At 71.4% G+C, this 57,671-nt stretch carries 46 protein-coding genes, 1 tRNA gene and 4 pseudogenes (1 of these 51 running past the window's edge); 15 read left to right on the top strand and 36 right to left on the bottom strand.

The genetic code is table 11. The annotated features are described in order from the left end of the window. The 15 genes and pseudogenes from KYY02_RS11585 to KYY02_RS11515 form a co-directional block, all read right to left on the bottom strand. On the bottom strand, positions 1–1,026 hold the 5' portion of the coding sequence (locus KYY02_RS11585) for a cytochrome P450 (RefSeq protein ID WP_371237814.1). Its footprint begins 195 nt before the window's first position; the window shows 1,026 of its 1,221 coding nt (coding positions 1–1,026); it begins with the start codon at positions 1,024–1,026; its stop codon lies off the left edge, out of view. 39 nt (positions 1,027–1,065) lie between these two features. Next, positions 1,066–1,731 carry a response regulator gene (locus tag KYY02_RS11580; RefSeq protein WP_371237813.1) on the bottom strand — a complete coding sequence of 222 codons (666 nt, stop codon included), beginning with the start codon at positions 1,729–1,731 and terminating at the stop codon, positions 1,066–1,068. Then, positions 1,728–3,086, bottom strand: a complete 1,359-nt coding sequence (locus KYY02_RS11575; RefSeq protein WP_371237812.1) for a sensor histidine kinase — start codon at positions 3,084–3,086, stop codon at positions 1,728–1,730. Before KYY02_RS11575 ends, KYY02_RS11580 begins: the two co-directional genes overlap by 4 nt. A 405-nt stretch (positions 3,087–3,491) precedes the next feature. Continuing rightward, a complete protein-coding gene (locus KYY02_RS11570) occupies positions 3,492–4,361 on the bottom strand; it encodes an alpha/beta hydrolase (protein ID WP_371237811.1) in 870 nt (289 codons plus the stop codon). A 165-nt stretch (positions 4,362–4,526) separates the two neighbouring features. Next, positions 4,527–5,729 (bottom strand): kynureninase, encoded by a 1,203-nt coding sequence (kynU, locus tag KYY02_RS11565; RefSeq protein WP_371237810.1) that lies wholly within the window; start codon positions 5,727–5,729, stop codon positions 4,527–4,529. Continuing rightward, positions 5,722–6,552: a tryptophan 2,3-dioxygenase family protein gene (locus tag KYY02_RS11560; protein WP_371237809.1), complete on the bottom strand. Its 831-nt coding sequence runs from the start codon at positions 6,550–6,552 to the stop codon at positions 5,722–5,724. The genes kynU and KYY02_RS11560 overlap by 8 nt, the downstream gene beginning before the upstream one ends. Before the next feature lie 149 nt (positions 6,553–6,701). Then, a complete protein-coding gene (locus tag KYY02_RS11555; RefSeq protein ID WP_371237808.1) occupies positions 6,702–7,115 on the bottom strand; it encodes a DUF3151 domain-containing protein in 414 nt (137 codons plus the stop codon). A 117-nt stretch (positions 7,116–7,232) separates the two neighbouring features. Next, a pseudogene (locus tag KYY02_RS11550) lies at positions 7,233–7,535 on the bottom strand (hypothetical protein); the annotation flags it as partial. A gap of 12 nt (positions 7,536–7,547) precedes the next feature. Then, complete coding sequence (gene fbaA, locus KYY02_RS11545; RefSeq protein ID WP_371237807.1) at positions 7,548–8,579, bottom strand: class II fructose-bisphosphate aldolase; 1,032 nt, start codon at positions 8,577–8,579, stop codon at positions 7,548–7,550. Between the two features lie 206 nt (positions 8,580–8,785). Then, positions 8,786–9,334: an orotate phosphoribosyltransferase gene (gene pyrE / locus KYY02_RS11540; RefSeq protein WP_371237806.1), complete on the bottom strand. Its 549-nt coding sequence runs from the start codon at positions 9,332–9,334 to the stop codon at positions 8,786–8,788. A 10-nt stretch (positions 9,335–9,344) separates the two neighbouring features. Beyond that, positions 9,345–10,133 (bottom strand): aldose epimerase family protein, encoded by a 789-nt coding sequence (locus tag KYY02_RS11535; RefSeq protein ID WP_371237805.1) that lies wholly within the window; start codon positions 10,131–10,133, stop codon positions 9,345–9,347. A 155-nt stretch (positions 10,134–10,288) separates the two neighbouring features. Continuing rightward, entirely contained in the window at positions 10,289–11,134 is an 846-nt protein-coding gene (locus tag KYY02_RS11530; protein ID WP_371237804.1) for an SRPBCC domain-containing protein, read from the bottom strand. 86 nt (positions 11,135–11,220) lie between these two features. Next, on the bottom strand, positions 11,221–12,894 hold the full coding sequence (locus KYY02_RS11525) for a polyamine aminopropyltransferase (protein WP_371237801.1): 1,674 nt from the start codon (positions 12,892–12,894) through the stop codon (positions 11,221–11,223). 115 nt (positions 12,895–13,009) lie between these two features. Then, positions 13,010–13,528, bottom strand: coding sequence for a DUF2617 family protein (locus tag KYY02_RS11520; protein WP_371237798.1), 519 nt, complete (start codon positions 13,526–13,528; stop codon positions 13,010–13,012). 368 nt (positions 13,529–13,896) lie between these two features. After that, entirely contained in the window at positions 13,897–14,157 is a 261-nt protein-coding gene (locus KYY02_RS11515) for a hypothetical protein (RefSeq protein ID WP_371237795.1), read from the bottom strand. Positions 14,158–14,296: 139 nt separating this feature from the next. Between KYY02_RS11515 and KYY02_RS11510 the strand changes: the two genes are divergently transcribed. Then, a complete protein-coding gene (locus KYY02_RS11510) occupies positions 14,297–15,490 on the top strand; it encodes a pyridoxal phosphate-dependent aminotransferase (RefSeq protein ID WP_371237791.1) in 1,194 nt (397 codons plus the stop codon). 203 nt (positions 15,491–15,693) lie between these two features. On the opposite strand, the gene KYY02_RS11505 is transcribed toward KYY02_RS11510, so the two are convergent. The 3 genes from KYY02_RS11505 to clpB form a co-directional block, all read right to left on the bottom strand. Further along, positions 15,694–16,308: a DUF1707 SHOCT-like domain-containing protein gene (locus tag KYY02_RS11505; RefSeq protein ID WP_371237788.1), complete on the bottom strand. Its 615-nt coding sequence runs from the start codon at positions 16,306–16,308 to the stop codon at positions 15,694–15,696. Between the two features lie 169 nt (positions 16,309–16,477). After that, a complete protein-coding gene (locus tag KYY02_RS11500) occupies positions 16,478–17,005 on the bottom strand; it encodes a YbjN domain-containing protein (protein WP_371237784.1) in 528 nt (175 codons plus the stop codon). Between the two features lie 183 nt (positions 17,006–17,188). Further along, positions 17,189–19,780 (bottom strand): ATP-dependent chaperone ClpB, encoded by a 2,592-nt coding sequence (gene clpB, locus KYY02_RS11495; RefSeq protein ID WP_371237781.1) that lies wholly within the window; start codon positions 19,778–19,780, stop codon positions 17,189–17,191. A 129-nt stretch (positions 19,781–19,909) separates the two neighbouring features. Here clpB and KYY02_RS11490 point away from each other — a divergent pair, with 129 nt between their 5' ends. Further along, positions 19,910–20,326, top strand: a complete 417-nt coding sequence (locus tag KYY02_RS11490; RefSeq protein ID WP_371237779.1) for a pyridoxamine 5'-phosphate oxidase family protein — start codon at positions 19,910–19,912, stop codon at positions 20,324–20,326. Positions 20,327–20,494: 168 nt separating this feature from the next. On the opposite strand, the gene KYY02_RS11485 is transcribed toward KYY02_RS11490, so the two are convergent. Both KYY02_RS11485 and KYY02_RS11480 read right to left on the bottom strand, forming a co-directional pair. Then, on the bottom strand, positions 20,495–20,830 hold the full coding sequence (locus KYY02_RS11485; protein WP_371237777.1) for a hypothetical protein: 336 nt from the start codon (positions 20,828–20,830) through the stop codon (positions 20,495–20,497). Position 20,831: 1 nt separating this feature from the next. Further along, on the bottom strand, positions 20,832–21,035 hold the full coding sequence (locus tag KYY02_RS11480; protein ID WP_371237774.1) for a hypothetical protein: 204 nt from the start codon (positions 21,033–21,035) through the stop codon (positions 20,832–20,834). Positions 21,036–21,140: 105 nt separating this feature from the next. Here KYY02_RS11480 and KYY02_RS11475 point away from each other — a divergent pair, with 105 nt between their 5' ends. Beyond that, positions 21,141–22,160, top strand: coding sequence for a helix-turn-helix transcriptional regulator (locus tag KYY02_RS11475; RefSeq protein ID WP_371237773.1), 1,020 nt, complete (start codon positions 21,141–21,143; stop codon positions 22,158–22,160). 24 nt (positions 22,161–22,184) lie between these two features. Here the strand turns inward: KYY02_RS11475 and KYY02_RS11470 are convergent, their stop codons facing one another. From KYY02_RS11470 to KYY02_RS11440, 7 genes are all read right to left on the bottom strand, one after another. Further along, positions 22,185–23,216 carry a helix-turn-helix transcriptional regulator gene (locus tag KYY02_RS11470; RefSeq protein WP_371237771.1) on the bottom strand — a complete coding sequence of 344 codons (1,032 nt, stop codon included), beginning with the start codon at positions 23,214–23,216 and terminating at the stop codon, positions 22,185–22,187. Positions 23,217–23,344: 128 nt separating this feature from the next. Beyond that, entirely contained in the window at positions 23,345–24,448 is a 1,104-nt protein-coding gene (locus tag KYY02_RS11465) for a sugar ABC transporter substrate-binding protein (RefSeq protein ID WP_371237769.1), read from the bottom strand. A 274-nt stretch (positions 24,449–24,722) separates the two neighbouring features. Beyond that, the gene (locus KYY02_RS11460; RefSeq protein WP_371237767.1) at positions 24,723–25,172 is read right to left on the bottom strand and encodes a heat shock protein transcriptional repressor HspR; all 450 of its coding nucleotides are present in this window, start codon (positions 25,170–25,172) and stop codon (positions 24,723–24,725) included. 5 nt (positions 25,173–25,177) lie between these two features. After that, positions 25,178–26,353 (bottom strand): molecular chaperone DnaJ, encoded by a 1,176-nt coding sequence (gene dnaJ, locus KYY02_RS11455; protein WP_371237766.1) that lies wholly within the window; start codon positions 26,351–26,353, stop codon positions 25,178–25,180. A 36-nt stretch (positions 26,354–26,389) separates the two neighbouring features. After that, positions 26,390–27,058 carry a nucleotide exchange factor GrpE gene (grpE, locus tag KYY02_RS11450; RefSeq protein WP_371237764.1) on the bottom strand — a complete coding sequence of 223 codons (669 nt, stop codon included), beginning with the start codon at positions 27,056–27,058 and terminating at the stop codon, positions 26,390–26,392. Beyond that, entirely contained in the window at positions 27,055–28,899 is a 1,845-nt protein-coding gene (gene dnaK, locus KYY02_RS11445) for a molecular chaperone DnaK (RefSeq protein ID WP_371237761.1), read from the bottom strand. Before dnaK ends, grpE begins: the two co-directional genes overlap by 4 nt. A gap of 93 nt (positions 28,900–28,992) precedes the next feature. Continuing rightward, on the bottom strand, positions 28,993–30,030 hold the full coding sequence (locus KYY02_RS11440) for an MraY family glycosyltransferase (RefSeq protein ID WP_371237760.1): 1,038 nt from the start codon (positions 30,028–30,030) through the stop codon (positions 28,993–28,995). Between the two features lie 270 nt (positions 30,031–30,300). Here KYY02_RS11440 and KYY02_RS11435 point away from each other — a divergent pair, with 270 nt between their 5' ends. Both KYY02_RS11435 and KYY02_RS11430 read left to right on the top strand, forming a co-directional pair. After that, positions 30,301–32,583, top strand: coding sequence for a (Fe-S)-binding protein (locus KYY02_RS11435; RefSeq protein WP_371237758.1), 2,283 nt, complete (start codon positions 30,301–30,303; stop codon positions 32,581–32,583). Positions 32,584–32,987: 404 nt separating this feature from the next. Next, a complete protein-coding gene (locus KYY02_RS11430) occupies positions 32,988–33,998 on the top strand; it encodes a Yip1 family protein (RefSeq protein WP_371237756.1) in 1,011 nt (336 codons plus the stop codon). Between the two features lie 73 nt (positions 33,999–34,071). Here the strand turns inward: KYY02_RS11430 and KYY02_RS11425 are convergent, their stop codons facing one another. Then, entirely contained in the window at positions 34,072–34,569 is a 498-nt protein-coding gene (locus KYY02_RS11425; protein WP_371237754.1) for a phosphoribosyltransferase, read from the bottom strand. After that, entirely contained in the window at positions 34,566–35,141 is a 576-nt protein-coding gene (gene dcd / locus KYY02_RS11420) for a dCTP deaminase (protein ID WP_371237752.1), read from the bottom strand. The genes KYY02_RS11425 and dcd overlap by 4 nt, the downstream gene beginning before the upstream one ends. A gap of 506 nt (positions 35,142–35,647) precedes the next feature. Between dcd and KYY02_RS11415 the strand changes: the two genes are divergently transcribed. Beyond that, positions 35,648–35,721, top strand: a tRNA-Gly gene (locus KYY02_RS11415). 89 nt (positions 35,722–35,810) lie between these two features. On the opposite strand, the pseudogene KYY02_RS34060 reads toward KYY02_RS11415, so the two are convergent. Then, a pseudogene (locus KYY02_RS34060) lies at positions 35,811–35,975 on the bottom strand (tyrosine-type recombinase/integrase); the annotation flags it as partial. Positions 35,976–36,045: 70 nt separating this feature from the next. On the opposite strand from KYY02_RS34060, the gene KYY02_RS11410 reads away from it, so the two are divergent. Then, the gene (locus KYY02_RS11410) at positions 36,046–36,366 is read left to right on the top strand and encodes a hypothetical protein (protein ID WP_371237750.1); all 321 of its coding nucleotides are present in this window, start codon (positions 36,046–36,048) and stop codon (positions 36,364–36,366) included. Then, positions 36,363–36,605, top strand: coding sequence for a hypothetical protein (locus tag KYY02_RS11405; RefSeq protein WP_371237748.1), 243 nt, complete (start codon positions 36,363–36,365; stop codon positions 36,603–36,605). The genes KYY02_RS11410 and KYY02_RS11405 overlap by 4 nt, the downstream gene beginning before the upstream one ends. Before the next feature lie 154 nt (positions 36,606–36,759). Here KYY02_RS11405 and KYY02_RS11400 read toward each other — a convergent pair whose 3' ends face one another. Continuing rightward, a complete protein-coding gene (locus KYY02_RS11400) occupies positions 36,760–36,909 on the bottom strand; it encodes a hypothetical protein (protein WP_371237747.1) in 150 nt (49 codons plus the stop codon). Positions 36,910–37,231: 322 nt separating this feature from the next. Here KYY02_RS11400 and KYY02_RS11395 point away from each other — a divergent pair, with 322 nt between their 5' ends. The 3 genes from KYY02_RS11395 (at position 37,232) to KYY02_RS11385 (ending at position 38,663) form a co-directional block, all read left to right on the top strand. Further along, positions 37,232–37,447, top strand: a complete 216-nt coding sequence (locus KYY02_RS11395) for a type II toxin-antitoxin system VapB family antitoxin (protein ID WP_215447885.1) — start codon at positions 37,232–37,234, stop codon at positions 37,445–37,447. Continuing rightward, positions 37,444–37,866 (top strand): PIN domain nuclease, encoded by a 423-nt coding sequence (locus KYY02_RS11390; RefSeq protein ID WP_371237745.1) that lies wholly within the window; start codon positions 37,444–37,446, stop codon positions 37,864–37,866. Before KYY02_RS11395 ends, KYY02_RS11390 begins: the two co-directional genes overlap by 4 nt. A 392-nt stretch (positions 37,867–38,258) precedes the next feature. Continuing rightward, positions 38,259–38,663 carry a hypothetical protein gene (locus tag KYY02_RS11385; protein ID WP_371237744.1) on the top strand — a complete coding sequence of 135 codons (405 nt, stop codon included), beginning with the start codon at positions 38,259–38,261 and terminating at the stop codon, positions 38,661–38,663. A gap of 197 nt (positions 38,664–38,860) precedes the next feature. Here KYY02_RS11385 and KYY02_RS11380 read toward each other — a convergent pair. Further along, a pseudogene (locus KYY02_RS11380) lies at positions 38,861–39,127 on the bottom strand (transposase); the annotation flags it as partial. Positions 39,128–39,966: 839 nt separating this feature from the next. Between KYY02_RS11380 and KYY02_RS11375 the strand changes: the two are divergent. The 4 genes from KYY02_RS11375 to KYY02_RS11360 are packed head-to-tail and all read left to right on the top strand — an operon-like array spanning position 39,967 to position 52,039. After that, the gene (locus tag KYY02_RS11375) at positions 39,967–43,122 is read left to right on the top strand and encodes a non-ribosomal peptide synthetase (RefSeq protein ID WP_371237742.1); all 3,156 of its coding nucleotides are present in this window, start codon (positions 39,967–39,969) and stop codon (positions 43,120–43,122) included. Positions 43,123–43,132: 10 nt separating this feature from the next. Next, positions 43,133–50,476, top strand: coding sequence for a non-ribosomal peptide synthetase (locus KYY02_RS11370; RefSeq protein WP_371237740.1), 7,344 nt, complete (start codon positions 43,133–43,135; stop codon positions 50,474–50,476). Between the two features lie 4 nt (positions 50,477–50,480). Beyond that, entirely contained in the window at positions 50,481–51,683 is a 1,203-nt protein-coding gene (locus KYY02_RS11365; RefSeq protein WP_371237739.1) for an MFS transporter, read from the top strand. A 17-nt stretch (positions 51,684–51,700) separates the two neighbouring features. After that, positions 51,701–52,039 (top strand): nuclear transport factor 2 family protein, encoded by a 339-nt coding sequence (locus KYY02_RS11360; protein WP_371237738.1) that lies wholly within the window; start codon positions 51,701–51,703, stop codon positions 52,037–52,039. A 92-nt stretch (positions 52,040–52,131) separates the two neighbouring features. Here the strand turns inward: KYY02_RS11360 and KYY02_RS11355 are convergent. The 4 genes and pseudogenes from KYY02_RS11355 to KYY02_RS11340 all read right to left on the bottom strand — a co-directional run. After that, positions 52,132–52,506: pseudogene (locus KYY02_RS11355) on the bottom strand (proprotein convertase P-domain-containing protein); the annotation flags it as partial. A gap of 412 nt (positions 52,507–52,918) precedes the next feature. Then, complete coding sequence (locus tag KYY02_RS11350) at positions 52,919–54,259, bottom strand: DUF3500 domain-containing protein (protein ID WP_371237736.1); 1,341 nt, start codon at positions 54,257–54,259, stop codon at positions 52,919–52,921. 381 nt (positions 54,260–54,640) lie between these two features. Continuing rightward, entirely contained in the window at positions 54,641–56,149 is a 1,509-nt protein-coding gene (locus KYY02_RS11345; protein WP_371237734.1) for a sensor histidine kinase, read from the bottom strand. Between the two features lie 23 nt (positions 56,150–56,172). After that, positions 56,173–56,898 carry a response regulator transcription factor gene (locus tag KYY02_RS11340; protein WP_371237733.1) on the bottom strand — a complete coding sequence of 242 codons (726 nt, stop codon included), beginning with the start codon at positions 56,896–56,898 and terminating at the stop codon, positions 56,173–56,175. Positions 56,899–57,671: the final 773 nt, after the last annotated feature.

The raw sequence follows: 57,671 nt of genomic DNA, 5'->3' as shown, positions 1-57,671 counted from the left end.
GGTGAGGTCCAGGCGCTCCGGGTCGGCGAAGACGGCCGGGTCGTGGTTGGCGGAGCCGAAGAGCATCGCGATCTCCGCGCCCCTCGGGATCACCTGGCCGTCGATCTCGATCTCGTCGAGGACCCAGCGTTCGAAGAGCTGGAGCGGGGTGTCGTAGCGCATCAGCTCCTCGACGGCGGAGGGGACCAGGGAGTGGTCCGCACGCAGGGCGGCGAGCTGGCCGGGGTTGCGGAACAGGGCCCACCAGCCGTTGACCGTGGAGTTCACGGTGGCCTCGTGGCCGGCGTTCAGCAGCAGCACGCAGGTGGAGATCATCTCCTGCTCGGTGAGCCGGTCGTCGTCCTCGTCGTGGGCGGCGATCAGACCCGAGATCAGGTCGTCGCCGGGGCTCTCGCGACGCTCGGCGATCAGGCCGCGCAGATAGTCCGAGAACTCGACCGACGCCCGGACCGCCTTCGCCGCCGTCTCCTCCGGCGGGTTCAGCTCGTACATCCCGCAGATCTCCGCCGACCAGGGACGCAGCGGCGCCCGGTCGGACTCCGGGATGCCCAGCATCTCGGCGATCACCGCGACCGGCAGCGGCTCGGCGACGTCCTTGAGCAGGTCGCCGCCGCCCGCCTCGACCAGCGCGGACACCAGGTCCTCCGCGAGACGCGTGACGTACGGCCCCAGGCGCTCCACCGTGCGCGGGGTGAACGCCTTCGACACCAGGCGGCGGATGCGGGTGTGGTCCGGCGGTTCGAGGTCGAGCATGCCGTGGTCGTTGAGGGTGTGGAACGGCTCGTGCTCCGGCGGCGGGGCGGTGCGGCCGAACTCCTCGTGGGTGAAGCGGTGCCGGTACGTCCGTCCCAGGCGCCGGTCGCGCAGCAGGGCCGAGACGTCCGCGTGGTGCGCGACCAGCCACTGGTCCGTCGGCTCGAAGTACCGCACCCGGCCCTGTTCCCGCAGCTCGGCGTAGGCGGGGTACGGGTCGGCGACGAACGCGGGGTCCCACGGGTCGAACGCGAGGCGGGGAAGGGCTGTCATGGACGGACGGTAGTCCGGCTCCCCGCGCCCTGACCAGGGTCAGCCGGGGGTGACCAGTCGCGCCTCGTACGCGAACACCGCCGCCTGGGTGCGGTCGCGCAGGCCCAGTTTCACCAGGATGCGGCTGACGTGCGTCTTGATCGTGGACTCGGCGACCACCAGCCGCCCGGCGATCTCCATGTTCGACAGGCCCTGCGCGATCAGCACCAGCACCTCCGTCTCCCGCTCGGTGAGGTCGCCGTACGCCGCCTGCGCGGACGGCATCAGGCGCGGGGTCCCGGACATCTTGGAGAACTCCGTGATCAGGCGTTTGGTCACCGTGGGGGCGAGCAGGGCCTCGCCGGACGCGACGACCCGTACGCCGTCGGCGAGCTGGCGGGCCGAGGCGTCCTTGAGGAGGAAGCCGGAGGCGCCCGCGCGCAGCGCCTGGTAGACGTACTCGTCGAGGTCGAAGGTGGTCAGCACCAGCACCTTCGCCGCGCCGTCGGCGGCGACGATCTCCCGGGTCGCCTCGATGCCGTTCAGCTCGGGCATGCGGATGTCCATGAGGACGACATCGGGGGCGAGTTCACGGACCCGCTCCACCGCCTCCCGGCCGTTGACGGCCTCACCGACGACCTCGATGTCGGGCATCGCGTTCAGCAGGACGGAGAAGCCCTCGCGCACCATCATCTGGTCGTCCGCGATCAGGACCCGGATGGTCATGCGTCACCCTCGTGCACCGTGACGACCGGCAGGAACACGGCCACCTCGTAACCTCCGTCGTCCATCGGGCCGGCCGTCATCTCGCCGCCCAGCATGGTGACCCGCTCGCGCATGCCGGTGATGCCGTGGCCGGCGCCGGGCGAGGGCTTGACCAGGCTCGGCGCGGGCGCCGGGCCGTTGACGACGCGTACGCCGAGGCCGCCGAGGACGTACCCGATCTCGACGCGGGCGCTCGCGCCGGGCGCGTGCCGCAGACTGTTGCTCAGCGCCTCCTGCACGATCCGGTACGCCGACAGCTCCACCCCCTGCGGCAGCTCCCGCACCGCGCCGGTCACCACCTTCTCCACCTCGAGGCCGGCGTCGCGCACGTTGACGAGCAGGGCGTCCAGGTCGGCGAGGGTGGGCTGCGGGGCGTCCGGGGCCTCGTAGTCCTCGGCGCGGACCACGCCGAGGATGCGGCGCAGCTCGGTGAGGGCGGCCACCGCGTTCTCCCGGATGGTGGCGAAGGCGCGCTCCAGCTCCGGTGGCGGGTCCTCCACCCGGTAGGGCGCGGCCTCGGCCTGGATGGCGACCACCGACATGTGGTGGGCCACCACGTCGTGCAGCTCGCGGGCGATGGTGGTGCGCTCCTCCAGCAGCGTGCGCCGGGAGCGTTCGTGCGCGGTGACGGTCTGCTGGGCGGTCACCTCCTGCTCGGCGGTGCGGCGGACGTGCCACAGACAGACCACGAGCAGGGCGAACGCGGACGTCACCATCATGGGCGCGCTGTTGGTGGAGTAGTACGACCCGCCGAGGACGCCGTCCGAGAGGAAGGCGTACGCGGCGGTCATCACCCACATCCAGGCGGCGGTGCGGGGCCGGGTGCGCAGCGCCACGACGACCAGCACCGCCAGGTGGCAGACGAACGCGCCGAGCATCCACGGCCAGTCGCTCTGACCGCTCTTGATCAGCGCGACCACCGGGGTCACCGCGAGGGACAACCAGAACGCACCGACCGGCCGGACCAGCGTGGTGAGCACCGGGAGCGCACACAGCAGGCCGATCAGCAGGGCCATCACGTCCCCGCCGGGCATACCGCTCGACACCGCGCCGGCCATCAGGGCGATCAGCGCCATCGCCCCCACCACCGCGTGCGGGAGGTGCCGCGCGGCCGACCGCAGCCGGGCGGGCAGCCGGCGGACGAACGGGCCGTCCGTGCGCCGGGGCGGCAGCGGGCGGTAGGCGAAGGGGTCGTGAAACAGGTCCTGGCGCAGTCCCCGCAGGGAGTTTTGGGCCACCTGGTACTCCGGGCTGCGGGCCCCGGCCCCGGCCCCGCGCGGGGCGGCCGGGGGCTGCTGGTGCGTCGTCTCGGTCACGCTCACACGGTAGGCCGACCGGGTGGTCGCGGTCGTCCCCGCTGAGAGGGGTTCCCGGGCGTCCGTCTCAGGTACTACGCGGGTCACGGAAGCGTGCGGGGAGGGGGCCGGGAGGTGGGCCTCGGCCTGGTGGCCCGGCCGGTCCAGGGGCCGGCCGTCGGCCTGCCGCCCGGTATGACCGCGCGTTCCCGCATGCCGAGCAGCCCGTGCCCGGCCCCGACACGGCGCGCCCCTCGCGTTCGCCCACCATGGTGGTCGCGCCTCGCCCCTCCGCCCGGCCGACGGGCCTACCGGAAGGGGAAGTCACGAGGCGTCGCAGGCAACCCGCGTCCCGCCGGGGGACTCACCCGCAAGGTGGCTCCCAGGCATCACGGTCACGACCGAACAGACCCTCGAGGGGATTGTTCACCAGGCGAGTTGAGCGATCTCCTCCGCCACCACCGCACACGCGTCCGCCCCCGGATCGATCAGCGGGAAGTGCCCGACGTCCTCCAGCAACGTCACCCCCACCACCTCCCCCGCCTCCGCCGCCGCCCGCGCGTACGCCTCGGCGACCGCCTGCGGAACCACGGTGTCGGTACGCCCCTGCACCAGAGTGGTGGCGATCCCGGTGGGCAGCAGCAGCCCGGGGTCGGCATGCGGCCGGCGCCCGGCGAAGTGTTCGTCGCCGCCCAGCAGTTGCCGCACCGCGCCCTCGCACACATCCAGCTTGTCGGCGACCTCGAAGTCCGCGATCGGCGCGAGGGCGACCACACCGCGCAGCGGCGCGGGCCCGTCCGTGCGCCAGGCGGAGCCCGCCGGCAGGACGTGCCGCGCGGCGGCCCACAGCGCCAGGTGCCCGCCCGCCGAGTGCCCGGTGAGCACGATCCGGCGCGGGTCGGCCCGCGGCACACGCTCCCGCACCAGCCCCGGCAGCACGTCCATCGCGGCGGCGACGTCGTCGAAGGTGTCGGGCCACCGCCCCGCGACCGGATCGCCACCACCCGGCTCCCCCGCCCCGCGCCGGTACTCGACACTGGCCACGGCGAAGCCCCGCCCGGCCAGGAAGGCCGCGAACGGGCTGATGTGCCGCCGGTCGTACGGCGTGCGCCAGGCGCCGCCGTGCAGCACGGCCACCACCGGCGCGGGCCCGCCCGCCCCGCGCGGCGCGTAGAAGTCGATCAGCTGGTCCGGGTGGTCGCCATAGGCCGCCGTGGCGTCCGGAGCCGCGGGCGGGCGGGAGAGGGCCGACTTCTCCTCGGCGGCGGCCCGGGCGGCCGCGGCGTCGTCCGTCATCGCTCCAACCTCTCAGTGACAGAACACGGGTGACGGACCGGCGGGAACGCGGCCGTTCGGCCGGGACGGTATCAGCACGTCCACCTGCCCCGACATGGGGATGTCACGCTCGGTCAGCGGGACCGGGGGCGGCGGCCCGTACGACGTCGCCGCCCCCCGGCCCGCCTACGCCAGCACCTCCGCCAGCACCCGCGCCGCCCGCTCCACGTCCGCGAAGCCGACGTACAGCGGGGTGAAGCCGAAGCGGAGCACGTCCGGCCGGCGGAAGTCGCCGACCACCCCCCGCTCGATCAGCCGCTCCATCACGTCCCCGGCGTCCGGGCAGCGCAGGGCGACCTGGCTGCCCCGCTCCCCGTGCGCACGCGGTGTCACGCACTCCACCCGGCCCCCGGGGACGTACTCCTCGACGCACTCCAGGAAGAAGTCCGTCAGCGCGAGGGACTTGGCGCGCACCGCGTCGACCGTCACCCCGTCCCAGACCTCCAGGGCCGCCTCCAGGGCGAGCATGGAGAGGATGTCCGGGGTGCCGACCCGTCCGCGCACCGCGCCCGCCGCCGGTTCGTACGCGGGGCTCATCCCGAAGGGCTCGGCGTGCGAGTTCCACCCCGGCAGCGGCGACTCGAAGCGGTCCTGCAGATCCGCGCGCACATACAGGAACGCCGGCGCACCGGGACCGCCGTTCAGGTACTTGTAGGTGCAGCCGACCGCCAGGTCCACGCCGTGCTCGTCCAGGCCCACCGGCAGCGCGCCCGCGCTGTGGCACAGGTCCCAGACCACGTGCGCCCCCGCCGCGTGCACGGCGGCCGTCAGCGACGGCAGGTCGTGCAGCCGGCCGGTGCGGTAGTCGACGTGGTTGAGCAGCACGGCGGCCGTACGGTCCCCGAGCGCGGCAGGGACCTCGGACGGGGGCACCGGACGCAGCGTGCAGCCGGTCATCCGGGCCGCCGACCCGGCGATGTAGCCGTCCGTGGGGAAGGTGGTGGCGTCGACCACGACCTCGTCCCGCTCCGGACCCCCGCCGTCCGTCAGCCGCGCCAGCCGCACCGCTCCCACCAGCGCCTTGAAGACGTTGACACTGGTCGAGTCGCCGACCACGACCTGTCCGGCCGCCGCGCCGACCAGCGGCGCGATCCGGTCGCCGATCCGTTCCGGCGCCGTCCACCAGCCGCCCTCGGTCCAGGACCGGATGCGCAGCTCGCCCCACTGCCGGCGCACCACGTCCTCGATCCGGCCGGGGACGGTGGCGGGCAGCGCGCCCAGCGAGTTGCCGTCGAGGTAGACGACGTCGTCGAGGACGAACTCGCCCCGCTTCGCGGCCAGTGCGTCGGCCCCGTCGAGCTTCTCCGCCTTCGACCTCAACTCAGACATACGACCTCGCCGTCCACAGCTCGGGGAACACGCTCTTCTGCGCCCGCTTCTCCAGCCAGGCCACCCCGGCGGAGCCGCCCGTGCCGGTCTTGGCGCCCATCGCGCGGCGGGTGGCGACCAGGTGGTCGTTGCGCCAGCGCCACACCAGCTCGGCGACATCGGTCAGCGCCTCTCCGAGCCGGGCCACCTCGTCCCGCTCGTCACCCGCGTAGACGGCCGTCCAGACCGCCTCCACCTCCGCCGACGGCTCGTACTTCCGCGTCACGTCGCGCCGCAGCACCTCGTCCGGGACCGCGTGCCCGCGCCGGGCGAGCAGCCGCAGCACCTCGTCGTACAGGCTCGGCTCGTGCAGCGCCTTCTCCAGCTCGGCGTGCACGCGCGGCGCGCCCCGGTGCGGGACCAGCATGGACGCGGACTTGTCGCCGAGCAGGAACTCCAGGCGCCGGTACATCGCCGACTGGAAGCCGGAGCCCTCACCGAGGGCGCCGCGGTAGGAGTTGAACTGCGCCGGGGTGAGCCCGCTCAGCGGCTTCCAGGAGGCGTTCAGCGCCTCCAGCTCCCGTACGGACCGCTTCAGCGCGTCGACCGCGGTCGGGACGTCGTCCTCGCGCAGCGCCTTCGCCGCGGTCTCCCACTCGTGGACGAGGACGGTGAACCACAGCTCCATGACCTGGGTGGTGACCAGGAAGACCATCTCTCCGGGATCGTCGGAGAGGAGGTGCTGCAGGTGGGTGAGGACGTCGGCCTTGACGTAGTCCTCGTAGGGGGTCGTCCCCTTGAAGTCGAGATGCGGGGTCTCGGGCTCGTGAGCCTCGTGGGACATCGCTGTCTCCTGTACGTGTACTCCGGGTAGCGGTCCGCCCCTGCCGTTACCGGCACGGGGGCCCCGGTCCCCACGGTGCATCCTGCGCAATCGTCCCCCACGACCGCAAGGCCCGCCCGTTCGCGGGCGGGCCCCGGAGACGTCACGGGTCAGCCCAGGACCTGGGCCGCCGTCGACGAGGAGTCCTTCAGGAACTGCGAGCAGCGCTCGTACTCCTCCTGCTCGCCGATCGCCTGCGCGGCGCGGGCGAGGGCGTGCAGGGCACGCAGGAAGCCGCGGTTCGGCTCGTGCTCCCACGGCACCGGTCCGTGGCCCTTCCAGCCGTTGCGGCGCAGCGCGTCCAGGCCGCGGTGGTAGCCCGTACGGGCGTACGCGTACGACTCCACGACACTGCCCCGCTCGAAGGCCTCGTCGGCCAGCCGGGCCCAGGCCAGCGAGGAGGTGGGGTACTTCGCGGCGACGTCGGTGGGTGTGCTGCCCGACGCGAGCAGTTCGCGCGGGCCCGGGTCGTCGGGGAGGTGAGTGGGGGGCGGGCCCCCCAGGAGGTTCTCGTGAATCGACATGGGTCCAGTCTCGTACATCAGCGGCCCCGCCCCGCGCCCCTCCCCCGGTTCCGTCCCCGCCTCCAGCGGGGGGGCACCGCCACGCTCCCGTGCCTGCGGCGCTCAGGGTGCCGTCGGCCCGGCGGTGAGCGGGACGCGCGGGCCGGACCGGTCGCTCGGCACCCCGCCGAGCAGGATCAGCCCGGCCGGCGTGACCATGCAGGCGTTGACGGTCCACTGCGGTGCGGTGAGGCCGGTGTCCAGCTCGCGGCCGAGGCGCGGGAGGGCGACGTCGACCACGGTGGAGCCGAGCAGGACCGTACCGGCCCCGAGGACCGTGGTGAGCAGGATCCACTTGCCCTGCGGGGAGAACGGCCGGACGTCGGGCGTGCGGCGGGCCCACGGAAGAGCCCGGCACCGCGGCGGGTGCCGGGCTCGCACCTCGGACGCGGGTTACTTGATACGGGTGCCGGTGGAGCGCAGGTTCTGGCAGGCCTCCACGACGCGGGCCGACATGGACGCCTCGGCCAGCTTGCCCCAGGTGCGCGGGTCGTAGGTCTTCTTGTCGCCGACCTCGCCGTCGACCTTCAGGACGCCGTCGTAGTTGCGGAACATGTGGTCGGCGACCGGACGCGTGAACGCGTACTGGGTGTCGGTGTCGATGTTCATCTTCACGACGCCGTTCTCCAGCGCGGTGAGGATCTCCTCCGGGGTGGAGCCGGAGCCGCCGTGGAAGACGAAGTCGAACGGCTGGGAGCCGGCCGGCTTGCCGTACTTGGCGGCGACACCCTCGTTGAGCTCCTTCAGCAGCTCGGGACGGAGGACGACGTTGCCCGGCTTGTACACGCCGTGCACGTTGCCGAAGGACGCGGCCAGCAGGTAGCGGCCCTTGTCGCCGAGGCCGAGGGCCTCCGCGGTGCGGACCGCGTCGTCGACCGTGGTGTAGAGGGAGTCGTTGATCTCGTGCGTGACACCGTCCTCCTCACCGCCGGTCGGGGTGATCTCGACCTCCAGGATGATCTTCGCGGCGCGGGTGCGCTCGAGGAGCTCCTGGGCGATGGAGAGGTTGTCGGCGAGGGTCTCCGCGGAGCCGTCCCACATGTGGGACTGGAACAGCGGGCTGCGGCCTGCCTTGACGCGCTCCTCGGACACCGCGAGCAGCGGACGGACGTACCCGTCGAGCTTGTCCTTCGGGCAGTGGTCCGTGTGCAGGGCGATGTTGACGTCGTACTTCTCGGCGACGATGTGCGCGAACTCGGCGAGCGCGACCGCGCCGGTCACCATCTCCTTCTTGTGCTGACCGCCCAGGAACTCGGCGCCGCCCGTCGAGATCTGGACGATGCCGTCGCTCTCCGCCTCGGCGAAGCCGCGCAGTGCCGCGTGCAGGGTCTGGGACGAGGTGACGTTGATGGCCGGGTAGGCGAACTTCTCCGCCTTCGCCCGGTCCAGCATCTCGTTGTAGACCTCGGGAGTTGCGATGGGCATCTGTCCGCTCCTTAAGCGTGCGGGTTGGCGTGCTGCGTACGGTCGGCCCTGACCTGGAACCTTGGATGCGACGTCATTGTCGGGGCCATCTTCCCAGACTTGCCCGTCCGGTCGACGGCGCAGGTCAAGTCGTTATGCGGGAGATGCGAGGGATGCAAGGAGGCCGGAAGGCCGGGGCGCCCGCAAGGCCGGGGCGCCCGGTGGACTCAGTCGAGGCCGAGCTCGTCCTTGGAGTAGGCGAACAGGTACGGCACCCCGGCGCCCTCCTGGATCTTCTCGGCGGCACCGGTCGCCCGGTCGACGATCGTCGCGACGGCCACGACCTGGGCGCCGGCCTCGCGCACGGCCTCGACGGCGGTCAGCGGGGAGCCGCCGGTGGTGGAGGTGTCCTCGACGACGAGCACGCGGCGGCCCTTGATCTCCGGGCCCTCGACGCGGCGCTGGAGCCCGTGCGCCTTGGCGGCCTTGCGCACGACGAAGGCGTCCAGCTTCCGGCCCCGTGCGGCGGCGGCGTGCAGCATGCTCGCCGCCACCGGGTCGGCGCCCATGGTCAGCCCGCCCACCGCGTCGAACTCCAGCTCCGCGGTCAGGTCCAGCAGTACCTGTCCGACCAGCGGGGCGGCCTCGCCGTCGAGGGTGATGCGGCGCAGGTCGACGTAGTAGTCGGCCTCCAGACCGGAGGAGAGGGTCACCTTGCCGTGCACCACGGCCTTGTCCTTGATCTGCTGCAGCAGCGCGCCGCGTACTTCGCTCATGGCAGCCAGCTTAGAGGCGCGTCCAGGTCCAGGTCGTCGACGCCTCCAGCGGCTCCAGCGGGGTGACCAGGCGCGGGTGGGTGTTCAGCCCGTTCGGCGGCCCGGTCTGCGGCTCGACGCACACGGCCTCGCGCTGCTCGTCGTAGACCACCACCCACTCCTCGCGGCTGGTCACCTTCAGCTCCAGTTGCCCCGGCCAGGTGAGGGTGACGTCGACGCCGCCGGGCATCCCGAAGCAGTCGTCCCACGGCCCGGGCTTCGGCTCGACGCGCCGCCCGGTCGGCAGGTGGTCCTCCCCGCGCTCCTCCTGCCAGGCGGGCGCGAAGTCGATCGTCACGTCCTCCCCGCCGAGGTTCCGGTTGAACCAGGGGTGCCAGCCGATCTGCGCCGGGAAGGACGACTCGTACGTCTCCACGCTCATCGTCAGCGTCAGGCAGTCCCCGGTCAGCGCGATCTGCTGGGTGACGCGCCCGGAGTACGGCCAGGGCTCGACGAGGTCGTACGTGAGCACGGCCTCGTCGGCGCCCTCGCGGGCGGTGCGCCAGGCGGCGTCGCGGGCGGTGCCGTGGATGGCGTTCGGCGGGGCGTTGAGCGGCATCTGCCGCACGGCCGCGCCGTCCCGGAACCGCCCGTCACGGATCCGTCCGCACCAGGGAACCATCGGGAAGCACCCGAACCGCTCCCCCTGCCGCAGCAGTTCGACGCCCCCGACCCGCAGTCCTCCGACCCGCCCGCCGTTCCCCGGCAGCACGGTCGCCTCCGCGTCACCCGCGGTCAGCGTGATGTCTCCGTTACTCACGCGACGACCCTACTGGGACGATCAAGAGGACGTCGCCGCAGCGACTCCCCGCCGCGACCGCGGGCAGTCGCGCCGCTGTGGCGGCACGGGTGGGTGCGACGGCATCCCGCGGACGCCGCGGGCCGTGCCACACCCCCGCGCCCGACGGCAACAGCTCAGCGGCGCTTACGGAACGCCCTGATCGCGACGACCACCGAGGCCACCGCCAGGGCCGCCGCCGGCGCGGCCCACCGCAGGGGCGTGACGGAGGCGACGGTCTGCGGAGCGGGAACGGGCGCGTAGCGGCCGCGCGGCGGCGCGTGGTCCACCTCCTCGGCGCTGCGTCCGATCATCGTCCGCCGGGCGTGCGCCGCCTCGGCGACGGAGTCGTCGTCCTCCTCGTGGGAGGACGACGGGACCTCCTCGTCGAGGACGGACGGGACGTCCACGTCCGGGGCCGACGACGGGACGTCGTCCGCGTCCGGGGCCGGCGGCGGGGCGTCGTCCGCGTCCGGGGTGGTGTCGAAGTCGGTGGTGGCCCTGGGTTCGAAGTCCCCCGCGGACAACAGCTCGGGCGACTCCGGACCGGAGGCCCGCTCCGCCGCGTCGGCGCCCAGGCTCTCCGCGAAGCGGTCCAGCAGGCGGGAGACCGCCGAGGCCACCGCGTCCGCCGGGAACTGCGTGACCCGGCCGTCGGCCGCCGCCGTGCCCTCGACCGTGAGGGTGGTGCCGCCCTCCGCGTCCCGCAGGCGCAGCCGCAGCGCGAGCTTCACCGATCCGCTGCCGCGGACCTCCGCCGCATCGCCCTCGACGGCGTAGGAGCCGTCGTCCCGCGCGGACACCCGTACGGCGCCCCGGTAGGTGACGGAGTGGCCGCCCACCCGGACCTTCAACCGGCCGGCGACGGGATCCGCGTCGGCGTCGTGCTGGAGCCCGGGCACCGCCCGGGCGACCCGCGCGGGGTCGTCCAGCACCTCCCTGAGCCGCTCCACCTCGACCGGAACGAACACCTCGTGCTCCATGACTGCCGAGCCTACCCACGCGACACCGGACTGCACCCCCGCCGGCGGGAAGTCACGGCGCGTCGGCGCGGAACGTAGGAGGGGGCTCAGCCGGTGTACCGGGGGTGCACCAGTGTGGACGGCGGCAGACCGGTGACCCGGGTACGCTCCGCCGCCCGGACGTCCGCCGCGAGGGAGGCGTCGGTGAGCGTGCGCGGACGCGGCCCGGCGGGGTCGAGGCGCGGCTCGGGGAGGCGGCGGGCGGCCAGGACGAACCCCCAGTCGCGGTGGGTGTGGGCGGTGGCCGTGGCGCCCCGGTCGGGTCCGGCGGCGAAACCGGTCCGCCGGCCGCTCACCCGGTACGCGGCGGTACGCAGCCCCGCCGCGCGGAGCGTCGAGTCCACCGTCCAGAAGTCGCGGGGACGGGACGCCACCGCGCCCCCGTGCACCACGAGCCGCCCGTCGGGCGCCAGCACCCGCCGGGCCAGCCCGTAGAACTCCTGCGCGTACAGCTTGGTGCTCGCGGTGATCCCGGGGTGCGGCAGGTCCGAGACGACGACGTCGTACGCCGTCGGGGGCGCCCCGCGCAGCCAGTCGAAGGCGTCCGCGGTAATCACCCGCACGCGCGGGTCGTCGAGGGCGCGCACGTTCAGCGCGGACAGCGCCGGGTCGCGGCGGGCCAGCCGCACCAGGCCCGCGTCGATCTCTACGACGTCGACCCGGCGCACGCCGGTGTGGCGCAGCACCTCGCGCACGGCCAGCCCGTCACCACCGCCGAGGACCAGCACCCGGGTGTGCGGTCCGTACATCGCGGGGTGCACCAGCGCCTCGTGGTACCGGAGTTCGTCCCGGCCGCTGACCCGCAGCCGCCCGTCGAGGAACAGGTTCAGGGGCCGCCCGTCCCGCCCGCCGGTGAGCAGCACCTCCTGGACGTCCGTCCGCAGGGCCACGCGTACCTCGGAGCCGTACAGGGCGTGCCGGGCGGCCCGCTCGAAGTCGTCGACGAGGACGGTGGCCGTGGCGAGGGCGACGAGCACGCACACGTTGACGGCGATCAGCAGCCTGCGGGCGCGCCGCGTGAGGTCCTGCCGGAACAGCCCGAGCACCAGCGCCCCGCCGACGACCGCGTTGACCGCGCCGGTGATCAGCGCGCCGGTCAGCTGACCGAGCAGCGGCAGCAGGAGGAAGGGGAAGGCGAGCCCGCCGACCAGCGCGCCCACGTAGTCGGCGGCGGACAGGTCGGCCACCGCGCCCCCCGCGTCCTGTCGGCGGATCCGCTGGATCAGCTCCATCAGCAGCGGCACCTCGGCGCCGATCAGCAGCCCGGTGGCCAGGGAGAAGGTGACCAGCAGCGCACGCGGGCCGCTCGCCCACGCGCCTCCCCAGTCACCCGTCCAGGCGAACACGGCGTACAGCGCCATCGCACTGCACCCGCCGACGAGGGCCAGGGCCGCCTCGACGGTGCCGAACCCGGCCGCCGCGTGCCGCCGCAGCCGTTTCGCGGCCAGGGACCCGATGCCCATCGCGAAGATCATCACGGACAGCACGACGGAGGTCTGGGCGACCGAGTCACCCATCAGGTACGTCGCCAACGCGACCAGTTCCAGCTCGTACACGAGTCCGCAGGCCGCGCAGACGAACACGCCCGCGAGTACCAGGAACCGTCCCGTGCCCTGCCGTACCGGCAGCCGCAGTGCGCTCCTCGCCTCGCCGACGGGGCCGCCCGGACCGTCCCAGGACTGCGCGGAGCCGGGCGGTGCGGGGGCCTGCGGTTCGATCACCCCAGCGACGTTACGTCACGTCCCCACCGCGCAACGTCACCCACACGTGTGGTCTTTGTTTGCGCTTGCCCGATATTGGTATGAGCAATGGCTCCCTCTGCCCCTCGCCCGGGCCTCACACCGTCGCCCTCGCCCGCACCCCCGCCTTCGTCCGCGTCGCCACCAGCTGCCCGTCCTGCGGATAGGCGTGCCAGGTCCGCCAGTGCACCTGGCCCTCGTGGTACTGGGCGAGCATCGCCGTGAACGCGTGCGGACTTCCGGGGAAGACCCCGACGAGGCCCTGCGGGTGGTCGGAGACCAGGGCCAGCAACTCCTGGGCGCGGCCCGCGAAGGACCCCGGGGAGAGCACCTCCACCCGGGCGGCGAACTCGTACTCCCAGTCGTCCACCCGCTTGGCCACGCCCAGCGGAAGCGGCGTGCTGCTGCCCGGAATACACGCCACCGTCTCCGAGCAAAGGCCCCGCTCCTCTTCGAGCAGCACCTGGTGGGACGCGCCGAGCAGCCTCAACTGAACCTTTCTTCCGGCCAGTTCGAGATCCAGTGCGGCCAGCGCGGGGAGCGGCTCGCGTCCCAGCGTCCAGGCCAGGTCGGCCGCACGCGTGTCGGAGTAGGCGGTGTTCAGGGTCGTGAGCATGGATCGGCTCCGCAAGCACACAAGGAGAGGGAGAGAGGGGGTCCGCGCACCCCGGTCGCACCGGGGAACTCGGCCCGCCAGCCCGGTCACCCGGCCGGGAGAAGGGTCCGCGGGGATTCCGAGGGCTGCGTCGGTGATTTATAGGCAATCATGAATTGTGGTGCCACGCAGCGTTTTTACCCAACTTCATAGGCTTTCCATCCGCTGGGGGGCTCCCCAGCTCACCTGTTCAACTCCGGCGCACGCCCCGAGGTGACGGCGTACGCCGGTGCGCCGCGTCCCGGAACGGCACAGCGGGGCCCGCCCAAGGCGCGGACCCCGCTGTCGCGGATGCGTCACCCCCCGCTGTGGAGGCGGGCTGCCCCGTGTCAGCCGCCTCCCCCACCGCATCCGCCGCCCCCGCAGGACGACCCGCCCCCGCAGGACGATCCCCCGTCGGAGCCCGACGACGAGCCGCAGGCCCCGCCGCCTCCGCCGCTGCCCCCGTCGCCCGCCCACCAGCTGTCGCGGCCCTTGCCGCGACGGCCCGGACGGCCTGCGCCCATCCGTCGTGCGGGCCTGCGCGCCGCGCTCGTGAAGGCCCCGGCCAGCACCGCGAAGAGCGCCACCAGGATGATGCCGATGACCATGGCGTCACCCTCCTTCCGTTCCCCCGTGATCCCCCGAAGCAGCCCCCTGTGGGTGCCTCGCTCACGTGTGTGACCGGGAGATGCCCTCCGCCCGCGCGGCCCAAAGCGGAGTTGAGGAACTCCAGAGCTTCGGCGCAGGATGACCGCCATGACCTCCAGCGCGCGCCCCCTCCTGAACCGCCGGCTCGCCGAGTTCGGGACGACGATCTTCGCCGAGATGTCCGCCCTGGCCCTGCGGACCGGATCCGTCAACCTGGGCCAGGGCTTCCCCGACACCGACGGCCCCGAGGAGGTCAGGGAGGCCGCCGTACGCGCCCTGCGGGACGGCCGCGGCAACCAGTACCCGCCGGGCCCCGGCGTCCCCGAACTGCGCACCGCCGTCGCCGCGCACCAGAAGCGCCGCTACGGCCTCACCGTCGATCCCGACACCGAGGTCCTGGTCACCGCCGGCGCCACCGAGGCGATCGCCGCCGCCCTGCTCGCCCTGGTGGAACCCGGCGACGAGGTGATCGCCCTCGAGCCGTACTACGACTCCTACGCGGCCTGCATCGCCATGGCGGGCGGCGCCCGCGTCCCGGTCACGCTCCGCCCGCGCGAGGGCCGCTTCCGCCTCGACCTCGACGAACTGCGCGACGCCGTCACCGACCGCACCCGCCTGCTCCTGCTCAACACCCCGCACAACCCGACCGGCACGGTCCTCACCCGCGGGGAACTGGCCGCGATCGCCGAGCTCGCGGTGGAACGCGACCTGCTCGTCGTGACCGACGAGGTCTACGAGCACCTGGTCTTCGACGGCGCCGAACACCTCCCCCTGTCCACCTTCCCGGGCATGCGGGACCGCACGGTGACCATCTCCAGCGCGGGCAAGACCTTCTCCTTCACCGGCTGGAAGGTCGGCTGGGTCACGGCGGCCCCGGAACTGGTCACGGCGGTCCGCTCGGCCAAGCAGTTCCTCACCTACGTCTCCGCGGGCCCCTTCCAGTACGCGGTCGCCGAGGCTCTCGCCCTGCCCGAGTCGTACTTCACCGGCTTCCGCGCGGACATGCTCGCCAAGCGCGACGTCCTGGCGGCGGGCCTGGAGGAGGCCGGCCTGACCGTCTACCGCCCGTCCGGCACCTACTTCGTCACCGCCGACATCCGCCCCCTGGGCGAGAGCGACGGCATCGCCTTCTGCCGCTCCCTCCCCGAGCGCGCGGGCGTCGTCGCCATCCCCACGGCCGTCTTCTACGACCACCGCGAACTGGGCGCCCCCTTCGTCCGCTTCGCCTTCTGCAAGCAGCGGTCCGTACTGGAGGAGGCCTCCCGCCGCCTCAAGGCCGCTGTGGCCCGCTGAGCGAGGACCGTCTTCCGTGCCGCTGCGGGTCCGGGCCACCCGCGCCCCGCCCCGCGGGCCGGCCTCTCGCCCGGGTGACGCGGGCCTTCCGGCGGGGAGGGCGGGCGGTCCTTCCTCCCTGTTTTTCGCCCCGCCGCCTCGGGGCGGGGCGGCCGGTGGCTTCATGACGGACGCCGGGCCACCGCCTCGACACGCGTCCCGGCCTACGCCGGGTTGCCGTTCAGCTTGCGCCGCTCCCAGCGGTTGGGGTGGCGGACGACCACTCCCGCCATGCCGCCGGACCCGGTGAGCCGGATCAGCGGGGTTCCCGGAAGCCGGTCGGAAGTGGTCCTGTCCCTCAGACCGCCGAGGCCGGGGTCCAGGGCGCCGGTGTCCGCGGCCCAGCCGTCGGGGATGACGATCGTGACACCGGCCGCCTCCCCGTACGCCTCCACCGTGACCTCCGGGAGGCGGCACTCGACCCGGGTGAAGTCGAGCTTCACGCCCCCCATGCCTCCGTGAGCGATCACGTGCCCGGGGACTTCCCAGCGTCCGGGGCCCCGGGACGCCCCGTGGAGGCCGCCCTTGAGCACCAGGGGCTGCTGCCGGCTCCCGGCCGGCTCCCGCCTCGGCAGGTCGGCGGTCAGGACGGCCAGCTCGGCGTAGGTCCTGGAGGTCAGCGCCTGCTCCAGGCGCGCATCCAGCTCATCGAGATCGATGCGCCCCTCGGCCGCCGCGTCGCGCAGCTGCTCCACCACCGCTTCCCGGTCGTCGTGGGAGGCGCGCATCTCGCCCGGGGGGACGGGGTGCGGAAAGGGCTCGGGGTACTGGGCTGTCATGGCCACAAGAGTAAGCAGTCGGCGGGCCGAGCGGGCCGTAACCGCGGGCGGGGTACGGGAAGAGCCCGCCCCGGGGCCGGCCGTGGTGCGGTCGGCGTCCGGGGCGGGCTCTTCCCGCGCACGGCGGGTGCCTGCCGGCACCCGCCGAGACGTCGTGTCCGGAGACGGACTACTCGTCGTCCTCGGGCTTGTCCGCCTCGTTGATCTCCTGCTCCAGGCCGAGCTGCTCGACGAGCCACTTGTCGAACTCGATCGCGGCCCGCACCCAGCTCACCGTCGACGAGACGAAGTACTCCAGGCTGACGCCCATGCCGATCAGCATCTGGGCCTCACCGATGAGGCGGACCGTGCCGTCGTCGTGGGTGTGGGTGTAGACCTTGGGCCACAGGGTGCGCCGGTTCCAGTCGTCGACGGACTCGAGCAGCTGGGGCTTCTCGTCGATCTGGTGCGGCCGGTCGTAGAACGTCCGGACGGAGAAGATCTGCTGGTCGCCCTCACCGCGGAACATGAAGTAGGTGCGGAACTGCTCCCACGGCGCCGCGAGGTCACCCTCGTCGTCGACGACGTACTTGAGCTCCATCTGGTCGAGGAGCTGCTTCACGAGGTCCTGATCCGGGACGACGGGGCCCGCCGGTCCTTGCGGCTGCGGCTCGGGCTGGCCCCCGAAATTCGGAATCGAGGACGGGTCGATGGTCACCGTGAATTTCCCTTCGTACGGATTCCGCCATCCTCCCCCATACGGGGAGGGGGGTGGCAAGCCCCGACGGGCCTGTCAGCCGTGGGCTGACCCGATCCGGTCAATGCCGGGGTACCCGGTACGGGTCGGGCCCAACGTTCCCGGGGGGAACATCGGGCCCGAAGGCGGAAGCATCAGCCGGAGTCACTCACCGGTGGCCGGGCCCACCAGGAGGCCGTCCTCGTAGCGGTCCACGCGGACCGTGTCGCCGTCCTTGATCTCGCCGGCCAGGATCTCCCTGGCGAGGCGGTCGCCGATGGCGGTCTGGACGAGGCGGCGCAGCGGGCGGGCGCCGTAGGCGGGGTCCAGGCCCTCCTCGGCGAGCCACTCCAGCGCCTCGGGGGTGACGTCCAGGGCGAGGCGGCGTTCGGCGAGGCGGCGGGCCAGGCCGTCGAGCTGGAGCCGCGCGATGCGTGCCAGTTCGGGCTTGGTCAGCGCCGAGAAGACGACCAGGTCGTCGAGGCGGTTGAGGAACTCGGGCTTGAAGGAGGCGCGGACCACCTCCAGGACCTGCTCCCGCTTCTCCGTCTCGGTGGTGAGCGGGTCGACCAGGTACTGGCTGCCCAGGTTGGACGTCAGCACCAGGATGGTGTTGCGGAAGTCGACGGTGCGGCCCTGGCCGTCGGTGAGGCGGCCGTCGTCGAGCACCTGGAGCAGGATGTCGAAGACCTCGGGGTGCGCCTTCTCGACCTCGTCGAGGAGGACGACGCTGTAGGGGCGGCGGCGGACGGCCTCGGTGAGCTGGCCGCCCTCCTCGTAGCCGACGTAGCCGGGTGGGGCGCCGACCAGCCGGGCCACGCTGTGCTTCTCGCTGTACTCGGACATGTCGATGCGGACCATCGCCCGCTCGTCGTCGAAGAGGAAGTCGGCGAGGGCCTTCGCCAGCTCGGTCTTGCCGACGCCCGTCGGGCCGAGGAAGAGGAAGGAGCCGGTGGGGCGGTCGGGGTCGGCGATGCCGGCCCGGGAGCGCCGTACGGCGTCGGAGACGGCGCGCACGGCCTCGGCCTGGCCGATGAGGCGCCTGCCGAGTTCGTCCTCCATGCGGAGCAGTTTCTGGGTCTCGCCCTCCATCAGGCGGCCGGCCGGGATGCCGGTCCAGGAGGCGACGACGTCGGCGATGTCGTCGGCGCCGACCTCCTCCTTGACCATGGTGTCCCTGGATACCTCCTCCTCGGCCTCGGAGGCGGCCTCCAGGTCGCGTTCGAGTGTGGGGATCTCGCCGTAGAGCAGTTTGGAGGCGGTGTCGAAGTCGCCGTCGCGCTGGGCGCGTTCGGCCTGTCCGCGCAGTTCGTCGAGCTTCTCCTTCAGTTCGCCGACCCGGTTGAGGGACTGCTTCTCCTTCTCCCAGCGGGCGTTGAGGCCGCGCAGTTCCTCCTCCTTGTCGGCGAGGTCGCGGCGCAGGCGCTCCAGGCGTTCGAGGGAGGCGGCGTCGGTCTCCTTGCCGAGGGCGAGTTCCTCCATCTTCAGCCGGTCGACGGCGCGCTGGAGTTCGTCGATCTCGACGGGCGAGGAGTCGATCTCCATGCGGAGGCGGCTGGCGGCCTCGTCGACGAGGTCGATGGCCTTGTCGGGGAGGAAGCGGGAGGTGATGTAGCGGTCGGAGAGGGTGGCGGCGGCGACGAGGGCGCTGTCGGCGATCTGGACCTTGTGATGGGCCTCGTAGCGGCCCTTGAGGCCGCGGAGGATGGCGATGGAGTCCTCGACGGTCGGTTCGGCGACGAGGGTCTGCTGGAAGCGGCGTTCGAGGGCCGGGTCCTTCTCGATGCGTTCGCGGTACTCGTCGAGGGTGGTGGCGCCGACCATGCGGAGTTCGCCGCGGGCGAGCATGGGCTTGAGCATGTTGCCGGCGTCCATCGCGGAGTCGCCGCCGGCGCCGGCGCCGACGACGGTGTGGAGTTCGTCGATGAAGGTGATGATCCGGCCGTCGGAGTCCTTGATCTCGGCGAGGACGGTCTTGAGGCGTTCCTCGAACTCGCCGCGGTACTTGGCGCCGGCGACCATGGCGCCGAGGTCGAGGGCGACCAGCCGCTTGTTCTTCAGCGACTCGGGGACGTCGCCCTTGACGATGCGCTGGGCGAGGCCCTCCACGACGGCGGTCTTGCCGACGCCCGGCTCGCCGATCAGCACCGGGTTGTTCTTGGTACGGCGGGAGAGGACCTGCACCACGCGCCGGATCTCCTGGTCGCGTCCGATGACGGGGTCGAGCCTGCCCTCGCGGGCGGCGGCGGTGAGGTCGGCGCCGAACTTCTCCAGGGCCTTGTACCGGCCCTCGGGGTCGGCGGTGGTCACCCGGCGGGCTCCGCGCGCCTTCTGGAAGGCGTCCTGCAGCTTCCTGGCGGTGGCGCCCTGCTGCGACAGCACCTCGCCGGCGGCTCCGCCCTTGGCGGCGATGCCGATGAGGAGGTGTTCGGTGGAGAGGTACTCGTCGCCGAGGTCGCGGGCGCGGGACTGGGCGTCCGCGATGACGGCGAGCAGTTCACGGTTGGGCTGGGGCGGCGCCACGGTGGACCCGGTGACGCTCGGCAGGCCCGCGAGGACGCGCTCGGCCCCGGAGCGCACGGCGGCCTGGTCGGCGTCGACCGCGGCGAGCAGGTCCGTGATGTTCTCGTTCTCCTGCCCGGCGAGCAGGGAGAGCAGCAGGTGGGCGGGGGTGAGGTCGGGGTGTCCCTCGGCCACGGCCCGGTTTCCGGCGCTCTGGATCGCTTCCCGGCTCCGGTTGGTCAGCTCGGCGTCCACGGTATCCGTTCTCCTCCTTGCGGTGACCCTTCAGCGGCCTTCGTGGCTGACTCGGTCAACGTACACAAACTTGAGTCTATTCCACTCAAGGTGGCGGACGGGAGTACGACGGGGGCTAAGTTCCGGTCCATGACCACCACGTACTCGGTAGATCCGGGCGATCCGGACGCGTCGTACCTCAGCTTCTGGCGCGAGAGGCACCTGTGCACGCTGACCACCCTCCGCCCGGACGGCACCCCGCACCTGGTACCCGTCGGAGTGACATACGACCCCGGGGCGCGGATCGCCCGGGTGATCGCCAGCGGGACGAGCGCGAAGGTGCGCCATGTGCGGGCGGCGGGGGACCGGGGCGCGGCCGTCGCGGTCTGCCAGGTGGACGGCCGGCGGTGGGCCACGCTGGAGGGACGGGCCGTGGTCCGCACGGACCCGGAGCGCGTCGCGGAGGCGGAGCGGCGGTACGCGGAGCGCTACGGGCGGACGCCACGGCCGAACCCGTCCCGGGTGGTCATCGAGATCGCGCTCACGCGCGCGATGGGGCGCGGGTGAGGCCGGCCGTGCGGCCCGTGTACCGCGCGGCGACTTCCGGCCATCACGCGGCCGGGCAGATACCCGGACATGTCCGGGAAAACTGCAGCGGCGTCACCGTGTTCAGGTCACGGTGACGCCGCTGCGGGGGGAAGCACCTGCGCGATCTTTTACGACGGGGGAATCGCGTCAGGCACTGCGGGGGGTGGCCGAGATGGTCCGGGAGACAGGGGAGCCGGACTCCACCTGCCGATGGTCCCGCTGGTCCAGGTTCACAAAGATCATTCCGTACCGGACGGCACACCGTACGGGCTTCGGCGCCCCCCTGGGCCGCCGCAGGCACCGGTACGCCCGTACGTCCCCGTCCTCGTCGCGGGTGACGACGACCGGTTCACCGAAGACGGTCACCATCAACGAGTCACCGCTGTGGGGGATGGCGGTGACCAGGTCGATGAAGTGCCATCCGGACCGGTAGGCGGTCGCCATCTCCCGGCGGAAGGACCGGTCGTCGGGTGGAGTAGCCATGTCAAGCCCACACGCTGTCGTCCGTACGCGCGGGGCCGGCGGCCCACACGCTGTCGGCCGCAGGTGCGTCCTGCGCGATGATCGGCGGCCACACACTGTCCGCCCGGACGTCTTCCTTCGCCTCGGAGAGGCCGCCCGCTATCCCGAAGGCCACACCGACGGAGAAGGCGGCGACAAGCACCGAGCGAAGCATTTTCTTACCCATAGTCGGCTTCGTCCTCACTTGAAGGTCCCCTCTGTCCCCCGTCGAGTACGACGATGGCTCATTCGGGCACATCATGGCCACACGATCGGTGCATCATGTTCCTGCATGTTCAGGACCCTGTGGGGTGGAGATTTGGGAACAAAACAGACCAAGGCGGTACATCCTCACGCGGTGACTGAGCTGTGCGAGGAGGGGGGGCGACTGTACGCGAATGCTCTGCGCGCGGGACGTATCGCCCGCGCCGACGTGGAACCCGCGCCCTGCTTGATGGACTTCGCCCTCCTTCACCCGGATCCCGACGATGCGCGGTGGTTGCGGCCGGTGCTTCCCTCGATCGCGCTGGCCCAGCGATTGAGCCCCATAGAACGGGAGATCACCGAACGCAGGCGCCTGTCGATAGAGCTCGCCGACACTTTCGAGCCGTTCATGTCCCTGAGCGCCCAGGAGATCGCTCCCACCCACGCGATCACGGTGCTCGAGGGCAACGACCGCATCAACAGCGCGCTGGACCTGGCCACCGCACAGTGCCGCGCGGAGATGCTCACCGTCCAGCCGAGCGGGTACCGGCCCGAGCGCAGCCTGCTCCAGGGGTTCGAGCGCGACCGGCTGCTCACCGAACGCGGCGTGCGCATACGCACCCTCTACCAGCACACCGCCCGGTTCAACCCCGAGCGCCTCTCCTACGTCGAGCAGTTCGCCAAGGGGAGGGCGGAGTACCGCACCATCGACGAGCTGGTGGAGCGCCTCATCATCTGCGACGAGGCGGTCGCCTTCATCCCCGTGCGCGACGACCGTCAGGTCGCCCTGGAACTGCGGCACACCGGCCTCGTCCGTTACCTGATCAAGGTCTTCGAGTTCATGTGGAGCCGCGCGGTCCCGCTGGCCGCCGGCACCCCCTACGAGACCGCGCCCGACGGCATACCGGAGATCCAGCACTCCATCGCCAAACTCCTGGTGGAGGGCCACGTGGACGAGGCCATCGCCCGCCGCCTCGGCATGAACGTACGGACCTGCCGCGCCCACATCGCCAAGCTCGCCGCCACTCTCGGCAGCGGCAGCCGGGCCCAACTCGGCTACCTCATCGCGGAGTCCGGGATCCTGAACCAGGAGGGAGCAGCGGAGTGACCCCGCCGGCTCGGGCGGGCCGCCTCACCGGGCGGGCCGGGCCCCCCGGCCGGGCGAAGTGGCGGCGGAGCGCCGGAAGCCGTCCAGTCCGGCCTGGGCGATGCGGACGCCCAGCTGTGTGCGGCTGGCCGCGCCCAGCGTCTCCGACAGGCGGGCGATGTGCGCCCGGCAGGTCCGCACGCTGATGCCCAGCCGCTCCGCGATCACCGCGTCCTGGTGGCCCTCCGCGAGCAGGGACGCGATGGACCGCTCCCGGTGCGAGACGCCCTCGATGCCGGTCTCGGGCAGCGGGGCGGTCAGCGGGATGGCGAGCCGCCACAGCCGGTCGAAGACCGTGCCCAGGTACTCCACCAGCGCCGGGTGGCGCAGCTCCAGCGCCATGGTGCGCTCGGCGTTGGCGGGGATGAAGGCGACCGTGCGGTCGAAGAGGATCAGCCGGTCGATCACCTCGTCCAGCGTGCGCGCCTCCACCGCGTCGCCCATCAGCTCCAGGTAGCTGAGCAGCCCGTGCCCGTGCCGGGCGACGTGCGTGTACAGGTCCCGCATGCGCACGCCCCGGCCGCGCAGCGTCGTCGCCCGGTGCAGGCCCTCCGACAGCTCCGCCTCGCGCCGGATGCCGCCCGGCTGGACGGTGAGCACCTCGGTGGTGCACGCCTGTGTCGCCTCGTCCATCGCGGCCTGGATACGGGCCAGCCCGTCCAGCACCCTGATCGCCGGGCCCTCCGCCGCGGACCGTGACGCGGGCACCGGGCGGTCCAGACCGGCGTACCACTCGAAGGCCTCGACGGCCGAGCCGACCCGGCGCTGGCTCGCGCTCACCTCGTCGTACATCCCGCGCAGCAGCCGGGCCATGACCTCCTGCGGGGAGGTGGGGACGAGCCAGTCCATGTCGTCGGGGTCGGGGTGCAGCAGGGCCAGTTCCAGCAGGCAGGGCACCGGCTCCGCGTCCCGGCGCGGCAGCCGTCCGCGCCGTACGGCCCGGGAATACACGCGATCCCCGGCCTCGCACAGTCGGTCAGCACCGTGTGGATGCCCGTCCGTCCCGTGCCCGGCCATCGCCCGTCCCACCCTCGGTTCAGCCCCTTTCCGAAGCGCAACTATGCGCGGCGGGAACCGGCTGTGCAACACGGGCGGAGCCCGCCGCCGGTCGAGGGACCGGCGGGTGGCCGGATATCGACGGGCGGCTACTTCAGTCCGGCCGCCTCGCAGGCCGCCGCGAACTCGGCGGTGCAGATGTCCGAGACCTTGTAGATCCCGTCGGCGATCACGGTCTCCTCGATGTTGTCCTTCGTCAGCGCGACCACGGGCACGAGCTGCGCAGGGACGTCCCTGTCGGTGGGGCTGTTCACCCGGTCGCGGGTCAGCGCGTCGAACTGGATGCCCTTGCCCTGGACCTTCGCCACGGCCATCTCGGCGGCGCTCTCGGCCTCGTCCGGGTAGGACTTGTACACGCTCATGTACTGCTCGCCGACGAGGATGCGCTGCACCGCCGCGAGTTCGGCGTCCTGGCCGGTGATCGGGGGCAGCTCGGTCACGCCGGCGGCCTTCAGCGCCTTGACGATGCCGCCCGCCATGCCGTCGTTGGCGGAGTAGACCGCCCTGATCTCGCCCGCACCGATCGCGTTGATCGCCTCGGCCATGTTGGCCTGGGCGTTCTCCGGCTTCCAGTCCTCGGTGTCGTAGGACTTGGCGATCGTCACCTTGTCCTTGAACTCGGAGAGCGCGCTCGCCTTGAACTGCTTGGCGTTGGGGTCGGTGGGCGAACCGTTCATCATCACGATCTTGTCGGTGACGGCGGTCTCCCCGAGCGACTCCAGCAGGGAACGTCCCTGCACCTCGCCGACCAGCCCGTTGTCGAAGGAGATGTACGCGTCGATCGGGCCCTCGGCGAGACGGTCGTAGGCGATGACGGGGATGCCCGCGTCCTTGGCCTTCCGCACGCTGTCCCCGATGCCGTGCGCGTCGACCGGGTCCAGCACGATGACGTCGACCTTGTCGTCGATCATCTGCTGCATCTGGCTCGCCTGCTTGTCGGCGTCCGCCTCGGCGTTGGCGTACTCGACGGTGCCCTTCTTGTTGGTGAGCGACTCCACCTTCGCCTTGAAGATGGGGTAGTCGAACTGCTCGTACCGGGTGTTGGTCTTCTCCGGGAGCAGCAGCCCGACGGTGATGTCGTCGCCCTTGCCCGGACTCGCGTCGTCGCTGCTCCCCGTCGCGTTGAGCACGCCGCATCCGGCGAGCATGACGGACATGGAGGTGGCGGCCACGGATATGGCGATACGACGCATGCGGAGGCTCACTTCAGGTGCGTTTCGGACGTGGGCACGACTTTGCGGCCCATGTGACTGAAAAGCCAACCCTCAGCCCTCATCTGCGTCAAGGTCGGCCGCTTAACGAGATGGACACGGCACGGTGTGCCGAACTCGTGAGAGACCCGCGGACGTCCGGCGAGGATCTTCTGGACACGCAACTACACGATAGTCACACACGTATCCGTGCATAAGCCGGGAGGCCCGGAGGTCCGCTCGACCTCCGGGCCTCCCGGCACTCCGCGCCCGCGCCTCAGTCCGGCTGCTGCCGCTTGGGCCGCCACACCACCAGCGCGCTGGTCTGCTGCATCTCCTGGTACGGCACCAGGTCGCGGCGGTACGAGGCGTGCACCGCGGCCTCGCGCTGCCGCATCGCCGTGGCCGCCCCGTCGAGGGCGCCCTCCAGTTCGGCCACACGGGACTGGAGGGCGGCGACCTGGTTCTCCAGTTCGATGATGCGCTTGATCCCGGCCAGGTTGATGCCCTCGTCCTGCGACAGCTGCTGCACCTGACGGAGCAGTTCGATGTCACGGGCCGAGTAACGGCGGCCCCGGCCGGCCGTGCGGTCCGGCGACACGAGACCCAGCCGGTCGTACTGGCGCAGCGTCTGCGGGTGCAGACCGGAGAGCTGGGCCGCCACCGAAATGACGTAGACCGGGGTGTCCTGGGTCAGTTCATACGGATTGCGTCGACGGCCGTCCATGCAGATCAAGCTCCCTTCGCGGCCTGGAACAGCTCCGCCCGCGGATCGTCGTCCGCGGTCGCCTCGCGATACGCCTCGAGCGCGTCACGAGCCTTCCCCGACACGTCCTTGGGAACACTCACCTCCACGGTGACCAGCAGATCACCGCGGCTGCCGTCCTTGCGGACCGCGCCCTTGCCCCGGGCCCGCATGGTGCGCCCGTTGGGCGTGCCCGGCGGCAGCTTCAGCGTGACCGGCGGACCCCCCAGTGTCGGGACCCGGATCTCGCCGCCGAGGGCGGCCTCGGGATACGTCACCGGGACCGTGACGGTGAGGTTGTCGCCCTTGCGGCCGAACACCGGGTGGGCGCCGACGTGCACGACGACGTACAGGTCGCCGGCGGGACCGCCGCGCTCGCCCGGCGCTCCCTTGCCGCGCAGCCGGATCCGCTGGCCGTCGCTGACGCCCGCGGGGATGCGCACCTGCATGGTCCGCGAGGACTTGGCCCGGCCGCTGCCCTTGCAGATCTCGCAGGGCTCCTCCGCGATCAGACCGCGGCCCTTGCAGTCGGGGCAGGGGTCGGTGAGCGAGAAGCCGCCCCCGGAGCCCCGCGCCACCTGGCCGGTGCCGACGCAGGTCGGGCACACACGCGGTGTGCCGTTCTTGTCGCCGGTGCCCGAACAGGCCTTGCAGGGCGCCTGCGACGACATCCGCAGCGGAACCGTCGCACCCTCGATCGCCTCGGTGAAGCTGAGCGTCACCTCGGACTCGATGTCCTGGCCGCGCCGCGGCTGGGTACGCGTGGCCCCCGCTCCGCCGCGGTTGAACAGGCCCCCGAAGACGTCACCCAGGCCGCCGCCGAAGCCGCCCGCCTGCTGGCCGCCGGCCTGGCCTCCGAAGAGGTCGCCCAGGTCGAAGTTGAAGGAGCCGCCGCCCGCGCCCGGCCCCGGGCGGAAACCGCCGTTGCCGAAGAGCGCGCGCGCCTCGTCGTACTCCTTGCGCTTCTTGGGGTCGCCGAGGACGTCGTTCGCCTCGGAGATCTCCTTGAACCGCTCCTCCGCCCTGACGTTGCCCTTGTTGGCGTCCGGATGGAACTCGCGGGCGAGCTTCCGGTACGCCTTCTTGATCTCGGCCTCGGTGGCGTCCTTGGGGACGCCGAGGACCTTGTAGAAGTCCTTCTCGATGAAGTCCTTGGTGCTCATCCCCGACGTCCCTCCTTCCCTGCGTCTGTTCCCACGTCAGCCCTCGTCCGGGCCACCGCTCTCCTTGTTCTCCGAGTCGGCCTGCGCCTCGGTGCTCTCCTCGGCCGGCTTGACCGTCTGCGCGCCGGGCTGCGGTTCGGCGACGGCCACCCGCGCGGGGCGGATGGTGCGCTCGCCGATGCGGTACCCCGGCTGCAGGATCGCCACGCACGTCGTCTCGGTGACGTCCGGCGCGTAGCTGTGCATCAGCGCCTCGTGGATCGTCGGGTCGAAGGGCTCGCCCTCCTTGCCGAACTGCTGGAGGCCCAGCTTGGCCACGATGGTCTCCAGCGATTCGCCGACGGACTTGAAGCCGCCGACCAGCTCGCCGTGTTCCCGCGCGCGGCCGACGTCGTCGAGCACCGGGAGCAGCTCGCTCAGGAGGTTCGCCACGGCGACCTCCTTCACCGCGATCCGGTCACGTTCGACCCGGCGCCGGTAGTTCTGGAACTCGGCCTGGAGGCGCTGGAGGTCCGCCGTGCGCTCGTTGAGCGCCGTGCGCGCCTGGTCCAGCTGGGCCACCAGTGCCGTTTCCTGGCCCGTGTCCCCGGCCGGGGCCGCCCCCTCCTCCTCGGAGGGCTGGGCGGCGGCCTTCGGCTCGGCTTCCTCGGAGGGGACGTCGGGCTGCTGCGACTGCTCGTCGAAGCCCGGGGTCTCCTCGGTCACGCCGCACCGTCCTTGCGGTCCTCGTCGACGATCTCCGCGTCGACGACGTCGTCGTCGGCCTTGGCCTCACCGGGGCCCGCGGACGCGCCGCCGGCCGCCTGGGCGCCCTGGGCGTCGGCGTACATGGCCTGGCCCAGCTTCTGGGAGACGGCCGCGACCTTCTCCGTGGCGGTGCGGATCTCGGCGGTGTCCTCGCCCTTGAGCTTCTCCTTCAGCTCGGCGACGGCGGTCTCGACCTCGGTCCTGACGTCACCGGGGACCTTGTCCGCGTTGTCGCTGAGGAACTTCTCGGTCTGGTAGACGAGCTGCTCGCCCTGGTTGCGGGACTCGGCGGCCTCGCGGCGGGCGTGGTCCTCCTCCGCGTACTTCTCGGCCTCCTGGCGCATCCGGTCGACCTCGTCCTTCGGCAGCGAGGAGCCGCCGGTGACGGTCATCTTCTGCTCCTTGCCCGTGCCCAGGTCCTTCGCGGTCACGTGCATGATGCCGTTGGCGTCGATGTCGAAGGAGACCTCGATCTGCGGGACGCCGCGCGGCGCCGGGGGCAGACCGGTCAGCTCGAACATGCCGAGCTTCTTGTTGTACGCCGCGATCTCGCGCTCGCCCTGGTAGACCTGGATCTGCACGGACGGCTGGTTGTCCTCGGCCGTGGTGAAGATCTCGGAGCGCTTCGTCGGGATCGTGGTGTTGCGCTCGATCAGCTTGGTCATGATGCCGCCCTTGGTCTCGATGCCGAGGGACAGCGGGGTGACGTCGAGCAGCAGGACGTCCTTGACCTCGCCCTTGAGCACACCGGCCTGGAGGGCGGCGCCGATCGAGACGACCTCGTCCGGGTTCACACCCTTGTTGGCCTCCTTGCCGCCGGTCAGCTCCTTGACGAGCTCGGCGACGGCGGGCATGCGGGTGGAACCGCCGACGAGGACCACGTGGTCGATCTCGGACAGCTGGATGCCGGCGTCCTTGACGACGTTGTGGAACGGCGTCTTGCAGCGCTCGAGCAGGTCCGCGGTCAGCTGCTGGAACTGGGCGCGGGTCAGCTTCTCGTCGAGGTGCAGGGGGCCCTCGGCGGAGGCGGTGATGTAGGGGAGGTTGATCGTGGTCTCGGTGGACGAGGACAGCTCGATCTTCGCCTTCTCGGCGGCCTCGCGCAGACGCTGCAGCGCCATCTTGTCCTTGGCCAGGTCCACGCCGTGCCCGGACTGGAACTGCTTGACCAGGTAGTCGACGACGCGCTGGTCCCAGTCGTCACCACCGAGGTTGTTGTCACCGTTGGTGGCCTTCACCTCGACGACACCGTCGCCGATCTCCAGCAGGGAGACGTCGAACGTGCCGCCACCGAGGTCGAAGACCAGGATGACCTGCTCGTCCTTGTCGAGGCCGTACGCCAGGGCGGCGGCCGTCGGCTCGTTGACGATGCGCAGCACGTTCAGGCCGGCGATCTCGCCGGCCTCCTTGGTGGCCTGACGCTCGGCGTCGTTGAAGTACGCCGGGACGGTGATGACCGCGTCCGTGACCTTCTCGCCCAGGTACGCCTCGGCGTCACGCTTCAGCTTCTGCAGCACGAAGGCGCTGATCTGCTGCGGGTTGAAGTCCTTGCCGTCCAGGTTGATCTTCCAGTCGGTGCCCATGTGGCGCTTGACCGACCGGATGGTCCTGTCGACGTTGGTGACCGCCTGACGCTTGGCCACCTCGCCGACCAGCACCTCACCGTTCTTGGCGAAGGCGACGACGGACGGCGTGGTCCTGGCGCCCTCGGCGTTGGTGATGACGGTGGGCTCGCCGCCCTCCAGAACGCTGACGACGGAGTTAGTCGTGCCCAGGTCGATGCCGACCGCACGTGCCATTTCGATTCCTCCAGCTGACTTGAGTGGAACAGACTCAAGCATGCATGACACCCGGCGCGGGGTCAACAGAGCTGAGTCGAGCAGACTCAAGTCTTATCCGCTCCTTACACGCAACTGCCTTGTGACCTGGGACGAAGCCTCGGAAGATCGTTGACGAGGGCGGAAAACAGGGGTGAGGGGAAGGCGGACGAGCGCGAGGACGACCACCATGACCACCGCCGCCACCCACACCACCGCACCCCCGGACACCCGTCCGGTGTGGACGGCCACCCCTACGAGCACCCCGCCCAGCGCCCCGCCGCCGAGCAGCACGGTCACCGCGCGGGGGGCGAGTCCGAGCCGCCGCAGCCGGTGTCCGAGGTGGTCCGGCCGGCCGCGGGTCAGCGGCCACCGGGAGAGCCGTCGCGCGAGGACCACCAGTACGGCGTCGGCGCACGCCACGGCCGTCAGGGCGAACAACACCCCGGCGCCGGCCGCCGTTCCCTGTCCGGCCCGCACGAACACCGCCGCCGAGGCCACCACGAACCCCGCGAACAGCGAGCCGCCCGAGCCGAGGCCGGCCCGTGCGGGATGCCAGTTGTGCAGCAGGAACCCGGCGAGCGCGGCGGCCAGCACGCCCGTCAGCACCGCGATCCCGTCCATCAGCTCGGCCGCCGCGCAGGCCGCCACCCCGAACGCGGTCACCGCCCCCACGGTGCCGGCCAGTCCGTCCGCGTGGTCGAGCCCCCGGAACGCGGCGGTGACCGCCACGATCCACCCCACGGCGAGCACTCCCCGCACCACCCCGGTCTCCGCGTACGGCACGACGAGCGCCGCCGCCACGGCCGTAGCGGTGAGCGGGATCCACCACCGCAGCCGCCACACGTCGGCGGCCAGCCCGAGCACGCCGATCCAGGCCCCGGCGGTCAGCAGCCGCCCGATCCCGGTGCCGAGCGGCGCGAGTCCCGCACGGTCGCCGAGCCCCGCCACCAGCCCGGTCGCGAGCACGACGGCCGTCCCCCCGGACAGCGGCACCGCCAGACGGCGTCTGCGGTCCAGGATTCCCAGGCGCAGGGCGGGGACCCGCAGCGCTTCCGTGAGCAGGGCGGAGAGCAGCAGGGCGGTGGCGGCGGCGGCGATCCCGTAGAGCACGGATATAAGTTAGGGGTATATGGACTGATTTAGCGTGAATAACACGATCCGATCCCGGACGCCACCCGGGAGGCCCCGGAAGGCGCCGCCATAGGCGACCCTGAGCGATTCAGATCACCCCGCGCCCGGCTACAGTGCGACCGGAGATGGGGGTAATCTCGAACGGACTGCATAAGTTACCGCTTAGTAATCTCGGGGAATCCGTAGTGGATCCCCCGTCGGAGTCCCGAGAATCCCTCGTCAAACCCCTCGCAGGCCCGAGGAGCCCCCATGCAACTCGCCGCGATCATCGTGTCGCTGGTCCTGACCGTGGTCGGCGTCGCGCTGCTCGCACGCGCGATCGGCCAGTTCGTCCGGTACTTCAAGCTGGGTCAGCCGGTCCCGGCGGGCGCCCGGACCGACAACCCCTACCAGCGCAGTGTGACCCTGGTACGGGAGTTCCTCGGCCACACCCGCATGAACCGGTGGGGTGTCGTCGGCATCGCCCACTGGTTCGTCGCCGTCGGCTTCCTGACGCTGCCGCCGACCATCGTCACCGCCTACGGCCAGCTCTTCGAGGCCGACTGGGTGCTGCCGGTGCTGGGCGGCTTCCTGCCGTACGAGCTGTACATCGAGTTCATCAGCGCGATGACGACCCTCGGCATCCTCGCGCTGATCGTCATCCGGCTGCTGAGCCTGCCCTCGCGGCCGGGCCGCAAGTCGCGGTTCACGGGCTCCAAGATGGGCCAGGCGTACTTCGTCGAGTACGTCATCCTCACCATCGGCCTGGCGATCTACGTGCTGCGCGGCCTGGAGGGCGCGCTGCACCACGTGGACGGCTACGAGGCCGCGTACTTCGCCTCGTACCCGCTGGTCCTGGCCTTCGAGGGCCTGTCCGTCGCGACGCTGCAGAACCTGGTCTACCTGTTCGCGATGATCAAGCTGAGCACGACCATGATCTGGATGATCACGGTCAGCCTGAACACCAACATGGGTGTGGCCTGGCACCGCTTCCTCGCCTTCCCCAACATCTGGTTCAAGCGCGAGGCCACCGGCGGGACCGCCCTGGGCGCCCTCCAGCCCATGACCTCCGGCGGCAAGGCGATCGACTTCACCGACCCCGGTGACGACGACGTCTTCGGCGTCTCCCAGGTCGAGCAGTTCTCCTGGAAGGGCCTGCTGGACTTCTCCACCTGCACCGAGTGCGGCCGCTGCCAGTCGCAGTGCCCCGCCTGGAACACCGGCAAGCCGCTCTCCCCCAAGCTGCTGATCATGTCCCTGCGCGACCACGCGCACGCCAAGGCCCCCTACCTGCTGGCCGGCGGCGGAAAGACGGCGGAGGGCGAGGAGCAGGCGTCCGAGGAGCAGCTGGCGGGCGTGCCCGCGGCCGCCCTCGCGGAGGCCGAGCGCCCGCTGGTCGGCACCGCCGAGGAGAACGGCGTCATCGACCCGGACGTCCTGTGGTCCTGCACCACCTGCGGCGCCTGCGTCGAGCAGTGCCCCGTCGACATCGAGCACGTCGACCACATCGTCGACATGCGCCGCTACCAGGTGATGATCGAGTCCGCGTTCCCGTCCGAGGCGGGCACGATGCTCAAGAACCTGGAGAAGAAGGGCAACCCCTGGGGCCTGGCCAAGAAGCAGCGCCTGGAGTGGACCAAGGAGGTCGACTTCGAGGTCCCGGTCGTCGGCAAGGACATCGAGGACCTGTCCGAGGTCGAGTACCTGTACTGGGTCGGCTGCGCCGGCGCCCTGGAGGACCGCGCCAAGAAGACCACGAAGGCCTTCGCCGAGCTGCTGCACATCGCGGGCGTCAAGTTCGCGATCATGGGCGGCGACGAGAAGTGCACCGGTGACTCCGCACGGCGCCTGGGCAACGAGCCCCTCTTCCAGGAACTCGGCATGGAGAACGTCTCCGCGCTGAACATGGCCTTCGGCGAGGAGACGGACGACGAGGGCAACGTCACCGCGGAGTCGAAGAAGCCCAGGTCGGCGAAGAGGATCGTCGCCACCTGCCCGCACTGCCTCAACACCCTCGGCAACGAGTACCCGCAGCTCGGCGGCGACTACGAGGTCATCCACCACACCCAGCTGCTCCAGCACCTGGTGGACGAGGGCAAGCTGATCCCGGTCACCCCGGTCGAGGGCATCATCACCTACCACGACCCGTGCTACCTGGGCCGCCACAACAAGATCTACACGCCCCCGCGCGAGATCATCGGCAAGGTCCCGGGCCTGCGCAACGAGGAGATGCACCGCCACAAGGAGCGGGGCTTCTGCTGCGGCGCCGGCGGCGCCCGGATGTGGATGGAGGAGCGGATCGGCAAGCGCATCAACAACGAGCGCGTCGACGAGGCCCTCTCCCTCGACCCGGACATCGTCTCCACGGCCTGCCCGTTCTGCCTGGTCATGCTGACCGACTCGGTCAACGGCAAGAAGAACGACGGCAAGGCCAAGGAGTCCGTCCAGGTCGTCGACGTCGCCCAGCTCCTGCTGGAGTCCGTCAAGACCCCGGCCGGCCCGGCGGGCGACGAGGAGAACGAGAGCGCTCCGCAGCCGGAGCCGGTGGAGTAACACGACACTCCGCCGAAGGGGCCGCCCGGAAGGGCGGCCCCTTCGGCGTGTCCACGCGCGCCCCACCACTTCGGCTCAGCCCGCGGGGGCCCGGGCGCCGGGCGGGGCGGAGGACGGGGCCGCGGGGAGTCCGGTGCGGCGGCCGATGCCGGGCTTGCGGCGGGCGGCCGTCGCAACGGGACCCCACCGTACGCCGGACGAGGTGCGGCGAAGCGGTCCCCGCGTTCGTCCGCCCCCCGGCCGCGAGGCCGGTGATGCGGCGCTCGCCGCCGGTGGGCGCGGCGGAACCGGCGCGCGGGGCGCCGGCGGCTCCCCCGACCGGCGCGGGCCTCCGTCCTCCGCAGGACCGGGCCGTCACGGCGCCCTACGCGAGACGGACGCCCCGGCTGACGACCCCTTAGGGGATGTCACAGCTCGGCCGCAAAGCCGGGCCCGAACACCGGGGTCCGGCACGTCACCGCCCGGGACCAGGTACGTTCGGTGACGTGGCTGGATTCAGGATCGGACGCGGCCGGAACAACAACGGCGCTCCTCACGCGCGACCGCAACACCCCCCGCACGGGCAGCAGACGCCGCAGGGGCCGTCGTACGGCTACCCGCAGGCGCCGCAGCCGTACCCGCAGCAGCCGTCGTACGGCGGCACCGGCGCCGGCCCCTGGCCGCACGCGAACCGCGGCCCGGGCGGACCCGGCGCTCACGGAGGCCACGGGGAGCCGGAGTACTTCGGCGACGGCGCGCACCCGCACGGCGCCCCGCACGACCCGTACGCCGCCAACAACCCGGGCCACACCCAGGCCTTCTCGATCAACGAGGACCCCTACCACCAGGGCGACACCTACCGCGCCGGCACGACCCCGCAGCCCGGCCCGGTCGGCCCCCGCCTGGGCTGGAAGGACCTGCTCAAGGGCGTCGTCCTGTCCCCCGCCCCGACGTTCCTGCGGATGCGCGACTACACGATGTGGGTCCCCGCCCTCATCGTCACCTTCCTCTACGGCCTGCTCGCCGTCTTCGGCTTCGACACCGCGCGCGAGGACGCGATCAACGCCACGCTGTCGAACGCGGTACCGATCGTCCTGACGACGGCCGTCGCGATGGTGCTCAGCGCCTTCATCCTCGGCGTGGTCACCCACACCCTGGCCCGCCAGCTCGGCGGCGACGGCGCCTGGCAGCCCACGGTCGGCCTCTCCATGCTGATCATGTCCCTCACGGACGCCCCCCGCCTGGTCTTCGCCATGTTCGCCGGCGGCGACGCGGTCTTCGTCCAGCTTCTCGGCTGGGCCACCTGGGTGGCGGCCGGCGCCCTCCTCACGGTCATGGTCAGCCGCTCCCACGACCTCCCCTGGCCGAAGGCCCTGGGTGCCTCGGCGATCCAGCTGGCCGCCCTGCTGTCGATCGTGAAGCTGGGCACGTTCTGACCCCGGCTGCGACGAAGACGAAGAAGGGGGCTCCCGGCCGGGAGCCCCCTTCTTCTTGTCCTTCTCGCCCCTCTCAGGCGTCGAGAACCTGCCCGGACCGCTTGACGACCGGCGGCTGGACACTCCACGGGAAGTTGATCCACTCGTCGGTGCGCTTCCAGACGTACTCGCACTTCACCAGCGACTGCGTCTTCTCGTAGATCACGGCGCTGCGCACCTCGGCGACGGCGTCGAGGCAGAAGTCGCGCACGAGCTTGAGCGTCTTGCCGGTGTCGGCGACGTCGTCCGCGATCAGCACCTTCTTGTCGGTGAAGTCGATGGCGTTGGGCACGGGCGCGAGCATGACGGGCATCTCGAGCGTGGTCCCGACCCCGGTGTAGAACTCGACGTTCACCAGGTGGATGTTCTTGCAGTCGAGGGCGTAGGCGAGTCCGCCGGCGACGAAGACGCCGCCGCGCGCGATGCTCAGCACGACGTCGGGCTCGTACCCGTCGTCGGCGATCGTCTGGGCGAGCTCACGGACGGCGACGCCGAACTGCTCGTAGCTGAGGTTCTCGCGCATGCCGCTCACACCTCCGTCCGGTGGAAGCTGAGGTAGGACCGCGAGGCCGTCGGCCCCCGCTGCCCCTGATAACGCGACCCGTACCGCTCGCTCCCGTACGGGTGCTCGGCCGGCGAACTGAGCCGGAACATGCACAGCTGCCCGATCTTCATGCCGGGCCACAGCTTGATCGGGAGCGTCGCGAGGTTGCTGAGCTCGAGGGTCACATGCCCGGAGAACCCGGGGTCGATGAACCCGGCGGTGGAGTGGGTGACCAGCCCGAGCCGCCCGAGCGAGCTCTTCCCCTCCAGCCGCGAGGCGAGATCGTCGGGAAGCGTGATGACCTCGTACGTACTGGCCAGCACGAACTCGCCGGGGTGCAGGATGAACGGTTCGTCCCCCTCCGGCTCCACGAGCCGGGTCAGATCCGCCTGCTCGACGGAGGGGTCGATGTGGGGGTACCGGTGGTTCTCGAACACCCGGAAGTAGCGGTCGAGGCGTACGTCGATGCTGGACGGCTGCACCATGGCGTCGTCGTAGGGATCGATGCGCACCCGTCCGGCGTCGATCTCGGCCCGGATGTCCTTGTCTGAGAGAAGCACGCCCCGAGAATACGCAAGGCGCGCGGACCGGCCGCAATCGGCCACCCCACGCGCCCTCGCTGTTACCCCTGCTACCGCGCGGTTACCGCGCGCTACCGCTTCTCGAGCACCACCGGCACGACACTGCGGAGCCGCGCGCAGCGCGGACACCGCAGAAGCCGGCCGGGACCGAGTCGCTCGGCCTGCTGCATCGGAAACGAGGCGGCGGTGAACACGTGCCCATCGGCACAGCGGACGACGGTGCGCTCCATCAAGTCCAAGAGTCCCTTCCCCAAGAGGCCGCGTCTGGCGAACTACCCTGACAACAAAAGCCACATTACGGGATCAAAGGAACGCCCCTCCAGGCGGCACCCCGGACCTTCACCGTACGCCCCAACTTCTGCCCCCCGCAGCCGCATCCACCCCCTGAAACACCGTCAGGCCCCCGGGCTCGAACACCGGGGGCCTGACATGGGGTAGAGTGACGGGGCATCCGGGCACCGCTCAACGCGGGGCCTCCGGATTACGCGGGTGTAGTTTAATGGTAGAACATCAGCTTCCCAAGCTGAGAGCGCGAGTTCGATTCTCGTCACCCGCTCCATGCGAAACCCCCAGGTCATCGACCCGGGGGTTCTTTGTTGTCTGGACCAGTGAGCGGGCTGCACACCACAACCGCACCACAGGGACGCGCTACCCGTCGGCGGTCATCTCGCTGTGGTGCGGCTTGTCGCCGGTGTGGTTCTTCGCACGCTCGGCACGGACCATGCCGTCGAGCCCGGCCGCCACGTCGCGCTGCCGCTCCTCGTCGGAGTGCTGATAGATCAGCGCGGCCTTCTCGGACGACTGGCCGGCGCGCGAAGGCCCGCTTGTCCACGAAGTCGACCTGGACGAGGCGCTGGGTCACAACACCCTTGCCCGAGCCATCATGGCGACGACGGCCCTGGACGAGGTCGAGGTCCACAGTCGCGAGGTGTGCGGCTTCTCGGAGACCGACTACGAGCACAACAAGGCCCTGTGGTTGAAGGACCAGCCGCCGACGCCACTCGACGCCGATACGGTACTCCGCCAGGTCGACGAGTTCGAGTTCGAGTCGGATACCCACGCCCGCGGAGTCACTCACACGACGTTCCGCCACCTCACCGAGGTCCTCAGCCTCAACGGCACTCAGCGCGGCGAGCTACACCAGCTCCTCATCAGCGACCGACCGAACCGGCACGACGCCCCGTTGTGGAACATCGGAACATGAGCGCATTCGTGAGCGACCCGAGCCTTGACAACGTCAGGGACGCAGCCGGAGACGGCACAGAGGTCGACGTAGCCGTGCACCTCCACGACGGAACGGTCAGGCTCTCGATCCTGTGGACACAGGAGATCCTGCTGAGTGCTGACGACGCCGAACAGGTGGCCCGAGCACTCCAACGTGCCGCAGAACAGGCGCGCAGCATTACGGCAGCCCAGTCACCGGCTAGGCCAACCGACGCCTGAGCCTCACTGAGTTACAACTTTCTCTACTGGTCCAAGGCCCGCGCACGGCGCGGGCGCGCGCCGGCCCGGCTGATCTGCTGTAGCCTGCGGCCCTCCTCCATGCTGACCGGCCGGACGAACACACTCGGTCGACGTCCCACGACCACCTCCAAGATCATGTCTTGGAGGTGGTCTGCTGGCCGACGAGCAGCGGGTCGATTACCTGGCCAAGGATGCTGGCCGAGCCACTAGCGCCGCTTTCCTCGTCATAGGAGTTCGGCGGAACGACCTCGTCGAAGCCGAGATCCGTGACCGCGCGGGACACCCGAGCTTGCGGTACCGCCTGGAGCGCGTACTGCTCAGCGGGACAACGCATCTCGGAGACCGAGGACGATGAGGGCGCTCTTACCACCACAGAAATGGCAGAGTACGACCGCCTTGCAGATGAGCTGAGCAGCGCGACCACCCGCCTCGCGGACTTCAGGCAGGCGATCAACCTCAGCCTGTCCGAAGTGCGTACCGCGCACAGCAGGTGAGGCGACGATCGCAGCTGATCCGGTGGTCGCACTTCGAGTCCCCGGTCACCGCCCCTCTCTCCCCAATCGGGATATAGTCGATGGCGTCAATGATATCTACGGAGGTGCACCATGAGTCGGACAGTGATCGACCTCGACGATCAGCTGGTCGCCGACGTGGCCAAGGCCCTCGGCACCAGCACCAAGAAGGAGACGGTGAACACCGCACTGCGCGAGGTGCTGGAGAACCGTCGGCGGGCCCTGGCCCTCACCCGCCTGCGGGCCTCGGCGGCCGAGGGCGCCTTCGACCTCGACCTCTTCGAGGACAAGGGGAATTACCGCCGGTGAACGCCGCGCAATACCTGATCGACACCAGCGCACTCGCCCGCCTCCTGCGCGGCGACGCCGAGCAGTACGGATGGGACCAGGCAGCAGCAGCCGGGCTCATCGCCACCTGCCCCATCACCGAGCTGGAATTCTTCTACAGCGCACGTTCCGCCGCCGACCGCGCACAAGGCATCGAGGACATACGCCTGCTCTTCGGCTGGGTGCCGGTCGACGACCGCGCCTACGACCGCGCCTGGCGGGTCCAGGACGTCCTGACCCAGCGCGGACAGCACCGCAGCGCCGGGGCCGTCGACCTGGTGGTGGCCGCCACAGCCGAGTTGCAGGGGCTCACTCTGCTGCACCGCGACCGGGACTTCGAGTGCATCGCCGCCGTCACCGGCCAGGCGCTCCAGTGGTACGGACCCGAAGCCGGCAAATGAACCAAGGGCGAGCACCGGCCGTTCGGAAGAAGCCGCGCTCATGGGCCTTGCAGCGTACAACGAGCTTCCTCCAAGCTCTGTGCACGCGCGAAGGCGTTCCCGACTGGACGTCCGACCGACCCCCAGCTCAACACCATGCCCGTCCGAGCAGGCACTCTTCCCACCGGGCGTCGCGCTCCGTGCCCATAGCGTGCCCGTAAGAGCGGACAAGCACGGTCAACAGCGGTGCGGTCCGACGCGCACGCCCCCTCAAGCAAGAGCCATCTGCGCACGTCAGAGCCATACGGCCCGCCCAAGCGCCGTCGCTTCCCGAGCTGATGGCGCCACCGGAGTTGGCGGGGCAAGTGGCCTCAGCCCTGCCCTCGCAGTGTTCGAGTGCCTACGATCGCGCGGTGAGCTACGACATCGACTTCCTGCGCCGGCGCGACGGGCAGTCCTGGGATGAGGTCCTGGAGGCGATGGAGGACACAGCCGACGACAGCGAGCCGATTCCTGCCCGGCTCCTCGGAGCCTGGGGCCGAATAGTCCCGCAGGCCCGGGCCCTGCTGGGTGAAGTGAACATCACGGAGCACGAGCAGGAGTCGCGGGACCTGAGCCACTCGGACACGGGCATCGACCTGTCCGTCTTCGGTGACGAGGTGAGCATTACCGTGCCTTACTGGTATGCGGGGGACAACGCTGCGGTCGTGCGTGGCACGGTATTCGCCCTTTCGGCCATCGTCGAGAAGGGGACCGGGCTGACTGCCTACGACTCCAGGCGGAGCGTCCGCTGGCAGAGGCGTCGCCGCAAGGCGTGATCGGGCTGATGTCTCGGACCAACAAGGACTTGCGCAGCCGATACGGTGGCTGATCACCCGGCAACGGAAGAGTCGGCGAAACTCCGGGCCGTCTGTTCGGCGCGTGCCACAGCCGTGCCAGATCCAGAGGTCGACCACGGTCGACAAGAGCAGCCGACGGGGGTATTCCCACCTGTTAGCTCGGCCGGTGAAGCCGGCGGGAAGCAGCTGCCCTGCCTCAGCCTGGGAACGGCGAGCTCGACGGTCCCGGCCCGGGTGTCTCACTCGCGCGGGCGATAGCCGTTGCGGTGGTTGACCCTCTCATCGCTGGCCTGCCCGTACTCGGCGTTGCAGAGGGCATCGGCCTCCGCGGACATGAGGACGCCGGCGAACGTTCTGATCATCGCGCGCGGCAGATCGGGACCCACCGCGGCGAGATTCTCCTCGGCGAGGGCGTGCAGGGGCACACTGTCGGGTGCGGTCATCGTGCTGATCTCCTTCGACACTTCGACATCTCGAAGATCAGCCGGTGGCCGTTCTCATATCCGGATCCTCACTCCGACGCCAAGCCAAACGCCCGGATCGGGTGGGAACCCGTACACCAATTCCCAGGACGCAACCGACCCGCTGCAAAAAGCTCGCAAAACCATCATGCGAGACACCCTCTAGAACCGGCCATTTGACGGGCTGCTCGGCGGTGAGGGCCGACCGGCCGGGCGGGGCTTCGCCGCACGCCGAGTGGATGTCCGGCGGGTCCAGCAGTACGGGCCGGCGGAGCGGAGACGCCTCGCCCTTCACCCGCTATAGGAGCTGATGAACTGCCCATTCAGCTATTCGAAACGGAATTCATCACAGACGAACGAGTGACCGAGCCACGTCCGGGGCCGCTCCGGCCCCGGGCCGCGACCGGCAGGACCGGTCGCCTCGCCGGTAGGCCGCAGACCGAATGGATCACGCCACACGAGCCGTCCGCCTATGGCAACGATCACAGTCGACCGGGCGCGCGACTGCTAGCTTGACCCAGGAATTCGCATTGCAGAGGGGGACTGCACGGCATGACGCCATACGATTGCCTTTCAGGAATTCACTCTTCACCATGCGTTCATTTCTGTCGCCCATAAACGATCTGCATGGGTGATATCAGGCCCATAAAGGCCTCTCCCGTCATTTCATTTTCCACTTCCTGACGCAGGGCCGCTCGCGCTGCCCGGTCCGTCCGCGTCGCCGACGGACCCGTTCGGCACGCGCGGGGCACAAGCATGCGCATAAGCAAATAATCCTCCCTTTCACCTGCCTGAGGCATCTGATCGGAAAGGGTCTTTCTGTGACCACAGGACACCCGCCACACGGCCGACACCCCTTACTCGAAGACCTCTTCGGCGCACAGGTCGCCCGTACCCCGGAGTCCGTCGCCGTCATCGACGGCGACGTCCGGCTCACCTACGCCGAACTACACCGCCGGGCAAGCCGGATGGCCATGGCCCTGAGAGCCCGCGGCGTGGAGCGCGAGACCCTCGTGGCAACGGCGTTCCCCCGCTCCGCGGACGCGGTGGTGTGCATGCTCGCCGTGGTCCTCGCGGGCGGCGCCTATCTGCCCGTCAACCCGGAGTTCCCGGGGGAACGGCTGCGCATGATGCTCCAGGACTCCGGCGCCGCCCTCCTCGTGTGCGCGCCGGACACCGAAGCAGTCCTGGCTCCCGGGCTCCCGGACGGCCTTCCGCTGGTCTCCGTCCGGGAGTTGCTCGCAGCGGACCACGACGCGGGCTCGGAGCAGGTCGCCCCCGCCCCCCTCGCCGACGACCGGTCGCCCCTGGCCTACGTGATGTTCACCTCCGGCTCCACCGGCCGCCCCAAGGGGGTGATGATCGAGCAGGCAGGCATCGTCCGGCTCGTCCGGGACAGCGACTTCTACCGTTTCACCCCGCAGGACCGGCTGTTGCTCACCGGCGCCCTGGAGTTCGACGCGGCCACCTTCGAAATCTGGGGCTGCCTCCTCAACGGGGCCACCCTCTGTGTCGTCCCCGCCGAGACTCTGCTGGTCGCCCAGGAGCTGAAGGAAGCGATCCGGGAGCAGGCCGTCTCCGTCATGTGGATGACGGCCCCCCTCTTCCACCAGACCGTCGATACCGACCCCGACGTGTTCGCCGGGCTCGGCACGGTGGTGGTCGGCGGTGACGTGCTGTCGGCGCGCCATGTGAACGCGGCGCGCGCGGCACACCCCGCCCTGCGCGTCATCAACGGGTACGGGCCCACCGAGAACACCACGTTCACCACCACCCACGAGATCCGCCCGGACGAGCCCGGTCCGTTTCCCATCGGCAAGCCCGTCGCCGGCACCACCGTGCTCGTCCTCGGCTCTTCCGGCGCCCCGGCGGCCCCCGGCGAGCAGGGCGAACTCCTCACCGGCGGAACTGGTCTGGCGCGTGGCTACCTCGGCAACCCGGAGCTCACCGCGGAACGCTTCATCACCCTGGAAGGCGAGCGGTACTACCGCACCGGCGACCTGGTCAGCACCGACGCGCAGGGACTGCTCCACTTCCACGGGCGCGTGGACGACCAGGTCAAGATCCGCGGCCACCGGGTCGAGGTCAAGGAGGTCGAGTCGGTCCTGCTGTCCTGCCCCGGCGTGCGGGACGCCTGTGTCACCGTCGCCTCGGACGACGCCGGGAAGCACCTCGTCGCCCATGTCGTCGCGCAGGAGGCCACGACCGTGGCAGGCATCGCGCAGCAGCTCGCCGCCCGCCTGCCCGCCTACCTGTGCCCCGACCGCTTCGTCGCCATGGACCGGCTGCCGCTGAACGCCAACGGCAAGGTGGACAAGGCCGCCTTGCCGCCGGCACGTCCGGACGCCGCCGTCCGGGGCAGGCCCGCCCCCGCCCTCCCGGAGGCGTTGCATCCGCTCGCCGAGCTCTGGGACGACGTGCTCCACCTGAACGGCCGCCCCTTCACCGCCGAGGACGACTTCTTCGCCCTGGGCGGCAACTCCCTCGCCGTCGGCGCGCTGGTCGGCCGCCTGGCCGTCCGCAACGGCATACGGATGCCGTACCGCGAGGTGTTCGTCCACCGCACCCTGGCCGCGATGGCCGAGGCCGTCCGCAAGCACGCCGCCGGATCCGCCAGCGCCGCACCGGCCGGAGGACCGATCGAACGCGGGCCCGCCGGCGTGCCCGCGCCTCTGCACCCGCAGCAGCACGGCATGCACACCCACGCCCAGGTGGCGCCCGAGTCGCCCGCCTACCACATCCCGCTGCGCCTTGACCTGGACGGCCCCGTCACCCCGGCCGGCATCCGCGCCGCGGTCACCGAGCTGGTCCGCCGCCACGACGCGCTGCGCACCCGTCTCCTCAGCACTCCCGACGGGCCGTGCCAGGACGTGCTACCGGCGGTGTCCCTGGACTTCACGGTCTCCGACACAACCACGCACCCCGACGACGAGTCCGTTCTCGCCACCTTCGTGCGCCCCTTCGACCTGCGGACGGCACCGCTGCTGCGCGCCCTGCTGGTCCCGGTGTCCGCCTCCAGCCACCGGCTCTACCTCGACGTCCACCACATCGTCTTCGACGGCGTCTCACTGCGCATCCTCGCCGAGGAGCTGACCGAGCTGCTCGCCGGAACGGCCCTCCCCGAGCCCAAGCGGGGATACGCCGACGCCTCCCGCTGGTACGCGGCCCGGCTGGAGCAGGGCGCCTTCGCACCGGACGAGCGGTACTGGCTGGAGATGCTGGCCGACCCACCCCTCCTGGACCTGCCCACCGACCACCCCCGCCCGGCAGTCCGCGCCGAGGTGGGCGCGGTGCACCGGCTGCGCCTCGATCAGGAACGCGCCGAGGCAGTCGATCGGGTAGCCGCCCGCACCTCCACCACTGCCTACGCCGTCCTCCTCACCGCATACACGGCCGCATTGATGAGGCTCTCCGGGCAGCGGGACGTCGTCGTCGGCACCCCGATGAGCGGACGGACACACCCCGACGTCGAAACGCTGGTCGGCATGTTCGTCAACACGGCCGCCCTGCGGCTGACGGTGCCGGAAGGAGCCACCCTCACCGATTTGCTCCGAGTGGTGCACGCGCGCTACCAGGAGGCCCTGGACCACCAGTCGTACCCCTTCGACCGGGTGGTGGCCGACCTCCGGCCCGAGCGCGCCCCCTCCCGGCTGCCCGTCATCGAGGCGTTCTTCGCCCTCCAGAACATCGGGTTCCACCGCTTCGCGCGGGGACGCGTCCGGGCCGAGGTCCACCTCCTGCACGCGGGCGCCTGCCGGTTCGACCTGAACCTCCAAGTGCACCAGCGGCCCGACGGGACCGTGCTGGAACTCGAGTACAGCACCGCGCTCTTCAGCACGGCCTCCGCCCAGTACCTGCTCCACCGTGTGGCCGAACTGGTCGACGACCTCGACCGTGCGCCGCACACCCTCCTGTCCGGCCGGGCGGAACAGCCCCACATCCCGGCTCCCTCCGCCCAGGCCGACTTCACCTTCTAGAAGGACTTCCATGATCAGCTCTCTCCAGGCACGGCAAGTACTCCTCGACCACCCCGCGCAGCAGGAGTACTGGACCACCCGCATCCGGGGATGGACCGAGCCCGTCCTCCTCCTCCGCGACCACCTGCGCCCCGCCGCCGGTGCGCCGCGCACGACCACGGCCCCGCTCGCCACGGCCGTCACGGCCGCCCTGGGCCGCCTCACCTCCGGTGACCCGGTCCTGGTCCGCACCGTCGCCGCCACCGCCCTGGCCGCACTGGCGGCGCGGAGCACCGACCGGGACGACACCGTGGTCCTCCTGCCGGTGCCACCCGGCGCGCCGGCTCCCTACGACCGGGCCGTGCCGCTCGCCGCGCACTTCGGCGCCGGCCTCCCCGCCAAGGCGGTGCTGGGAGCCGTACGCGCGTCCTACCTCGAGGTCGCGGGCCACCTCGACGTGCCCGTCCACCACCTTCTGGAGCAGCACGACAGCCGTCCCACCGACTTCATGGTGTCAGTCGACGGCGACCTCGGCCCCGACGACGCCGACCGCGCGAGCGCTCCCCTGCTCTTCACTCTGCGCACCGGTCCCGAACCCCGCGTGGAACTGCGTTTCGACCCCGTGCTGTTCACCGACGAGACCGCGGACCGGCTGCTCTCGGCCTACCGGGTCCTGCTGGAGACGATCACCACGGCCCCGGACACCACGACGGACGACCTGCGGGCGCCCTCCGCGGCCGAACTGTCCCTGCTCGACGGCTTCAACAAGACCGACGCCGAGTTCCCCCGGGACCAGCTGCTGCATTCCTTCCTGGAGGAGGGCGCCCGCCTCCACGGCGACCGGATCGCCGTGACCGACGGCGACGGCACCACCTACGCCCGGCTCAACGCCGATGCCAACCGGCTTGCCAGGACGCTGCGCGAGCGCGGTGTGGGCGCCGGAAGCATCGTCGGCGTGTGCGTGCCCCGCTCCGCGGAGATGCTCACCGCGATCTACGCCGTGCTCAAGGCCGGAGGAGCCTACCTGCCGATCGACCCTACGCTTCCGGACAGCCGGATCCGCTACCTCCTCGACCACAGCGGCACCGCGCTCGTCCTCGCCACCGCCAGGACCGCCGCGGTCCTCGGCGACCGCCCCGTGCTGGACGTCGCCGACCCGGCGAACCGGGCGGCCGACGACAGCGACCTGGAGCCGGTCACCGGTCCCGAGGACGCCTGTTACGTCATCTACACCTCCGGGTCCACCGGCCGCCCCAAGGGCGTGGTCGTGGAGCACCGCGCCATCGTCAACCGCTTGTGGTGGATGCAGCGCGGCTACCCCCTCGGCGCCGACGACGTCATCCTCCACAAGACACCGTTCACCTTCGACGTGTCGGTGTGGGAGATCTTCTGGTGGTCGCTGGCGGGAGCCGCCGTCGCCACGCTGCCCAACGGCGCCGAGCGCGACCCGGCGCGCATCGCGGACCGGATCGCCGAGAGCCGCGCCACCACCCTGCACTTCGTCCCGAGCATGCTGCACGCGTTCCTGACGTACACCAAGGCCGCCGGAACCGGTGACCGCCTCGGCTCGCTGCGTCGGGTCTTCGCCAGCGGCGAGGCGCTCGCCGTCTCCCACGTGGAACTGTTCCACGCCGAGGTGCCGGACACCCTGCTGGTCAACCTCTACGGCCCCACGGAGGCCGCCGTCGACGTCAGCTGGTACGACTGCGACGCCGTCGACTCCACGCGCTCCGTACCGATCGGCCGGCCGATCGACAACATCCGCCTCCTCGTCCTCACCCGGGACGGCAGACCGGCCCCCCTGGGCACCCCCGGTGAGCTGTGCATCGCGGGGGTCGGTCTGGCCCGCGGCTACCTGCACGCCCCCGAGCTGACGGCGGACCGCTTCGTCGAGGGCCCTGAGGGCTCCGGCCGCATCTACCGCACCGGCGACCTCGCCCGGTGGCTGCCCAGCGGCGTCATCGAGTACCTCGGCCGTCTCGACACCCAGGTGAAGATCCGGGGTTACCGGATCGAGCTCGGCGAGATCGAGCACCTGGCGGCCGCGGCCCCGGGCGTCACCGAGTGCGCCGTCGCGGCCGTGACCGGGGACCGGGGCGAGAAGGCCCTGTGCGCCTACGTGGTGGCCGGTCCCGGGTTCGACGAGGCGGCGCTCCGCACGGCCCTCGAAGCGGAACTCCCCTCGTACATGGTGCCCGGCTTCGTCGTCACCGTCCCCTCCATCCCCACCAACCACAACGGCAAGCGCGACGTCTCCGCCCTGCCCGCACCCGTCCCCCGGTCCGGGGAGCAGGAGTTCACCGAACCGGCCACCGACCTCGAACGGCTGCTCGCGACGGTGTGGACGGACACGCTCGGCGTGACCCGGGTCAGCGCCCACGACAGCTTCTTCGCCCTCGGCGGCGACTCCATCCTCGCCATCCGCGTCGTGGCGGCGCTACGGCGAGCCGGCCACGAAGTGTCCGTCAGCGAGGTCTTCGCCCACCACCGGCTGCGCGACCTCGCGGCCGTGCTGCGCCCCGCCGAAGCGGCCCGGACGGCGGGATCCCACGCACCCGACGGCCCCGTGGAAGGGACTCCCCGTTCCTGGCCGGCCACGGCCCTGCAGCAGGGGATGATCTACCACAGCAGCCTCATGCCGGAAACCCCCGTCTACCACGACATCTTCCGCTACCACGTGGACGTCCCGGCCGTCGACGAGAGCGCGCTCCGCGCCGCCTGGGAAGGGCTCGCGGCACGCCACGCGGTCCTGCGCGCCCACTTCGACCTGGAAGCCGCCGACGGCCCCCGCATGGTGGTCGAGGACGCCCCGGAGCTGCCGCTCGACATCGTCGACCTGCGCGGCGAGGCCGTCCCCCTCGACTCCGTGACCGCTTGGGCCGAGGCCGAGAAGGGTCGGCCCGTGAGTCCCTCCGGGCCCGGCCCCGCCTACCGCACGCGGATCTTCCTGACCGGTGCCGGCCGGGTCGTCCTCGGCCTGAGCTTCCACCACGCCGTCCTCGACGGCTGGAGCGTCGCCTCCCTGGTCGAGGAATGGGTCGCCGACTACGGCGACCGGCTCGCCGGCCGGGCCGTGAGACGGACCGCCCTGCCGGCCCTGCAGGGCCGGTACGCCGAACTGGAGGGTGCCGCCGCGCAGGACCCGGCCCAGAGCGCGTTCTGGGCCGCCGAGCTCGACGGCGCCCAGCCGGCGGAGGTCCCGCGGCTCGGCACCGGCACCCGCGGCCGGCGGACGAGCACCGAGGTGCGCGTCCTCGCCCGCCCTCTGGACGACACGCTGCTCGAGACCCTGCGCGCACGGGCCACCGAGTGGTCCGTACCGCTCAAGAGCGTCTTCCTCGCCGCGCACCTGCGTGTCCAGGCGCTGGTCACCAACCAGGACGACATCACCACCGGCCTGGTGGCCAACGGCCGGCCCGAGGTGGACGACGCCGAGCAGGCCCTCGGCATGTTCCTCAACACCCTGCCGTTCCGCCTGCGCCTGGACGCCGGGCAGAGCTGGCGCGACCTCGCCAGGGGCTGCTTCGAGGCCGAACAGCGCATCCAGCCGTACCGTTGGTTCCCGCTGCCCGCCATCCAGAAGCTGCACGGCGGCCCCGTGTTCGACGTGCTGTTCAACTTCACCAACTTCCACGTGCACAGCCGGGAAGCCGCCGCCGGCGCGCCCGCCGTGACGGCGGCGGACTACTTCGAGCAGACGGACGCCCCGATGGTGGTGTACGTCGGCACCAACGTGTACGAGGGCAGCTGGGAGCACCGCATCGCCTACGACCCGGACCAGTTCGACGCCGGACAGGTCGCGCGGTACGCCGATTACTACCAGCGGTGCTTCCGGGCGATCGCAGAGGACGGCGGCGGGCCCTGGGCGGCGGCCGAGCTGCTGTCCGCCGCCGAGCGGGCCGAGCTGCTGCCCGCCCCGGCGCGCGAGGCGCGGCCCGAACTCGGCGGCATGCGCAACCTGGTGGACCGTTTCGAGGCCATGGCCGCCAAGCACGCCGACCGCACCGCGGTCTCCTGCGACGGCCGCAGCCTGACCTACCGCGAACTGGACCGACGCGCCAACGCGCTGGCCCTGGAGTTCGCCGGCCGCGGGGTGGCCGCGGGCGACCTGGTCGCCCTGGCCCTCGACCGCGACCTGGAGATGGTCGTCTGCGTCCTGGCGACCCTCAAGGCGGGCGCCGTGTACGTCCCCGTCGACCCCGGCTACCCGCAGGACCGGATCCGTACGACCGTCGAGGACGCCGACGTCCAGCTGGTCGTCGGCACGCCCGGGGTCTGCGCGTTGTTCCCCGGCCGCGCCACCCTGACCGGCACCGCGGCGGAGCTCGATGCGCTCGCCGGTGACGGCGCGGACACGGGGCCGGGCCACGACCTGAGGCCCGACTCCCCCGCGTACGTGATCTACACCTCCGGATCCACCGGCCGTCCCAAGGGCGTTCTGGTCACCCACGGCAACGTGCTGAGGCTCTTCGGCGCGACCGAGCACTGGTTCGACTTCGACGCCACCGACACCTGGTCCCTGTTCCACTCCTTCGCCTTCGACTTCTCCGTGTGGGAGTTGTGGGGCGCCCTCCTGTACGGCGGCCGCCTGGTCGTCGTCCCCTACTGGGTCAGCCGCTCGGTGGACGACTTCGCCCGGCTCGTGGTCGACGAGGGCGTAACCGTCCTCAATCAGACCCCCTCGGCGTTCACCCAGGTCAAGCAGGCACTCATGGCGCGGGCCGGCCGCGACGACGTCCAACTGCGCCATGTCGTCTTCGGCGGTGAGGCCCTGGACTTTGCCTCGCTCGCCGACTGGTTCGCCCACTTCGGCGACGAGCGGCCCCGACTGGTCAACATGTACGGCATCACCGAGACGACGGTGCACGTCACCTACCGGCCGGTGACCGCGGCGGACTGCGCGGCGCCCGGCAGCCTCATCGGCGTGCCGATCCCCGACCTCGGCCTCTACCTGCTGGACGGTCTCGGCCGGCCGGTGCCGGTCGGCACCGTCGGCGAACTGACCGTGACCGGCGCCGGCGTCAGTCGCGGTTACCTCGGCCGCCCCGAGGAGAACGCCCGGCGGTTCGTCGAACTGGACCTGGGGCACGGGCGGGTGCGGGCGTACCGCTCCGGCGACCTGGCCAGGAGGCTGCCCGGCGGCGAGGTCGAGTACCTCGGCCGCGGCGACGCGCAGGTCAAGATCCAGGGCTACCGCATCGAGACCGGCGACATCGAGGCAGCCCTGTCCTCGCACCCCGCCGTCGACTCCTCCCTGGTCGTGGCGTTCACCCGGAACTCCGGCGGCAAGGCGCTGGCCGGCTACTACGTACCCCAGGCCGGCGCGCGCCCGGATCCCGCCGAACTGCGGAGCCACCTGGCCGGCCGGCTGCCCGGCTATATGGTCCCCGGCTTCCTCATCGAGGTGGAACGGTGGCCGCTGACGCTCAACGGAAAGACGGACCGCCGGGCCCTGCCCGACCCCGAGCAGCACCTGGCCTCCGCGTCCCACGCCCACACCCCGCCTCGCGACGCCGCCGAAGCCGCCGTGGCCGCGGTGTGGCAGGACGTGCTCGGCATGCCCCGGGTCGGCATCGACGACGCCTACCACGGCCTGGGGGGCGACTCCCTGCAGGGCATCCGGCTGGTGGGCGCGCTACGCCGGGCCGGCTTCAAGGTTGCCCTCCACGACCTGTTCCGGGTCCAGACGATTCGCGCCCTGGCCGACGAGGGCCTGATCGGATCTGTTCCCTCGGGCCGGGAGGGGGCCGCCGGCACGGACGCCGGGGAACCGTTCGACCTGCTGACCGCCGAGGACCGGGCCGCCGTACCGGCCGGGGTGGTCGACGCCTACCCGGCCACGCGGCTACAGCTCGGGATGATCTACCACACGGAGGTCGAGCCCGCGCAGGCCGCCTTCCACGATCTGATCCGCTACCGCATCGACCTCCCCTTCCGCGAGGAGGTCCTCACCGCCCTGCTGGCCGACATGGTCGGAGCGCACGAACTCCTCCGGACCTCCTTCGTGCTGTCCGGGTACAGCGAGCCGCTGCAGCTCGTGCACGGACACGGGCAGGTGAACCTGACCGTGTACGACCTCGCGCACCTCGGCGCGGACGCCCGCGCCGCGGCGATCGACACCTGGTTCGAGGCGGAGAAGAGCACGGGGTTCGTCTGGAGCGCGCCCACGCTGATGCGCTTCTTCGTCCACCGCGAGTCGGACGACTCCTTCCACTTCTCCGTCAGCTTCCACCACGCGATCATCGACGGCTGGAGCTTCTCCGGTCTGATGGCCCGGCTGCTGGAGAACTACCGCCGGGCCCTGGCGGGCGAGGAGCCCGTCGCCGAGGAACCCGCGCCGCTCCCCTACCGCGCCTATGTGCGGCTGGAGGCGCGCGCCCAGCAGGACGGGGCCGCCCGGACCTACTGGACAGGGCTCCTCGCCGACGCCGCCTACACCAAGCTGCCGCGGCTCCCCGAGCCGGGCGCCCGCTGGGCGGAGGCGGAGCTCCTGCTGGACGAGGAGCGGACCGCGCGCCTGGGCGCTCTCGCCGCCCGGCACGGCGTCTCCCTCAAGGACGTCTGCCTGGCCTCGCACTTCCGCGCCCTGTCTCTGATCACCGGGGCCGACGACGTTACCACCGGTGTCTTCGGCCACGGCCGGCCCGAGCACATGGATGCCGACCGCATGGTGGGCCTCTTCCTGAACATCGTGCCGCTGCGGGTGAGGACGGCCGGCGGCCCACTCCCGGAGCTGGTCGCGGAGGTGAACCGGATCGGGCACGAGCACCTGCCGCACCGCCGCTACGCCCACGCCTCCATCCAGCGGGACCTCGGCGGCCGCCGGCTGGTGGAGACGGCGTTCAACTTCGTCAACTTCAGCGCCTACGCCGACCAGCTGGGCGCCGACGGCGGCGAGGTGATCGGCGACCTCGCCTGGTTCGAGCACACGGACTTCGCCCTGCTGGTGACCTTCAACGCGGACTTGTTCACACAGCGGCTGAAGGTGAACCTCAATGCCGCCGCCGGCGTGCTCGGACGGCGTGCGGTGCGGACCGTCGCCCAGGTGTACGAGGCGGTGCTGGACGCGATGACGGGGGACGAAGCAGCCGAGTCCCGCATCCCCGGGCTGCTCGCCGCCCTGCCCCGCCCGGCGGGCACCGGGCCGGACGGCTACGACCGCCCCGCCGCGGCCGTGCCGAGTGCCCTCGCGGACCTGACGGACGCGGACCGGGCCCGGCTCGACGAACTCCTCTCCCATGTCCATCCGGACCGGGACGCGCCGGTCGACTCCCTGACCGCGGTCCGACTGGCCGCAGCTGTCCAGGAGGCGTTCGGTCTGCGGGTACCGCTGCCCCTGCTCCTCGACCGCGGTGTCGCCGCGCTGGGCCGGTGACCGGATGAAGGCTACGTTCTCGACGATCCTGCTGAGTTCGCTCGGCTCCACCGTCCTGTGGCTGCTGCTCGTGCCGGGCTTCGCGGCGCAGACCGGGTCCGACGGACTGGTGGGACTGCTGGGCATGGAGCGCCAAGTGCTCGGTGTGGTGGGCGCCCTGCTGATCGGCTACTGGGCCGACCGCGGGCTGATCCACCGCAAGTTCGCCTTCCTCCAGTGGTTGCAGCTGGCCCTGGCCGCGGTGTTCCTGCTGATGACCGTGCTGGACGCCGCGGGCCCGGACTTCGTGCTGGTCTGGACGGCGCTGCGGTTCGCGCTGGTCGGCGCCTGCTCGGTGCTCGCGTACCGGCTGCTGGCCGATGCCTCCGGCTCCAGCGCGCAGGGCGCGGTGCTGCAGATGGTGACCTCGCCGCAGGGAGCGATGGTGTTCGCCTCGGTGATCTGCGCGTCCGTCCCGGTGTGGACCTCGCACTCGCTGACGGTGGCGCTGGTCTTCGACGTCGTCGCCTCGATGGCGGTGCTCGTCCTCCTCGCGCCGCGCCTGGAGCGCCCGGCGCCGGGGGCCGGCGGGTACGAGCTGGGCTGGGACGACATCGCGGGCCGTCTCGCCGGGGCCGTGAAGAGCTACTGGCTGCCCCAGCTCTGGCCCTGGAACCTGCTCCAGATCGGGTTCCTGGTCAGCCTGGCCGGCATGATGGTGTACGCGAGTGTGCTCGCCGAGGGCCAGGACCTCGTGCCCAGCGGGATCGCGTTCTCCAGCGCCTGGTTCTTCTACGGGCTGGCGTTCTGGCTGACCGCGCCCCTGCTGCGCCGCCCCGCCGCGGCACAACGGTGGGCCTTCGTCTTCGCCGCGGTCCTCACGGTGTGCGGAGCGGTCAGCGCCGTGGCCGGCCGCTCCGCGTACGGCGTGCACATGGCCCTGTACATCGTCCTGACCTTCGTCAACGCCTACTGGATCCACTTCACCAACGCGCGGATCCTGGAGCCCGCACCCAAAGACCGGCTCGGCCAGATTCGGGCAAGCATGATTTTCTACCTGGGTGTGGTGTTCGGCGTCGGCGAGCAGGCCGTGGGCCTGTTGCTGGAGCTGTCCCGAGGCATGCTCTTCCTCGACCTGCTGCACATCGCCGGAGGCATCGCGCTGGCCGGCGCGCTGCTCGTCATCCGCAACCGCTTCAGCCACACCGCCCCGGTGCCGACGGGCTGACGAAAGAAAGGTGCCCCATGTCTCCGGAGGAGATCGTCGACGGCCAGCTGGCCGCCTACAACGCGCGTGACCTGAAGGCGTTCCTGGATTACTACGTCGAGGACGTCCCCGTGCACGCTTTCCCGTCCGGCGAGGTGATGACGGACCGCTCGGGCCCGGCGTTCCGGGAGCGGTACGCCACCCTCTTCGACAGCAGTCCGGACCTGCACGCAGAACTCGTCTCCCGGGTGGTCCACGGCCGGCTCGTGATCGACCAGGAGGTCGTCACCGGGTTCATGGGCGGTGACGTCCGGACCGCGGTCGCCCTGTACGAGGTCGGCGAGGACCGCATCGAGAAGGTGTGGTTCGCGGTCTGACCCGACCGGCGACCTCGGGCACGTGACCGACCCCTGGGGGCGTACCTCGCGCTACGCCCCCAGGGGTATCGGGAAGGCCAGAACCTGAGGACGAAGTCGTGGACGGTGCCGGTGCTGCCCGGCATGACGTCGTCGACGCGGAGCTTCCACATGCCGCTGGTGTCGACGGTGTACACCTTCTTGATCACACCGCCCTCCCCGGGTGATCCGGAGCCCTTGAGAAGGGTCAGCGATCCGTCCGGGGCGACGAGGCCGATCTTGAGGTGGACGAGATCGGCTTGCTCAACGTGGACGTCGACCTGAGTGCGGGCCGAGCCGGTGCCGGTCGGGCCGGTAACCGCGGCCCGGATCTGCTCGCGTAGTCGTCGTCCGGGATCTGCTCGGCTGTCTGGATTCTCGTGGGAGGGGAGGCCGAGCGACCAGGCGTTGGGCTGCCCGGTCGAGTCAACAGCGGTGCCCCAGGACACCCACGCCCAACGCAGCACATCGAATCCACGCAGGCCGACGGCTACGCGACCGCCCAAGCGCCGTCGCTTCCCGGGCTGAGAGCGCGAGTTCGGTTCTCGTCACCCGCTCCTTGCGAAGCCCAGGGTCGGCGACCTGGGGCTTGTGTGTCGTCGGCCGTTCGGCGCCTGTTCGCGCCTCCGGGGAGTGCGAGTACCGGGCACGCGCAGGGCACGACTTCTCCGCCCACAGGACGGCTTCACCGCTCCCGGCGCCGCCGGACGCCACTGAGTTGCGGATGCGCCGCGTACACCGCGGCTCTCGCATGTACGAGCCCTCGGCTTGCCGTTCCCGCGGCGGGTCGGCCCCGAACGTGCGCCGGGCCGCGCCCGAGTGGGCGCGGCCCTCCGCCGGAAGGGAAAGCGGCCGTGCGCCTCAGCGGTGGTGGGGCGAGGTCAGGTAGTGCTGCCTGAGGAGCTCTTTTCCGTAGTCGTTGCCGTTGGGGGTGCGGATGACGGAGTGGACGTGCCTCTGGGTCGGGCCGTCGCCCTGAGAGGCCCCGTAGGCGCCGGCGAGGGGACCGGGGCCCTGGCAGTCGACCTCGACCCACACGACGGGGCTGTGCACACGGACGTAGAAGGCCGAGTCGTCCTCGATGCCTCCGGCCCAGGTGACGTAGGTGTCGGCGAGGTGCCTGCCGACTTCGGCCATCCTCACCCGCGCGGCGTCGGCCTTGGCACGGCCCACGAAGGCCTCGACGATGCCGAGGAGTTTCTTCCTCTGCACGGCGGTGAGAGTGTCGCAGCGCAGGCCCTCGTACGCCTGGACCGTGTTGTCGGAGAACGCTCCCGCCTTCATGGACTCGTTCGACTTGGTCGAGGAGGCGATGGCGACCTTCTGCTGGGCCGGTGTGAGGGAGTTGACGAAGGCCAGGCTCGCCACGACCTCCTCGTGGCAGACCGTGACGGTCTCGCCGTCGATGTCCATCGAGGTCGGCTCCGAGCCCCAGAAGCAGGGGCTCATCACTACCTGGTCGCCCAGGACGAAGTAGTTGATGACCAGGTGGTGGCCGTCGAACTGGAAGCCCCAGGGCTCGGTCCCGGAGGGGGTGCCCATCACCGTCCAGTAGAAGGCGTCCTCGTTGAAGGCGTCCGTGTTGTCGATCGCCTCGCCTGCCGCCTGGTTGATCCTGCGGATCCTCTCCGTCGTCTCCAGGCCGTCGGCGCTCAGTGCCGCCTTCAGCAGGGCGGTTCCGAGAGCCTTCTGGTCGTCGCTCAGATCGGCGAGGGAGACGCCCTGACGGTCGTAGGCGTCGACGTTGCTCCACAGACGCCACTCGGTGGAGTGGACGGTGAACTGGGTCGAGGTCTTCTGCTCGTCGCTGAGACCGGAGAGGAAGGCGTTCGCCGCGGCGACGACGGGGGCGGTGGCGACCTTGGCGGAGTGGATCGTGAACAGGTCGTCGACGCGCTTCCCGTCGGTGGTCAGACCGAAGAAGTCCTCGGTGATCGTCTGGTTGCCCGGGCCTCCGGCCCCGCCGCCGGGGCCTCCGACGGGGGGACCGCTCGGGGTGGCGGAGGCCGAGGTGCCGGCCGTTCCGGTGGTGTCCTCGGCGAGTGCGGCCCAGGCACCGGCACCGCCCGTCGTGGCGACGGCGGTGGCGCCCGAAGCGAAGAAGACCTTGCGCATGAAGGTGCGGCGGCTCGCGTGGGCGCGACGGCCGTTCCCCTGCTCAGGCTCCCGCGCCGCGCTCCCGCCGGTGTCGAGCTCGGTCATCTTCGCTGACTCCCTTCGTCAGGCCCACCACCCGTGGTCGGCCACCTGACGGCAACCCTGGGCGACCGAACTGAGGCTGAGCTGAACCGGCTTCCGTGCGGCAGCCGAAGACGGCGCGCACATCGCCATGCGCGGTATGGCCGACCTGCGTGTCTTTGAATGTGCTGAGGATTCGTGGCGCAGGGCGCCGGAGCCCGGCGCCGCGAGGCCGTACGAAGGGCCGGCGGACGCACGCGGAAGGGAAGACGACTCCAGGCCACCGGGGCGGCGGCGGTGGAGTGACGGGACGCGCGGGGCGGCGGCCCGGCGCGGTGCGGGCCGGGCCAGGGTGCGGTGCGGGTGTGGAGCGCGGTCCGTCGGCTCGACGCGTTCGCGGGTCGCTCAGGCCGGCATCGGTGTCGTGTGTGCCGCGGGCGGTGTGGACCGGTCGCCGGCGGCGTACGGCAGCGTGACCGTGATCTCCGTGCGTCCTGGCTCGCTTTCGACGCCGATGTGTCCGCCGTGCGCCTGAGTGATCGCCGCGGCGATGGCCAGGCCCAGGCCCGAGCCGCCGCTCTCGCCGGGGGTGCGGGAGCGGGAGGTGTCCGCGCGGGTGAAGCGTTCGAAGACGGACGGGAGCAGGTCGGGCGGGATGCCCGGGCCGTCGTCCCGTACGCGGATCACGCAGCACGCGCGCGTGGCCTCCACGACGACGGTGATCCGCGTGCCGGACGGTGTGTGAACGCGGGCGTTGGCCAGCAGATTGGCCAGGACCTGGGTCAGCCGGTCCGGATCACCGGTCACCGTGGCCGGTTCGTCGAGGCGCAGCGCGAGCTGCCAGTCATGGTCGTCGCCCGCCGCCCGCGCGTCCCACACCGCCTCCGCCACCAGGGTCGCGAGGTCGAGCTCCTCCTCCAGCAGCGGCCGTCCCTCGTCGAGGCGGGCGAGCAGCAACAGGTCCTCGACGAGCCCGGTCATGCGGGCCGACTGGGCGGAGACCCGGCGCCACGCCAGCCGGGGCTCGATCCTCGCCGTGCCCCGGACCATCAGCTCGGCGTATCCGGCGATGGACGCGAGCGGGGTGCGCAGTTCGTGGCTGGCGTCGGCGAGGAAGCGGCGCACGCGGTCCTCGCTGCGCCGGCGCCCTGCCAGCGCGGACTCCACGCGGTCGATCAGATGGTTGAGCGCGGCTCCCACCTGGCCGGTTTCGGTGGCGGGGTCGGTGTCCCTGGCGGGGACGCGGGGGAGACCGGTGACCTCCCCCCGGTCCAGCGACGCACACGCGACCTCGACGGCGGTGGCGGCCACCCGGCCGAGCGGGCGCAGCTGGTGGCGTATGAGTACCGCGCACAGACAGCCCGCGACCGCGAGGCCGACGGTGGCGATCACCGCCTCGGTCACGACCAGTTCGTGGACCGTGTCCTGTACGTCGTCCATGGGCAGCCCGGCCAGTACGGGGGCGCCGTCGCCGCTGACGGCGGCGACGCGGTAGGCGCCGAGGCCGGGGACGGTGCGGGTGTGTGGCGTGCCGTCCGCGGTGATCCCGCTCAGCGCCGCGCGCTGGGCGGCGCTGAGGGCCGTGCGGCGGCCGTCCGCGGCCACCACCTCGGCGGCGGTGACCCGCCCGTCGGCGAGGCGGGCCGCAACAGTGCCGGCAGGCTGTCCCCGCTCGCTGAGGAAGCTCAGGTCCGTGGCGCTCCCCGCGCGGGAGCGGACTCCTCCCTGGGTCCGCTCGACGGCGTCACGGACGCGCTGGTCCAGGTCGTCCAGCAGGTGGGCGCGCTGGACCAGGACCGTGGTGAGCGCCATCGCCGCGCACACCGCGCACAGGACCGTGGAGGTGAGCAGCACCAGCCGGATCCGCAGCGAGCGGCCCCGCAGGGGGTTCGGTGCCCTTCTCCGCGGGGACATCGTGTCCTGTCCCTGGCTGGGCGTCATGTGCCGTCGACCGCTGCTCTGATGACGTAGCCGGCGCCGCGCACCGTGTGGATCATCGGCGCTCGCCCTTTGTCGATCTTCGCGCGCAGACCGTAGATGTAGACCTCGACCAGGTTTCCCTCGTTGTCGAACGAGCCGTCCCAGACCTCGTCGAGGATCTGTGCCTTGCTGAGCACCTGGCGCGGATGCTTCATCAGGAAGCCGAGCAGGTCGAACTCCTTCGCGGTGAGTGCGATCGGCGTCCCGTCACGCTGCACCCGGCGGGTCTTCTCGGCCAGTACCAGATCGCCCAGCACGCGTACGGGCTCGTCCGCCCCCTCCTGTTCGGCGCCGGCGCGGCGCAGCAGGCCGCGCAGCCGCAGCATGACCTCCTCCAGCGAGAAGGGCTTGGTCACGTAGTCGTCCGCGCCCGCCGACAGCCCGTCGATGCGGTGTTCCAGCTTGTCGCGGGCGGTGAGCATGAGCACGGGCAGATGCGCGTTCTCGTACCGCAGGCGCCGCAGTACGTGCACGCCGTCCAGGTCGGGCAGCATCCAGTCCAGGACGACGGCGTGCGGGGCGCAGCTGCGGGCGAGCGTCAGGGCACTTTGTCCGTCGTTCGCCCGAAAGGGCTGCCAGCCCGTCTCGGTGACGGCCCATGACAGCAGCTCGGTGAGCTCGGGCTCGTCGTCGACGATCAGCACACGCACCGCGCTCCGGCGGGTCCCACAAGCGGCAGGCATGCCACGGAGCCTGCCCCGCGCCCCTGAGAGCGGCCTGTGGGTGATCCGTCACCCGGCCATGGGTTCGGGCAGCCGTCCGCACAGGCGCGAAGGGGCCGGGGGAGGACATCCGGGCGAGCCGGACCGGGGGCGGCAGGCGTTCGCGCGCCCGCTCCGGCCGTCGATCTCCGGAGCTTGTGCCCACAGCGTGCCCGTCGAGGACCTTCTCGGCCGCCTCGATGACGCCCCGCTCATCGTGACCGGGCAGTTCCCCCGACGACGGCCGCACAGGCGGCCACCTCGTCCCGGGGTCCGCGTCGAAGGTGCGCGAGAAGGAGCCGGCGATGACGAGGAACGCCGGCATGCGGAAGGCGCGGACGAGCGTGCACAGCGCGGTGACGTCCCGGCCGCCCTCGCGCAGCGGCTCCCACGCGTGCCCTGCCGCCACCGGCCCGATCGCGGGGTGCTCCGCGTTGTCGAGGAACGCGTCCCGCTGCTCGACCGGATTCGGAGCCGCCGTCGGAGCAGCAGTCTCGCCCCCTCCCGCGTGGGTGGACAGCGACTGCCCCCGCCGCACCTCGGCGGCCGGGGGAACCGGGCGCAGGGTGTCACTCACCGGCCCTCCCGAAGCAACCCGGGCCCTCGGTTCCCCGGCTCACAGCGGATACGGCTGTGGTGTGGGCAGAGAACATCGTCAGCACCCTGATCGGCATCTCCGTGCGACCGCTCCACCACGCCAGTCGGGCGCACACGAACCGGGCCGCCCCGTGCGGGAGCGCGCACGGGGCGGTCCC

Source organism: Streptomyces pimonensis (assembly GCF_041380215.1).
Lineage (GTDB): Bacteria > Actinomycetota > Actinomycetes > Streptomycetales > Streptomycetaceae > Streptomyces > Streptomyces pimonensis.
The sequence above is the reverse complement of the archived record's forward strand: the minus strand, read 5'-3'. Positions and strand labels throughout refer to the sequence as shown.

Coding starts and splice junctions, on each gene's coding strand:
- KYY02_RS11570 (WP_371237811.1), bottom strand. CDS start 4,361: ATGACGGACGACGCCGCGGCCGCCCGGGCCGCCGCCGAGGAGAAGTCG.
- KYY02_RS11520 (WP_371237798.1), bottom strand. CDS start 13,528: ATGCTCACGACCCTGAACACCGCCTACTCCGACACGCGTGCGGCCGAC.
- KYY02_RS11475 (WP_371237773.1), top strand. CDS start 21,141: ATGTTCAGGACCCTGTGGGGTGGAGATTTGGGAACAAAACAGACCAAG.
- KYY02_RS11395 (WP_215447885.1), top strand. CDS start 37,232: ATGAGTCGGACAGTGATCGACCTCGACGATCAGCTGGTCGCCGACGTG.
- KYY02_RS11555 (WP_371237808.1), bottom strand. CDS start 7,115: ATGTCGATTCACGAGAACCTCCTGGGGGGCCCGCCCCCCACTCACCTC.
- KYY02_RS11515 (WP_371237795.1), bottom strand. CDS start 14,157: ATGGTCATCGGCATCATCCTGGTGGCGCTCTTCGCGGTGCTGGCCGGG.
- KYY02_RS11465 (WP_371237769.1), bottom strand. CDS start 24,448: ATGCGTCGTATCGCCATATCCGTGGCCGCCACCTCCATGTCCGTCATG.
- kynU (WP_371237810.1), bottom strand. CDS start 5,729: ATGTCTGAGTTGAGGTCGAAGGCGGAGAAGCTCGACGGGGCCGACGCA.
- dnaK (WP_371237761.1), bottom strand. CDS start 28,899: ATGGCACGTGCGGTCGGCATCGACCTGGGCACGACTAACTCCGTCGTC.
- KYY02_RS11490 (WP_371237779.1), top strand. CDS start 19,910: ATGACCACCACGTACTCGGTAGATCCGGGCGATCCGGACGCGTCGTAC.
- fbaA (WP_371237807.1), bottom strand. CDS start 8,579: ATGCCCATCGCAACTCCCGAGGTCTACAACGAGATGCTGGACCGGGCG.
- KYY02_RS11365 (WP_371237739.1), top strand. CDS start 50,481: ATGAAGGCTACGTTCTCGACGATCCTGCTGAGTTCGCTCGGCTCCACC.
- KYY02_RS11470 (WP_371237771.1), bottom strand. CDS start 23,216: ATGGCCGGGCACGGGACGGACGGGCATCCACACGGTGCTGACCGACTG.
- KYY02_RS11350 (WP_371237736.1), bottom strand. CDS start 54,259: ATGACCGAGCTCGACACCGGCGGGAGCGCGGCGCGGGAGCCTGAGCAG.
- KYY02_RS11460 (WP_371237767.1), bottom strand. CDS start 25,172: ATGGACGGCCGTCGACGCAATCCGTATGAACTGACCCAGGACACCCCG.
- KYY02_RS11340 (WP_371237733.1), bottom strand. CDS start 56,898: ATGCCTGCCGCTTGTGGGACCCGCCGGAGCGCGGTGCGTGTGCTGATC.
- dnaJ (WP_371237766.1), bottom strand. CDS start 26,353: ATGAGCACCAAGGACTTCATCGAGAAGGACTTCTACAAGGTCCTCGGC.
- KYY02_RS11410 (WP_371237750.1), top strand. CDS start 36,046: ATGGCGACGACGGCCCTGGACGAGGTCGAGGTCCACAGTCGCGAGGTG.
- KYY02_RS11510 (WP_371237791.1), top strand. CDS start 14,297: ATGACCGCCATGACCTCCAGCGCGCGCCCCCTCCTGAACCGCCGGCTC.
- KYY02_RS11530 (WP_371237804.1), bottom strand. CDS start 11,134: ATGGAGCACGAGGTGTTCGTTCCGGTCGAGGTGGAGCGGCTCAGGGAG.
- KYY02_RS11345 (WP_371237734.1), bottom strand. CDS start 56,149: ATGTCCCCGCGGAGAAGGGCACCGAACCCCCTGCGGGGCCGCTCGCTG.
- KYY02_RS11580 (WP_371237813.1), bottom strand. CDS start 1,731: ATGACCATCCGGGTCCTGATCGCGGACGACCAGATGATGGTGCGCGAG.
- KYY02_RS11405 (WP_371237748.1), top strand. CDS start 36,363: ATGAGCGCATTCGTGAGCGACCCGAGCCTTGACAACGTCAGGGACGCA.
- KYY02_RS11360 (WP_371237738.1), top strand. CDS start 51,701: ATGTCTCCGGAGGAGATCGTCGACGGCCAGCTGGCCGCCTACAACGCG.
- KYY02_RS11435 (WP_371237758.1), top strand. CDS start 30,301: ATGCAACTCGCCGCGATCATCGTGTCGCTGGTCCTGACCGTGGTCGGC.
- KYY02_RS11505 (WP_371237788.1), bottom strand. CDS start 16,308: ATGACAGCCCAGTACCCCGAGCCCTTTCCGCACCCCGTCCCCCCGGGC.
- pyrE (WP_371237806.1), bottom strand. CDS start 9,334: ATGAGCGAAGTACGCGGCGCGCTGCTGCAGCAGATCAAGGACAAGGCC.
- KYY02_RS11560 (WP_371237809.1), bottom strand. CDS start 6,552: ATGTCCCACGAGGCTCACGAGCCCGAGACCCCGCATCTCGACTTCAAG.
- KYY02_RS11485 (WP_371237777.1), bottom strand. CDS start 20,830: ATGGCTACTCCACCCGACGACCGGTCCTTCCGCCGGGAGATGGCGACC.
- KYY02_RS11480 (WP_371237774.1), bottom strand. CDS start 21,035: ATGGGTAAGAAAATGCTTCGCTCGGTGCTTGTCGCCGCCTTCTCCGTC.
- KYY02_RS11430 (WP_371237756.1), top strand. CDS start 32,988: ATGTCACAGCTCGGCCGCAAAGCCGGGCCCGAACACCGGGGTCCGGCA.
- KYY02_RS11370 (WP_371237740.1), top strand. CDS start 43,133: ATGATCAGCTCTCTCCAGGCACGGCAAGTACTCCTCGACCACCCCGCG.